Below are 56,159 nucleotides of genomic sequence, written 5' to 3'. Positions count from 1 at the left end.
TCAAAATAAATGATTCCATTTTTTATTTTAGCTAAATTACTTATCACAGGAGGGCAAGATGAAATCAAGCAAACGAACATTTTCAATCGCGGTTATCTGTACTGCCGGTTTTGTAGCTCTGCTGCTATTTTTCATATCAAATCGGCAAAACAATCGTATCGAGTCTAATACTGAAACACAGACAATTTCAGGGACAGTCGCTGTGTCAGCTGATTCCAATAGCATACTTGTTGAAGGAGATTTAGTGACCCTGCAAATTTCTGATTCCGAATATCCCTTTGAAGAGCTAAACCTCGTTGAAGGCGACACAGTAGAAGTCACTTTTTCCGGTGCTATTCAAGAGACCTATCCATCAACCATCAACGGGAAAATCAGCTCTATTAAAAAGCTTTAGCTCAGCTGGCGTTCCACATCAGTCAAAAGCAGGCCGTTGTTTCCATGCGTTTAACTAAGACTGTTAGAATGAGCTTAGTAAGTTTTAGTTCGATATTTTATCAAAAAACAGTCAAGCGCCGGCATATTAGCAAAGGCGCTTGACTGTTTTTTTCATAGTCTATAATATTTTGTGTTATTCAGAAATCAACCAACACCTTTTTTAGTAATTGAAGCAGCTCGAAAATGACTATTTTCTATACTCATCACATAGACAAAAAGTCTGATATTCAATATAATTAGAAAGGATAAAAAAATGTTTGAATTTTCATTTATATCTAATAGAGGAGAAAAACATGAAAAACTGCCGACTTATTTTGAGCATTATAGGAGGATTATTCATTATGACAAGCTTGGGTGGTTGTGAAGTTAAAAATAAAGAGGAAGTAGAACAAGGTTTTGAGAATGTCTTAGCAATGTATCCTACTAAGAATTTAATGGATTTTTACGATATGGAGGGCTATCGAGACGAAAAGTTTGAAGAGGAGGACAAAGGAACTTGGGTTCTGGTATCTGGTATGGCTATCCGTCAACATGACGATGAGCCATTAATGAGTGAAGGAATGTTTTTGTGGTTAGATAGAAATAAACGTACAGCTACAGGTTACTATTACCAGAGAACTGTACCAATCGATTTGAAGGAAGACATAGAAGAGAAGCAATATCCTGTAACCTACGATGAACAAGGCTTTCATTTAACTGAAGAAGTGACTGATTCAGCTTTAAAAGAGAAGATATTAAATTTTAAATTTTTTGTTCAATATGGAAAATTTGACAAGTTGAACGAATACAAAAACCTACGGAAAATGTATAATCCAGAGGTTCCAATGTATGAATTGGAGTACCAGCTAACCAATCAAGACACTAATGTAAAACAATTGAGAGAACGCTACGATATCCCTACTAATCAGGCACCAACCATAGTCCTAAGCGGTCGTGGTGCGTTAGAAGGCTCCTCAATTGGTTCAAAGAATTTAACCATTCAATTCACAAAGAATCCTCCCGTCTATTTTTCAGACTCAATTGACTACCAGCCCTCAAATACGGAGGATAACCAATGAGTGATTATAAGATAAAGGCAATGCCTTTCTGAAGATTATACAATACGGTTTCCCTCGGCAATAAACTAATCAAGGTTTCTGAAGTGAGTTTTCGATGAAGCAAAAACGGTCTATATTTATATCTAAATAGAGGAGAAAAACATGAAAAATTGTCGACTTATTTTGAGCATTATAGGAGGATTATTCATTATGACAAGCTTGGGTGGTTGTGAAGTTAAAAATAAAGAGGAAGTAGAACAAGGTTTTGAGAATGTCTTGGCAATGTATCCTACTAAGAATTTAATGGATTTTTACGATATGGAGGGCTATCGAGACGAGGAGTTTGAAGAGGAGGACAAAGGAACTTGGGTTCTAAACTCTAGTATGTCAATCAGCCAATCTGAGGATGATCCTTTGGTTAGCGAAGGAATAGTACTCCGTTTAAATCGAAATACACGAACTGCTGAGGGACACTATTATCAGACATGGATTCCAGATGACTTGTCAAAAAGCACAGAAAAAAAGCAATATCCTGTAACTTACGATGAACAAGGCTTTCATTTAACTGAAGAAGTGACTGATTCAGCTTTAAAAGAGAAGATATTAAATTTTAAATTTTTTGTTCAATATGGAAAATTTGACAAGTTGAACGAATACAAAAACCTACGGAAAATGTATAATCCAGAGGTTCCAATGTATGAATTGGAGTACCAGCTAACCAATCAAGACACTAATGTAAAGCAATTGAGAGAACGCTACGATATCCCTACTAATCAGGCACCAACCATAGTCCTAAGCGGTCGTGGTGCGTTAGAAGGCTCCTCAATTGGTTCGAAGGAATTAACATTTCAGTTTGAAAAAAATCCACCTATCTTTTTTAGAGATTCCATTGATTATCAACCTTCAATTGAGGAGGATAACCAATGAGTGATTACAAACTAAAAGATAAAGGAATCAATTCAGGAACCGAAGAGACTAGTGCAATTTCTACTATCTCTTATGAGATAGAAAATGCACTTTTTAATGGTCTGGATTCAAGACAAATTAGGAGACAAATTGAGGAGCTTCAGGAGCAGGGAAAATTCCCTCCAAATCTACAGCTAGTTGACGCTTTTTACGATAAAAATACCAGTCTTAGCGGTGTAGCATTTAAGGATAACAACACTGGGAAGGTAACCGTTGGTTTTGCTGGAACCAATTTGGACAATGGCTGGGGAGAGAAAATGCAGGATTTTATAGCGGATGGTTCGATTGCTGTAAACGGAGATACTGCCCGTTCGGCTTACTTTAAAGAAGGGAACGCCTTTCTGAATAATTTAAAACAGAATTATACTGTTGATACCGTGACTGGTCATTCGAAGGGTGGACGGGATGGTGCTGTTTTAGGGATGTCTCATCAAATTCCTAATATCGTATTATACAATGCGGCTCCTCTTAGCAATAAACTAGGCAAAGGGATAGGTATGCTCTTTGATCAATCAGGATTTCTAAATCGAATATTCAGTGAAGCTGAAATGGCCTATATTATTCATAAGTATAAAGGGCGTCTTGTCTATTTTATTTCTGAAGATGATCCATTAAATAAATACGCTAGTATGTTCGGCAGTCTTTATCCCGGTGAGAAATTTAAGCTTTACAACGGAAAAGGGCATGATATGACTGGTTTTCTGTCTAAAGAAGAACAAGCCTTTATCCGTGCTTATCTACCATTAGTCGATGAAAACGGCAAAAAAATATCCAGTGTAGAAATAGCCAAAACAATGACCAAAATGAGGATGAAAGAACTGAATAGCTTGAGGAATAAATTAACCAAGAGTGGTGGCGGGCTTTCCTCGACTGAAAGTATCTTTTTAGATGCTGCAGAAGCTCTAGCAGTAACAGAAGGAATGAAACAAACCATTCAAGCTGAACTTTTAGAGTTAAAAACTATGTACAACAACGCAATAGAGGACGCCCAGCAATTATGGGCGGATACCTTAGCTAATGCAAGTACTGTCGGTGCAACGCTGACAGAAGCAGAAGAATTAAGTGCTCTGCAAAGTGGTGGTGCCACAAAAGAAAGTATTGTGACAGAGCCTGTGGCAGAATATGAGCGAGCTCTTGCTAAAGCTGCAGAAATTGAGCAGCATTATGATCAGCTGATTGACTCCATTAAAGCCTCAATTACTGAACAGTTGGCAGCTGACCATGGATTGGCAAGTCAGATAGGAAGTGCGTAATGGAAAATGAGAACTACAATAAAAAAATACAACAACTGGAAGACGATTACGAAAGAGAAAAAAGATGTTTTGAGGAAGAATTAGAACAAACTACTCTGGAAAAACATCGTTTCAACTCCCTCCTCGAAGAAACAGTTGAACGACTCCGTTCAACATTTTCAAGGCAGGAAGACCACGATTCACTGGATTTAAGGCATGCCTATCATATGGTAGAACAGGCACAAGAAGAAGGAGTAAATTTAGTGAATAATCTTACTTATAAAATAGAATGTGTTTTAGAAGAAACTGAACAACAGTACAAAAAGCAAGTAACTATTTATGAAGAAGAGCGAATTATCTCAAAGAAAGAAGAAGATTTAAATGATTGACAGTTTAAAAGATGAACTAAAGGATATTCGAAAAAACTTGGAAAAATCGCTGATTCGTTCGTTTACTGCTAGTCATAGCAGACACGTTTCCGACACAAGGAAACAACGAATGAAGCAAGCTGAAGAGACAATAATTACTGCTCTAAAAAGTAACTCCTCAAATTATCTAAGCAGTTTAACAACAGCGGCCAAAGGAAAATGGGTGACGCAAGCAAAAAAATCCTTTAAAGAGACAACAAAACAATTTGAACAATTTTAATATATTTTCAAAAACAACTGCGAGAACCGAGTAGGTACTTTTTAACATCAGCTCGTCCCTCACTGTGTTTCGCAGCAATAAGCCGAATAATCCAAAAATTGTCAAGAAACACTACGGGAAACCGAGTAGCTGTTGATTGATACCTACCTGTAGCTTCTCCTATTTTTGAGATTATTCGGCTCATTTTCAAGGGGTTGCTTTTTGAAGACCGCTTATTCGGTTTTAGGGATGCCCGAAGTCTGGGATTTTATTTATGTCCCAGACTCAATCTTCTACATTCTAATCTTTTCTGACAATATTTTCATCACTCTTATCTTGTTAGTAACCATCAACCATCTATTGCTGTTTGGCTGCTATGGCTATAAAGTTACTTACGACTCTTTTTTTTTAATGTACAAAGAATATTCCATTTTAACTGATGATGGTCGTTAAACGCTTCTTTTGTCAACTGATCAATCGTCAAAATTTGTCTCTTCAAGCGCTGGGCATCTATCACACTATAGGCAGATAAATCGATTAGATCAACGTAGCTGGTCTTCCCATATAGATAGGACAATCGAGCGATTAATGCTTGATTGGGATAACCCAACAACACAATATCCGCAGAAATAAACCTTTCTTTCATTTCCTCATAAGAAGCAAGCAACAGTTTAAATTCCTGATTTTCAGTCATTACTTGTACAAGCTTGTCATACAAAATTTTAACGACATCAAAGGATTGCTGCGGCCGATCGGTAACCAGCAATACAGTGGTTGTTTTTTGCATTATTCTCCCTCCAAATCTTATACCTATCAACTATCCTAAGTCTAAACCTTAAACCCAACTTTAAGTCAAGAGCAACGGAAGCATTTTACACAAATAATTTCAAAAAATTTTTTCATCCCCTTCCCTTGACCCTCCCCTTACAGGAGGATATATATTGGTTTTGAAGGGAGGAGTTACAATGAATCATTGCATAGTAGTCAAGGATTTGAGCAAAACAATCAAAAACAAAACAATAATCAATCAGCTAACATTTTCAGTCGAAAAAGGACAGGTATTTGGTCTGCTGGGTCCTAACGGTGCTGGAAAGACAACGACTATTGAATGTCTTTTAGGTATCAAGCAGTTTGACGACGGTGAGGTAACACTCTTAGGAACCACGCCTGGTAAAAATCGAAAGGAGATATTCCAAAAAATCGGTGTCCAGCTTCAGTCTTCCAGCTATCAGCCGGCTATCAGAGTAGCTGAGCTTTGCGAAGAAATATCTGTCCTCTATAGACAGCCCAGAGATTATCGGGAGCTATTAGAACTGTTCCACCTTTCACAATATGAAAAACAACCGGTCAATAAGCTGTCCGGTGGTGAGAAACAAAAACTGTCCATTATTTTGGCACTGATTCCCAATCCCGAAATTATTTTTCTGGATGAATTAACAACCGGCTTGGATACTGAGGCCCGCAGAGAAGTTTGGACAATCTTAAAACAGCTGAAGGCTGCGGGCCTGACAATGTTCTTAACAACCCATTATATGGAAGAAGCCGAAGCTTTATGTGACTATCTCTACTTAATAAACAAAGGTAAAAAAGTAGTAGAAGGAACGGTAGAAGCAATTATTCAGGCAGCATCAGCGGAGCATTTAGAAGAAGCCTATTTAAAGCATATGGAGGGAATCAGCTATGCATAAATTTCTGACTTTAGTTAAAATCGAAGGAAAGCAGGCTCTACGTTCCTTCGATGGCCTCCTCTTTGGGGTGGGCATGCCTCTAGGTGTATTAGTCTTAATCGCAACAATCGCTGGAAATCAGCAGGTTGCTCAAGGCAGCTACACGTTTTTGGACAGCAGTTTCAGCTCCTTACTTGCAGTTGGGATTTGTGCGACTGCATTTATGGGTATTCCATTGACAATTTGTGATTATCGCGATAAAAAGATATTGAAGCATTACCGCGTCACACCAATCAGTCCCCTGCTCATTTTGGCAGCACAATTTTTTATCGGCATGCTCACAGCCTTGCTTTCAGCCGGAACAATCATTTTAGTTAGTACTGCTTTTTTGGGCTACCAGATGAACGGCAGTTGGCTGCAGCTGATTGGCGCATATTTTTTGGTGATGATTGCTATGTACAGTATTGGTATGTTGATTGCCAGCCTTTGCCCAACATTAAAAATTGCTAATGTAGTCTGCAGCTTTGTTTATTTTCCAATGCTGTTTCTATCAGGGGCAATGATTCCTTTTGAGCTATTTCCCAAAGCACTGCAACAGGTAGCCAGTGTTTTACCTTTGACTCAGGGGATTAAACTGCTGAAGTCAGTGACTATCAATGAACCTGTTGGGAATCCGCTGTTGATTGTTCTATTGATGCTGGGTATTACACTGCTGTGCGGCAGTCTAGCTGTCAAATTATTCCGCTGGGAGTAGCTTCTAATAAAGCAATAGACGTTATGCTGAGGCAGGAAATTTCTGCTTCAGCTATTCTGAAAGGGTGAGTCCAATGAGTACAGACTGTAAAGAAGAAGAAAAATTATACAGAATCGGGATTTTTTCAAAAATGAATCATGTGACAATCAAGGCTTTGCGTCATTATGATGATGTCGACCTTCTAAAGCCCCAATACATCGATCCGGAAAACGGCTACCGCTATTATAGTTCCAGCCAGCTGCCGGCTCTCCATCAGCTTCTGGCTTTACGTAAGATTGGCTATACTCTTGAAGAAATCAAACAGGTGCAAAATGGCGTGGACGAAGCCACGCTGCTGCAAAGAAAAAAGCAGCAAATTATGAAAGAAATTGCGGAACGAACAGCCATGTTGGCACAGCTGGAAGGCTATCTTCTCTCAAAAGATGCTGTTCAGCACTATCATGTGGTGATAAAGAGCCTGCCGAAAGTAATTGTGGCTTCCATGAGAACAATACTGCCTACATATAATGCAGTTTTCTCCTATGTACCAGCAATGGGTGCTGAAATGGAGCGCCTCAACTGTGAATGCGCTGAACCTGAGTATTGTTTCAACGTGTATCACGATCATGAATACCGTGAAGAAAACATCGATGTTGAAATTTGTCAGTCCGTTACTGAAATGGGAACCGATAGTGAGCTTATTACCTTTAAAGAGCTTCCAGAGGTTGAAACAGCTGTATGCGTTCTGCATAAGGGTTCTTATGCTGGACTACCTCAAGCCTATGCCGCATTGGTCCATTTTATTGAAGTTAATAACTATCAACTGATGGAATCTCCCCGTGAAAATTATATTGACGGCATCTGGAACAAAGATAGCGAAGAAGACTGGCTGACTGAAATTCAGTTCCCTGTTCAGAAAGCATAGAAGAAACAGCTGGAACAGAAGGGGAAGTGAAAAAACGAAATATTTTAGACTCTGCCTCAAAGTATATTGGCAGGAAAAAACTGAAGAAACCTTTGAGGCTTGGAACAAAAAGCAGAAAATTGCTGGCTTTTGTTCCAAGTTTTTTGGAGAAGAAAACAGCTTATTTCATAAGTCTAGATAACAATTCGTTGGTTCAGCAGCTATTTTCTTCATACCACGCTGCTGTGGTTAAACATTTTCCCGTCTTTCTTTAAAATAATCTATGGTTTTCTTTTTATCTCTCAGCAGCTCCTATATAATAAAAGGTAACAAATTGTGTTAGGAGTCTATTATGGAAAAAAAGATTTACGCATCATTTAATTCAGAAACGATTAGAGTTTACCAAGCCTATAATCATAAAATTGCCGCAGAGGCTACTTCGTTAGGTCATTTCGGTCCTTCTTTTAAGCTGGAGCGCATGACCTGGATTAAGCCTTCCTTCCTATGGATGATGTATCGTTCCGGCTGGGCATCAAAAGAAGGGCAAGAACGAGTGCTGGCAATCGACATAACAATTGACGGTTTCAGAGAGCTGTTGAAGCATGTTGTTCTTTCAACTTACGATGAACAGTTGTATCCAAGCTATGAGAGCTGGCAGAAAAAAGTGAAAAGCTCTGAAGTACGCTGCCAATGGGATCCCGACAAAGACCTTCATTTGGAAAAAATGGAACGAAAAGCAATCCAGCTCGGTCTAAGAGGGAAAATGGTAGAAAAATATGTCCGGCACTGGACAACGAACATCACCGATATCACCGAGGAAGTTCACCAGATGAAAAATCAAATTGATGCCGGCAGCTTTGATATGACCGCTCTTCCTAAAGAAAATGAGTTTCCTTTATCAGTAGAGGAAAAAAGAATCTTAGGTATTCAAGAAACAAGTCATTAACCAACCAAGAGGTGTAAACCTTCTGTTAAGAAGCAGCCGAAAAAGACAACTTGAGGTGATTCTATGCAAATCAATCGTTTACTGGAAATTATTTTGATTCTGCTCTACCGGAAAAAAACAACCGCAAAAGAAATGGCGGAACGTTTCAGCGTATCGGTTCGAACAATCTACAGAGATGTTGACACTTTAAGTGTCTCTGGCATTCCTGTTTATTCAGTCAAGGGGAAAAACGGCGGAATTTTTCTAGAGGATTCTTTCACTTTAGATCAGGCACTTTTAGGAAATGAAGAAAAGGATGACCTTTTTTTGGCATTAAACCTGCTTAAATCACTGGGAATTCTTGAGACGGATGAATTAATGCGCAAATTCGAATCCGCCTTTGATTTGACGGATTGGCTGGAGCTCACTCTACCTGCCACGCTGCCCCATAACAACAACACCTTTTCTCAATTGAAAAAAGCCATTTTGCTGGTAAGAAAAATCACGTTTATCTTTTATAGCCGCTATGGGCAGACCATGCTGATTACTGCGGAACCACTGAAAATTATTTTTAGAAGTCAAAGCTGGTTTCTTCTAGGCTATGTACCTGAAAAAAAGGAGCATCAGCTTTTTCGAATCGACTGTATAAAAAGCATCACCATACTAGATGAATACTTTCATCCTAAATTACCCGAAAGTATCGATAATCTTTTTGACAAGTTTAAAGTGACTCTTCAATTCAGCAAGCGTATCGCCTATAACCAATATGACCGTTTTTTTTATGATGAGGTAAGTGTCAATCCAGATAACAGCTATAATATTACGTTTGAATTTACAGAGCTGGACGAACTCTATAGCTTTTTACTGCCGTTCGGCCGCAATGTCAAAATTATCGAACCTCTCTGGGTTAAAGAAAAAATTTGTGCACATGCAAAATATTTTTTAGAAAACAATTTATAATATGACATGGTATGGCACTTCTCCATGTTAGAATAAAAAAAACGAGAGGAGTGTACCTATGATTATTGAAAAAATCACAAAACCTGAACAAAAAATTGTTTCTTTCACGCAAAAAGGACTGGTTGTTACAGAGCTGCCAACTATTATTGGTCCAACCTTTATGAAGCTAGGTAAGTATATTAGCGAACAAGGGGCCAATATACTTAGCAACCCTTTTGTTTCCTTTAAAAATATGGATGATGATGGAAAAATTGATGAGTCTCAGATGGAAATGGAAATCGGCTTTCCTGTAGATCAGCTGCTTCCGGAAAAAGACGGCATCGTTTCATATGTACTGCCTTCCTACAAAGCATTGTCTGTACATTATGTGGGTAAATATGACGATATGGTTCCCATCTATGATGCCTTGCTTAATCAGATCAAGGAAAACGGAGATAACTTCATGCACTATTGTTATGAATATTATCTTAGTGACGAAGAAATAGACGAATCAAAACAGGAAACCATCATAGAGCTTCCTTATTATTAAAAATAATTCTATAAAACCTGAATATTTTGTGTTGGCGGAACATCTGCCAACACCTTTTTGAGTGTTAACACCTACTGACTGGGAAAATAAAATCGCCTAAAAACAGAAGGAAGTAAGAGTATCGCCCATATTCTCCGTCGTTTTATAAGTAAATCGAAAATCAGCAGCTGTATGTTTGTTCCTCTAATTAGCGATTGTCATTAAAAATGAAAAAATACCTCTTGACTCGTACCTTAGGGAACAGTTGATAATTAAGACAGAAGTTAATTATGAATATAAATTATGAACTAAAAGGAGAGACTAAAAATGGCTAGACCAACTACAAAAAACGATCTTATCACTGCGGGAGAAACAAACTTTAATGAGCTGACGACCTTACTAGATTCACTATCAGCTGAACAGCAAACAGCAGATTTCTCTTTTGACGTAAGTAAGGAAAAGGGTGAGCATTGGAATAGAGACAGAAACGTTCACGATGTGCTAATTCACCTATATGAATGGCATCAGTTACTATTAGACTGGGTAGAATCAAATATGGCTGGAGAGCATAAACAGTTTCTTAAAGAAGGCTACAATTGGCGGTCATACGGTGCGATGAATGTGGAATTTATGGAACAAAACAAAGACAGTTCTTACGCTGAAGCCTTGGCCCTTCTCAAAGCTAGTCACGCAAAAGTCATGAAGCTGGCAGAGGGATTTTCAAACGATGAATTATTCTCTAAAGGCGTATTCGCATGGGTTGGCGGCTCTACTCTAGGCAGCTACTTTGTCTCTACAACCTCAAGTCACTATGAATGGGCTCTTAAGAAAATAAAGAAATTCAAAAAATCTATTTCCTGAGGTGTCTATTAAAGGGGGTAATCAAAAGTGTTTTGCTTCAAGAACCAGGGAGGTACTGTTTAACATCAGCTCATGCCTCACTGTGTTTCTCAGAAATAAGCCGGACTATATGAAAATGGCTCCATTTTCATATAGTCCGGCTTATTGCCAAAGCTACAGCTTTGGGACCGCTATTTATTCGGTTTTTAGGAGTAGAAAGCGTTGAAGACTTATTTATAGCTAAAACTGATAGCTAAAGCGCTCTACCCATTTTCGATTTGGAAGATATTAGCCGAGTACGTCCTTCTGTTCTTACAAGGGTAGACAGTTCCTTCAACGCATCTTTCCCAGCCCATTGTTGACCTTTATCCGTCTGCTTTGTAAGAATCTCTGCAGTTTCAATACTCCATTCCTTCGCTTGTTCATTCGTTTTCCCCAGCTCTCTCAATGCCCAGGATACAGCCTTTTTGACCAGCAGGCGTTCATCTGCTGAATACTTTCTAATCAGTGTTAGATAGTCTTGAATTTCTTCATTCGTCAGACTGACATGAACAGATGTACTGGCAATTAGCGTAAATGCTGCCCGCTTATAATACAACTCTTCTTTATCAATCCAGCTTCTAATCCAACTATCGTAATCTGCGCGTGCAATCAGCACTGTTTTACAAAATAAATCACACAAGTCCCACGACTGAATTCCTGACATAAATGTCTCAATTTCCTTTTCAGTATAGTCAGCCGGCTGCAGAGCCAAAACAGCTAGTATTTTGCATTCATGATATCCAGTAGCCCATAAGGCTAAAATAAACGTTTTATCCTTAGGCAGCTTTTTAGCAAATTTTCTCAAATCTGCTGTCCCCACACCCAATGTTTCCTTTTCTGGAATCCCCAGTTTAACAACATTGTTCTTATACTTTTCCGAGGCGTGTTCCTTCAAATAGGTCAGGACATCTTCGATTGCTGTCCCCTTTTTATCAGTCAACTGCTTCCCCTCTTTCAGCTAAATTATTTTCTTTCACTTTACTATAGAAAATCCGGAAAAGAAACCACTATTTACTGCTTTCCTTTTTCAGCATATGCTTTGAAAAAAGCAGTCCCATGATACATAAAACCACTAAAAGGATAATTAAAAACAAGGTATTCTTCAGCGGCAGAGACTGCCCATTTAATAATCTGCGGAGAGCTTCAATCACATGGGTAAACGGGTTCAGCAGGACCAGCCAGCGAATTCCGTCAGAAATATTCTCTAACGGAAGCAGGGCCGTACTCGCAAAAAACAGCGGCAGCACAATCATATTCATCACGGTTTCATAGATGATTTCATTTGGCAGCTTCAGACTGATGCTGTAGGCAACATTTGCCATGAAAAAACCAGTTAAAAAGAGAATCAGGATTGCTAAAAGTCCCCCTGATACTGATAGCTGAAACCGAACTGACAACCCCAGACTAATAATCATCAACAAGAAAATTTCAATAAATGATAAAACAACCGCTTCAAGATTCTGTGCACTGATGATACTCGTCCTAGATACAGGTGCTCTTAACAGCCGCTGAAAACTACCTTCGTTTTTAGTCATGTAATTCATCATTCCACTGCTGCTGCAGGCGCCAAGCATCACTAAAATCATGATTCCCGGCAAAATAAAAGAGGTGTATGCTACTCTGTCCGCTCCTGAGACTACCGTGCTATACAACAGCAGCCAGATTAAGGGCTGAATAATCGTAACAAAAACGGTAACCCGGTAATGATAGCGCCATTTCATGTTGCGCCAAAGCAAACTTTTTAGACTCATTTTTCCAGCTCCTTTTCTGAAAGAATCTCAATAAATATCTCCTCCAATGAAGGCCGTTTTAACTGAATACCACTAAATGCCAGCTTTTTCTTAAGTAATAATTCTGTAATCAGCTGAATATTTTCAGATTCTACCCGTAGCTGTTTTCTTTCTTGCTTTGCAGCTTTTAGGTTTTCTTGAAGCAACACTGCGTAGGCCTGTTGTTGTTCCTGTGCTGTGTCAAAAGTCAACTGGATCACACGCTGCTGCAGATACTCCGTTAGCTCCTGCCGACTGCCTGCAATCACTTTTCGACCCTTATCCATGATAAAAATACGATCACTCAAGACCTCGGCTTCCTCCAAGTAATGCGTTGTCAAAAAGACCGTGGTTTTTAAGACCGTGTTGATTTTACGGATACAGCCCCAAAGTGCCTTGCGGGAAAAGACATCCAGGCCTACAGTCGGTTCGTCTAAAAAAATTACTTTTGGCGATGAAACCAGACTCATCGCAATATCCAGCCGCCTTTTTACACCCCCTGAATAGCTTATAATCGGATGTTCCGTGTACCCCTCCAGCTCAAAGATTTCAATCAGCTCAGCTATCCTTTTTTCAGCAGCTGCCTTTTCTACTTGGTAAAGCTTGCTTTGAAGCTGCATATTTTCTTTCAGTGTCAAAAACGTATCAATAGAAATCTGCTGACCTACACAGGCAATCTGTCGTCGAATGGCAAAAACGTTTCTTTCGGTCAACTCTTCACCACCTATGCGGATTAAACCAGCAGTTGGCTGACAGACCGTAGTCAGACAATCAATCAGAGTAGATTTTCCCGCACCATTTTTACCAAGCAAAGTGAATATCTCTCCTTCATTGACTTGTAAATCCAGATGATTAAGCGCAGTCACACCTGTCTTATATCGTTTTGTGACTCCCTTTACTTCAATCATCTTCTTGCTCCTCCCAAACAACAGGCATCAGAATCTCTGTGATATATCCTGCCGGATTTCCTTTAAACAATGCACCCGGACCTTTAATGTAGACCTCTCGGCAAGCCCCTGTTACAGTCAAATCATTTTTCTGAATATAAACGGATAGCTGTTTATAGGCGGCAGCCAGCGTATCGTAACTTCCTTTATGAATTAGGCTAAGTGCCCGCATCTGAGGAAATGTTTTTATGCCCACATCCGCTGCTGCCGGTTGTTCTGCAGTTGGTACACAGAGCTCAACCTCGCCGATTTTTGTTTTAGGATCTGTTTTGTAGATACAAAAGAAAGGAGCTCCTGTATTTCTCCCTCTGATTGCTTTAAAAATTGACGGCATCAGCTTTCCAGCTGAACGCACATCTCCCTGATAGCTTCTGTAAGCAACTCTTACAGGTTCAATATTCTTTATACTAATTTGCTCACTCATTGCTAAGCTCCTTTCTTCTGATAGGCAGCCAAAGCTCGCAGCTTTGACTACTGTGCATCTCCTGTTGAGAAGGATAAACCTCCACATCTGTTTTCAGCTCATATTCATACGCTGACACCGGCAGCCATTCTTGATAAAACCTTCTGTACAGCTGCTGTACTGCCTCTGGCATGCTTCCCTGACCTTTTAGCAGCAGCCAGCGCTGAGCCGGTAAGACTAGTTCTTCTAATCCATCCGGGCAGTCAGCTTCAAGCTGCTTGAAAACACCTATATAGTAATGAGCAGGCTGTGCTTTTTCAGCTACTGCTATACCGAAGATTGGACTTTGATTTTGTTTGCGGTATTCTACAAGCTGCTGCTCTAGCTCGCTCCCCATAAAATTCTGCCAAATAAAGGGAACTTCGTGAAAATTCCTCTCAATATCAGAACTTAACGGATACTTCTTACCTACAAAGAAAAGTGTAGGTTTTTCCTCCAAACGATACTGAAACTGTTCTCCGCCAGAAACACTAAGCGATAGCCGCAATCTTGGATAGATAGTCAGTTCTTCCTTTCTATGTACTACTTCAGAAGGCGGGAAACCATGAATAGACTGAAAGGCCCGGTTAAATGCTGTCGGCGAATGATATCCATATTCTTTGGATACAGTCAAAATCTTTTTCCCTTCCAGCAAATCAAAAACTGCCCGGCTCATCTTTCTGCGTCGAATATATTCGGATAAAGGAATGCCGACAATATAAGAAAACATTTTTTGAAACGAAGCAAACGTACAGCCGGAAATTCTAGCAATTTTCTGCGAATTTATCTCTCCTTTCAACTGTTTCTCAATATAAGATAGGACTTGATCAAAATGTTCCATCATTCCTAAACACCTCCTTGATTTCAAGTCTAGCATGAATAAAATTTATAGACCTCTCAATAAATAAACATGTTTTGCGAGCTTCTATCAAAATGCCCGGCGGTTAGCTATTCTCCGTTAAACACCCGCTTATTTCAACACTGAAATAAACTTTCTGTTTCTTTTTATTTAGTATAGAATAAAGAAAAAGAAACATTAAAGGAGCTGTCATGTACATACAAACACAACGCTGCCTAGTCCGACCTTTTGAAGAAAAGGATATTGATAACTTTATGCTTTATCGAAATAATCTGGATTGGATGATTCATCAGGGGTTCAAAGGACTGAGCAAAATAGAATACCAAGCATTTCTGCTAACGAAACCCGACTTTGCAAAAGGTGCGCAATTTGCAGTAAGCAATCGAAAAACGAATGAGTTGATTGGCGATATTTACTTAAAACAAGAAGATAGTACTTTCTGGCTGGGTTACACTATCACACCAGCTCAAGCCCGGAAAGGCTATGCTAGTGAAGTAGTCAGTGCTGTACTCGCTTCCCTCAGCACACATGGCTGCCGACAAATCAAAGCCGGGGTTCTTCCGGAAAATCAAGCCTCCATCCGCTTACTGGAAAAGCTCGGTTTTACCTATTCTGAAACTGATGACTATGGGGAGAAAGTCTATATAAAGGCGATAGACATCGCTGAATACAAAGAATAATCTGTGTCTACAATATAGATGGGAACGGTTGCGGCTTTATCTCTTTTTAAACAGACAAGATACATGAAATTCCTAAAAAAACAGCCGAGTTGGCTGTTCTGAGAAAATAATCAATAGGTATTTTAAGGTGTGCATTAATTGTATGCTTATAAAAAAGCACTGCATCTTCTTCATTTTACCTATAATTAAATCAAAAATTACGAGGTGAGAATAAATGACTAACGATTGGTCGGAAATGAATAAAACTATGCAGGTACAACTGAAAAAAGAAGCTACATTTGATGATGGCATAAAGACGCTGCTGGAACTGCGGAAATCTGTGATGGAGGTACTCTATCAACTGAAGGAAGAACTGACTTTGGAGGATTTTAAGGCCATTCCTTTTATCAACGCCAAAGGATACCATAACAAAACCATTGCTTATTCCATATGGCACATTTTCAGAATTGAAGATATTGTTACCCACTCTCTTATAAAAGGTGAAGATCAGATTTTCTTTACAGGGAATTACCAGGAACGGATTGGCGCATCTATTATCACTACTGGAAATGAACTTGTAAAACAGCAGATTGCTGACTTCTCTGATACATTGGATATAGAAGAGCTCTATCACTATGCCGCTGCTGTAAAAGACAGTACAGATGCTATGCTGAAAAAGCTGTCGTATCCCGATTTAAAGCGAAAAATGACTGAGGAAAGCAAGCTGCTCCTTAAAGCATTACACGTAGTGAGTGACAATGAGAATGCTTGCTGGCTTATTGACTACTGGTGTAAAAAAGACATCAAAGGACTTATCCAAATGCCCTTTTCACGTCACTGGATCATGCATACTGCTGCCAGCCTGCGTATTAAAAACAAGCTATATAAATAACTTCCGAAAAAAACTGGTGTCTGCTCCTGTTTCCATTACGATTAACAGCCGGCAACAAGCGGCTGCGTTTATATGCTTTCCTCTATGCCTAATAAGCTCTATACTTTAAAAACAGCCAATCCGGCTGTTTTTTGTTATTAAGAGGGAATTTTCCAATAAAAAGCTGATTACTTTTTATCCATTCAATTTTTTCAAAAAAACATTCCTAAAACCCCTTGTTATTTCCTCTATTCAGTTATATTATTATCAAACTGAAAAAGTTTTATTAGAAAACATCCATTTTCAAAAAAATGTGTAGACATTTTCTGAAAAATGAGTAATATAGGCTAAAGTATTTGATTCTCGTTGCTGTCCAACTAATCAAAGGGGTTATTTTTATGAAAGAACTAACAACTGGAAAACCGTTAAAACTCATCTTTCTTTTTACAATACCATTACTGATTGGAAACATCTTCCAACAGTTTTATAATATGGCTGACATGATAATTGTCGGGCAGACTTTAGGCAAAAATGCTTTGGCTGCTGTTGGTGCAACCGGCAGTATTACTTTTCTAATTATCGGATTTGCTCAAGGATTGACTTCAGGACTCTCAATCATAACCGCCCAGCGTTTTGGTGCTCGGGATTATCAAGGAGTCAAACGCAGCTTTGCTACCAGCATTTTGATTAGCAGTATCATCACAGTGATTCTTACTATTCTTAGTCTTATTTTTGTTCGGCCGCTGCTTTTACTGATGCAGACTCCTGTAGAGATTCTTGATGATGCACAAACCTTCATCTCAATCATTCTTATCGGAATTTTTGCTGCGATGGCGTTTAACTTATTGTCCAATGTCATTCGTGCCTTGGGAGACAGCCGAACACCACTAGTCTTTCTGATTGTTGCCAGTATTGTCAACGTTGTATTGGATTTGGTTTTAATCATCAACTTTCATATGGGGGTAGCTGGAGCTGGGGTGGCTACTGTTACCGCACAGGTCGTTGCCAGCATTCTTTGTGTATTTTACATTCAAAAGAAAATTCCCAATCTTCAAATACGGAGGAAGGATTTCTCTTTTGAGCGGTCTGAAATTAGAGATCATTTAAACGCCGCCCTGCCGATGGCTTTTCAAACCTCCATCATTGCAATTGGCGCTATCATTCTGCAGGGAGCTCTCAATAGCTTAGGAACAGATGTCGTTGCTGCTCAGGCTGCCTCAGGTAAAATTGATCAGTTTGCGATTCAGCCGATGATGTCCTTCGGCATCACCATGGCAACCTTTACCGCCCAAAACTATGGTGCCAAAAAATACGGACGGATTTTGCAAGGAGTTAAAAGTGCCTTATTCTTAAGTATCGGCTTTAGTATTCTTGCCGGCAGTATTGTGATTCTTTTCGGCAAACCGCTGGTTACTCTATTTGTCAGCTCTAGTGAGACTCAGGTTTTAAATCTGGCACAAGTCTATTTCAATATTAACGGCAGTCTCTACTGGGTGCTCGCTATACTGCTGGTTGTCCGCTATACACTGCAAGGACTGGGGCAAACGGTGATTCCAACACTTGCAGGTATTATGGAGTTGTTTATGCGTTCCTTTGCTGCAATCTTCCTAACTGCTTTATTTGGATTCACAGGAGCAGCTGCAGCGTCTCCTCTTGCATGGATTGGCTCTACAGTCGTTTTAGTTGCTTCCTATATCAAAGCGGTCAAGCGCCTCAGAAAGCTGGATGAAGAAACTACTCTTGAACAACCACTAAATCAAAAAGTCATCGCTAAACCGTAAAAAAAGAGCTGTATCAAACGAATTGTTTGGTACAGCTCTTTAATGTTGAGATAACAATTCTTATTCATACGATGCTGGGGATGAGTGACCACAGACCTAGCTTCTTCCTAAATAAACCGCTCGCTTTTGCTTAATTCTTCTCTTATTAATTATTTAGTCAGTCCATGAGAGAGCCAAGCTACACGAAAATTATATTCCTTCAGCAGCCGTTCTGATTCCCAATCATTCAACAGAAAGCTGCTCAACAAATCCATTACCAGTTCCATTGAAAAGAATAAAAAGGAGATTTTTTCTTCTCCGCTGTTCATGTGTAGATTATTTTTATCTAGTAAAGAAAACCAAGCTCGAATCATCGGCGACTCTTCCATGTCGATGGTTTCCATCGAATAACTGGTTTTGGAGCCCAACACCAGCAGCTTAATTCCCCGCCAATAATCAGAATTGCGGTTCATTTCTGCGACACGCTTTAGATACCGCTCAATCCCGTAAAAAAGCCTTTGCTGATTTTCCATAATACAATTCATAATATCTCTATGAATAATCTCAGAAAAATAACTTTGCAGGTATAAATAGAGATCATCTAAATCTTCGAAATATTTATAAAAAGCACCGCGAGAGATTCCTAACCGCTTGATAAGCTCTGCAACCTTCACTTGATTTAAACTCCGATCTTCAAATTCCTGAAGAACAACTGAGATAATTTCTTCTTTTCTATGTTGATTCAGATTTTCAAATGTTGGATTCGGCATCGGCTTTCTCTCCCTTCTTTTTCATTAAGAATAGCATAAAAGCGATACTCTGTCACAATAGAATAAATAAAAGCAGAGCCGCTCTTTTCCTGTTTTTAAGAGCGGCTCTGCTATGGCTATTTCATCATTCTGATCTTAGTGCTTCAACAGGGTCTTTCTTAGCTGCCCATCTCGCTGGAAGTGCTCCCCCCAGTAATGTCAGCACAACACTGATTGTAATCAGCAGCAGTGCATGCACCGGGTTTAGCTGTGCAACATTAGTTAAGCCTGTCATGTCTTCTAATATAATGTTTGTCGGCAGCGTCAGCAGATAGGCAATCAAGATCCCCAGCAAGCCTGAGCACAAACCAATAATCAGCGTTTCCGCATTAAACACCCGGGTAATATCTTTCTTTCTGGCTCCTAAGGCACGCAGAACGCCAATTTCTTTCGTTCTTTCCAAAACAGAAATATAGGTAATAATCCCCACCATGATTAGAGAAACAACTAATGATATTGAGGCAAAAGCAATAAGTACGATAGTAATACCGTCCATAATCCCACCGGTCATATCTGTCATGGTTTGAGCCAGGTCAGTGTATACGATTTTATCTGCATTATCTTTGCCGTCATTGTATTTGTCCAAATATTTAACAATCTCATCCTTTGCTTCAAAGTTCGTCGGATAGATAAACACCATTTGGGGCATACTGTCTCCGCCTAGATAAGCTAACGTGGATTGTTTTGTTGTATCATCCAATTTTTCCATTGTCATTACATTGACATCTGAATCCTTTTGATCTTTCACAATTGCAGAATCCTTTTCTGCATCGATAATTTCTTCTACCAGCTGATCGCTGTACGCAATTCCGCTGCTTAGAATAGCAACTTGTGTATCTTCTTTTTGACGAAGAATTCCACTAATTTTCAATGTTCTTGTAGAATTTTTGTACATATCTTCGTAATCATTTTTTGGTACATAGTTGCCAAAGTCAGTTTTAGAATAGTAGTCATTGTTTCCAACCAGCTTCAGTTCAGTCCCAACGATATCATTAAAATCAATTCCTTCTTTATCTGTAATATCAAAGCCTAGATTTTTTAGAATCGTTTCATCTACACGGTTTTTATTATCAATGACCAAAATAATGTCATCGGTATTTTCAGGATAGCTCCCAGCCATCACATCATAATTCTTTTTCAAATATCCATTTATTGATCCGCCCGTCGTTACTGGATAAGAAGACAGGCCCGCATTACTCATGCTTGATAATCCGCCCATGCCGCCTCCGCTGGTCTCATCTGCATTAAAATTAACTAGTTGAGCAGAGCCGTCGACCTCCCTAACAAGGTTCATTCCGACAACACGTGTGTAGCCAATACTGCTGGCTAGTCCACTATCAATACCACCTAGATAATCAATATAGTCATCTGTGATATTATTTGTATGACGAATACTTGATTCAGCAGGGTTATACAGCACTACCTCATCCGTTTTAGCATATTCCTTTTTGCTAGTCGGGGAATTGCTCTGCATTTCCTTCATCGCGTCTTCATCCATATTCATTGCCTGTTTGGAAATCGTAATTGGATATTCCGATAGTGCATCATTCTGGAAGGAGTCAATCTGTTTCTGGAACCCGTTGGAAAGACTCAGAATCAGCGCAATTCCAATAATCCCTATACTAGCAGCGAACGCTGTCAGACCAGTCCGCCACTTTTTCGTAGCGATATTTTTTCCGGAAAGCTTCAAAGCTGTCCAAAAGCTCATGCTCGTTTTCTTCAACTGATAATTATTATCCTGCTCATATTCTTCATAGGGATTTGAATCATCGACTACATGACCATCTCTAAAATTAATAATCCGATCTGCATATTCCTCAGCCAGCTCTGGGTTATGCGTAACCATAATAACCAGCTTATCGTCCGCAATCTCTTTAATCAGATCCATTATTTGCGTACTTGTTTCAGTATCCAACGCACCTGTCGGCTCATCTGCCAGAATAATATCCGGATCGTTTGCCAGTGCCCGGGCAATCGCTACCCGCTGCATTTGCCCCCCTGACAACTGATTTGGTTTCTTGTGGGTATGCTCTTTCAGCCCAACCTTCTCCAAAACTTCCATTGCCCGCTGTTTCTTTTCTGAAGATGAAACACCACTAAGCGTCATCCCCATCTCAACGTTATCCAAAATACTTAAATGGGTAATTAGATTATAGCTTTGAAAAATAAAACCAACACTATTATTTCGGTAAGCATCCCATTCACCCTGTTTAAAGTTCTTTGTTGATTTGCCATTGATAACCAAATCGCCACTATCATATTGATCCAGTCCGCCGATAATATTCAACAGGGTTGTTTTACCCGAGCCACTCTGACCTAGAATCGCTACAAATTCATTTTCCCGAAAATTGATACTAACACCATTTAAAGCGACCTGGGTAAACTCTCCAGTAGTATAACTCTTCTTTATATTTTTTACCTGAAGCATAACTCTCTCTCCTTCATTCACTCTGTTGTTCCATATTGTCTAAAACAGTTAGAACAACAGATTTCTTTCTATCTCTGTCAGACTACCATCGGATTATGTACTGAGTATGAACAAATGAGCTTTATAAAAACATATAACGCTTTCATTATTTTCTTATAAAAAAGTTAATATTTTTGACCACTGTTTTCGACAAATCCAGCTGCTAGAGTAAGACATCATTTATTTTTTCCATTTCAACAAGATTTTAGTTTATGATATAGTGAAACAGAAGAACGGAGGAATGACATGATTACAGTTCTGATTGCAGAAGATGATAAAAATATACGCACGCTGATGGCAGCTACACTTGTTCAGGATGGTTATCAGATAATGGAAGCAGCCAATGGGAAAGATGCCTTGGCTATTCTGGAAGAACACGCTGTAGATTTACTTGTAGCTGATGTCATGATGCCTGTTTTAGATGGTTATCAGCTGGTTGCAGCTATTCGGAAAGAAAACGAACGGCTGCCGATTATTCTGGTAACCGCTAAGGGAACACCAGAAGATAAAAAGAATGGATTTTTAGCTGGTATCGATGATTACCTAGTGAAGCCAATTGATTTTGACGAGCTGCTGCTGCGGATAAAAGCCCTGCTTCGCAGAGCTCAAATTAACTTGGAAGGGCGCCTATCTGTAGGCAATACCCTCCTTGATAAAAACAGTCTCTCAGTTTATCATGACGACAACTGTACTGAACTACCAAAAAAAGAGTTCTTACTTCTTTATAAGCTGCTGTCTTTTCCAAATCAAATATTCACTCGAGAACAGCTGTTGAACGATATTTGGGGCGCAGACTCTTTGACAGACGAGCGAACAGTCGATGTTCATATCAAGCGGCTTAGAGAGAAATTCGCCGACTCCGCTGATTTTTCCCTCATTACTATTCGGGGATTAGGCTATAAAGGAGCTGCACATGAATCGAAATAGACGCTCCATGTACGTTCATTTTTCTCTAGTTATTGCATTGATTCTTCTCGTATCAGCAATTATCTCAGGCATCTTTCTAGTTATTCTCATGCACTTTGGAATTGTGGAGTCATTATTCGGTTATCCGTTAATCCGACTGATAATCACCTTGTTATCTTGTACAGTAATCGGCACATTAATTGCTACCTTCTTCAGTAAACGGATATTACGCCCATTGAATAAAGTGGTTGAAGGAACCCGGCAAATAGCTGATGGAAACTTTGATATACAGATTGATCCTACTGGAATGAATAATGACTTAGAAGATTTAATTCAGAATTTTAATCTTATGGCCAGAGAGCTGCAGAATGTTGAACTCGTCCATAAAAGCTTTATCAATGATTTTTCTCATGAAATGAAAACACCCTTGGTCTCGATTAACGGCTTTGCCAAACAGCTGCAAAATCCGGCTCTTACAGAAGCTGAGCGCACCAAATATCTACAGATTATTACGGAAGAAACAGCTCGTTTGAGTACCTTGTCAGCGAATATTCTGCTTTTGTCCAAGGTGGAAAATCAGGAAAGTATTACCTTGAAAAAAATACGCTATTCATTAGACGAACAGCTAAGACACGCCTTGATTCTCCTTCAAAAGGAGTGGGAAGCAAAAAATCTGACTATGAGCTTAAATTTAAATCCCGTTTTGATTTATGGTGATTCCGACCTGCTGATTCAGGTTTGGCTTAATATACTCAGCAACGCTATTCGCTTCACCGATAATGAAGGAACTATTCAAATCAACTGCTACCGTTTAGGGAACGAAGTCAAAGTAAATATTAAAGACAGCGGAGCAGGTATGTCGGATAAAGTTCGGCGAAGAATTTTTAATAAATTTTATCAAGGCGACAGCTCCCACCAGTCACATGGCAACGGACTTGGACTGGCGATTGCTAAAAGAATCATTACACTCCACGATGGAAAGATTATCGTGAAATCAAAGCTTGGTGAAGGCTCAACCTTTATCATCATTTTGCCTCAAAAGAAAACCGAATAAATCACTTTTTTGTGCCGATAGCAGACAAACAAGGATGGGATAGAAGTGCTAAACGTTGAGAACCAAGTAGGTACTCGGAGCTGAACACTTTTCTCACAACCTCTTGATGCTATCGGAACGAAGTGTAGTAAGCTGCTTCTGTCCTCCGTTGATTCGGATGGTAGAGCAGACGTAGTTTGGATATTTAGTTATATTCCAAACTTATTTTGATTCTCCTCCTATGACATCGATGTCATTTACAATCCAGCAGCCCTTACATATAATTAAAAAAACGCCAAAAGTCGTTTACGCGTTATAAAAACCCTAATAAAATCAGAATTTCTCAGGACCTTTTTAGAAATGCTGATATATCTTCACAAAAAGGAGGCAGGTAAAAGAAAACAAATTGATTCAAGTAAATAGTTGGGGAAAGAGTAAAAAATAAAAAAGTTGTTTAGACCCGTTTTAAGAACAATGCGCTTCACATATGATGATTGACAGTAGCTGCCTTTACTGTTATTTGTCTCACTTACTACAATCTATTTGTACTAATCATGACAAATCAGCACTAAACAGCTAAAAGTGATGTATATTCTAAATAGCCCGGAGCATAAGATTTTAGGAGGTCTTATGTTTCGGGCTTCTTGCTGATTCGATAGCTATTATTTTTCTATTTTACTAAAACTCTCCTTTGCGAAAACGTTCCAAGTCATCCTGCCATTCCTTTAGCAGCTTATCGCTTAGAACCTTATCACCAAAAAGCTTTGCACACTGAATACTATCCCTATATTTATCTTCAGCCTTTTTCCAGTTTTTTTGAGAAAAAAGCCAGTATTTTCCTTCAACCATATTAATGATAGGTTTATTAAGAAAATTTTGAGTCATATTCATAATATGCTTAGTGGTAGTAATAGCTTCCAGCATTTTTTCATAGTCTTTCTTATCAAAAAAAATATTTACTACTGTTATCATTATTTTATTTACTAAAAACAGTTCCATATCAACAAAATCCTCTATTGCCTGTATTAATTTATTGAATAAGAGCAATTCCAATTTTTCATTGTACTTTCCGTAATATGAACAGTATAAGTATAAATTAATAATGAGCAAATCATTGATTGTATACTCTTTTTTATGTAATATCTGAGAAAAATAATCTCCGAGAATTCCTTCGCCAAAATTTGCATTTTCCGCAAGATGCACATCCATAGATGCATACTGAACATCTATCGCTAGTTGTTCCTCTTCTGGCAGCCCAGTATAATAATCCCTATAAATTTCATTAAAATAACTTTCTTTTTCTGTTGCTCTCTTAGTATCTTGATAAGTGTAGAATTTATAGAGTTTTTCTTTCAATTGTAAATATCGCTTAGGCAACTCCACATGCCTCTCGTCAACTAACTGACCTATAGGAACACACAGCTGTTTTGATATGAACCCCAGCTTCGGCAAGGTTGGTAAAGACTCGCCAGCCTCGATCCGTGCCAGCTGGCGAACGGTCAGCTCAGCTTCCGTATCACAAAATTCTGCCCGGGATAAGCCTTTGGATTCCCGTAATCCCCTGATTTTCTTACCCAACTCTTCCTTAATATTTTCCATAGCGCCACCTTTACTTATCCTTCTTGGTTTGGAACATTTCGAGATCGCTCTCCCATTCCAGCATAATCTTTTCACTTAATACTTGGTCTCTATGTAATTGTGCTAATTGAGCTCCTTCTTGATATTTCTGTTTCGCTATCTTTATATTTCCTTGGGAATGAAGATAGTATTTTCCTTCAATCATATCCATTACAGGTTTCTTTTGAAAATCTTGATTTATCTCCATAATCCTTTCAGAAACTGAAACAATCTCAATCATTTTTTCATACCTATTATTAATTTCCATTACAGTAACTGCTGTCAATAATAATTTACTTAACAAAAACAATTCAGTTTCCATAAAAATTGCTACTTGATCTACTACTTTACTAACAATTAATATAAATATTTTTTCGTCATAATTATTATAAAAGATACAATGAAAATACAGATTAATAATCAACAAATCGTTTGTTGTATATTTTTTTTTCTGCATAATTTGATAAAAATAGTCATTAAGTAGCCCTTCACCAAAATCTGCATTTTCGGTTAAATGGACATCCATCGCAGCTTGTTGTACATCAATAGCCAACTGTTCTTCTTCAGGTAATCGACTATAATAATTTTCATATATTTCACTAAAATATTTTTCTTGTTTTAAAAGTCGTTCTTTTTCATTATAGGTAGAGAGTCTATATAATCTATGTTTTAGTTGTAAATATCTCTTTGGTAATTCAACATGTTCTTTATCAATCAACTGACTAACAGGAACTGATAACTGTTTGGCTATAAAATCTAACTTAGGCAGTGTTGGCAATGATTCTCCCGCCTCTATTCTAACCAGCTGGCGAACAGTCAGCTCAGCTTCCGTATCACAAAATTCTGCCCGGGATAATCCTTTTTCCTCCCGCAGCACCCTAATTTTCTTTCCTAATTGATCTTTAATGTCTTCCACATTTTCACCCCCTCTTCTCGACTATAAAACAATTGAAAACAAGAAGCAATAGCTTGCTGACCTATTGACCATTTTCTCTATGTATTTCAGTATTTTAGCCTTGATATAAAAGAGAAGCAGCAGCTGTTTGACGGCTACTGCTTTTGTCCAGCTAAATCAAGCTAGGATCCTATTGCTTATTCAACATAGTATCGCAACACGGTATGCATCTTTTCGAGGGCAGTTTTTCTTGCGTCCTTTAAATAAATTTCTTTATGTGCTAGGGTTCTGCGAGTCAAACCGTTTTGCTCGCAATACACATCCATTTTAGCAAAGCTCTCCGGCTCATCATCATAGGGACCCACATGAAGAATCTGAACACAATGTCCCTCTTCCAACTCTTCAAATTTTACGCTGTTGTTACTGGAACTAGGTTTCTTTTTACTCACCTGCTCGATATTCATCAACGCTACTTCTTCAGTGACAAAATCCGGCTGGCGAATCATCAGCTTATAAATCAAATCTTCCTTATCAAATGTGCCATCCGGCCGAACATCTTCCTTGTTTAGCGTCCAGATACCTTCTAATGGATATACTACATACTCCTCATAGCCTTCTGGTATGAAGCCACTCTTCGGCATCATTTTCATTCCCCACGACATAGCAAATAATGCTCCAGTATCTATACCAAACTGCTCGTTATTTGGATTTCCCTTCCCAGTAATTGTGTAAAATTTTTGTTTAGGAATCGTTAGTTCCATCGGTTTTTTCTTGGGAAAATACAATTCTTTTTCTTCTTTGCGCCATTCATGCTTCATATGTTTGCCCTCCCTGATACTTTGTTTTTGTATAGTCCTATTATAAACTATGACCTTAAGGAACGAGTCAAGAGATTTTGTTTATTATAGAATTAACAAAGAGGAGATAAGACAATCCTATGCCCTATCTCCTAGAATCTGGCTAAAGAAGAAGCCTACGACTTCCCCTAATCCGAGAAGACCGCTCAGCGATACATGTTAGATACTTTAGAAAATTTTTAATACAATATAAAGAAGAATGATTGTTAGAATTCCTGACCCCAAAGCCAACAGCCATTTTTGCCGTTTCAGGTGGCGGCGTTCTTTTTCAACCTGCTCAGTCGTCATTTCTTTATTCTCCATAAAACTTAATATTTCAGAATAGGTTTGAACATCATGCTTCTTCTTCAGGCGTTCAATCGCAACTGCGGCTCCCAGCATGATACTCATGCCAATAGCGGGACCCACGGCTCCTAACCAGCCATAATATTTTACCAATGGCATTAAGGCAATCATCAGGATAAAGCCTCCACACATCACCCACGCCAAATGGTTCATCTTTCTTACCTCTACTGTTTTTTTCATCATTGGAACATCTCCTCTCACTAATTCGTCAAGAGAGACTTCAAAATAATCACTAAGCAGAAGCAGACTCTGCAAATCAGGATAGCTTCGTCCTGTCTCCCAATTCGAAACGGTTTGTCTGGAAACATGAACGACCTCAGCTAACCCTTCTTGAGAGAGCTGTTTTATTTTTCGATGTTTTTTTAATTGCTCACTGATTTTCATAAAATCTCCTTTCGACACCTTAAAGATAGCCAATAATATATCTTCTTTCTACCAAATCTCTTTGACAAAGAAGAAAAAACAGTGATAAAAGTTTTTGACAAGCTTATTATATCAGTATTTCCTGTAAATTTGGGATTTTTTCTTGCTTTTTATTTCTAAACAAATGAACAAATATTTTTCTACATTTTATTAACGTCAACAAATAGCTTACTAATAAAATCACGTTATTTTATCTCTATTCTTTTCTATTATTTAATCCAGGCTTCCGGGCTTTTCTGCGATGACTGCTACTGTTTCACTATTCACATTAAAAGGAGCTCCTGCAACATTCTCATAGAACTCTCTAACTACAAAACCCGCTGCTTCTAACTCTCCGAGCAATGTTTCCCTAGTTGAAAAGTATTTCCAGATATTGTATATCTTTTGCTGTTCATTCGTATTAACAATCGCTTGATCTAAAACAAGATTTCCGCTATATTTCTTTGTTCGACTTAGAACAATATGCTCCCCATCTGACCAGAAGCTGCTTTCTCCCCAATAACTCCACTGTGATTCTTCTTGGACTTCTGCTAACTGATTGATTGTAAAGTTATCCATCAGTAACTGACCGCCTTCATTCAAAGAATCAAAGATTACAGCTAATATTTTCCTGCGTTCTTCTTCATTAAGTGCTCCATAATCGCAATAAATGAAGAGGGCTAAATCATACGCTGTAGACGGTTGCCACTCTAAATAGTTAGCTTGAATATACTTAATCCCCAACCGCTGTTCTTCAGCCCTACGCTGCCCTTTTGTAATCGACCGCCGAGAAAAATCAATGCCTGTTACTTGATACTCTCTCTTAGCTAAGCGTTCTGCATATAAGCCCGGACCACAACCAAAATCAATCACTTTTGAAAATTGTTTAACAGGAAACTCTTTTTCGATCCAATCTGCAGAAGCATCAATAAATGCCGCTTTTCTACTAGCACCATCAAAATCAGGATCTAAATGTGCCGTTAACAGCTGTTGGGAAATATAGGAATCAGTCCAGATATTTCCATTGCCTTTTTCATAGGCCTGCGGCAGCCTATAGTCCTTTACTTGTCTTTTTGTCATTTCCTTTCCCTCCTAAATAAAATAAAACACAAAAAAAGCTGTAGAGTCTATTTACTCTACAGCTTAGAAAAAGGCTCAGCTAGAGTAAATAAAACCATTGAAGCAAGCCTAAATAAGCATCCCCTTTGAGAATGTTTTTTGCTTGTTCAATTGATTTTATCTACTCGTTTCCAATAACTTTTATCCTGCCGATTATACAGAATCAAAAGAAATCGGATGCTTCACCATCCTTATTTTTGTGTTTCAATTAGTTTAACAGAATTTTTCTAAAAATGAAACCCTATTTATGTGACAGCTCGTTTGAAGCAATAGGGTAAATGATCATCAACAAGACCTGCTGCCTGCATAAATGCATAAACTGTTGTGGTACCTAAAAATTTAAAGCCTCTTTTTTTCAAATCCTTGCTGATTCTATCTGATAGTTCTGTCGAAGCCGGCACTTCGTTTGCTTCTTGCCAGTGATTAACTAGCGGCTGGTAGTCAACAAATGACCAAATATATTGATCAAAGCTGCCAAACTCTTGCTGAACAGCTATAAATTTTTGAGCGTTGGTTATTGCTGCTGCAATCTTTAGTTTATGCCTGATAACACCTGGATTTTGAAGCAGCGCCGCTTCTTTCTGTTCCGTATAAGATGCAATCTTCTTATAATCAAATTGATCAAATGCCTCTGTCAACGTTGCTCTTTTTTTCAAAATTGTTGACCAGCTCAGACCAGCCTGCATGCTTTCTAATAATAAAAACTCAAAGAGCTTTTGATCATCATGAATAGGTACACCCCATTCTTCATCATGATATGTTTGATCCAATTCACTAGTGTTTGCCCATTCACATCGTACAGTTTTCATAGATTACCTCCGTTATCCTTTTATTTAGGATACCACAAGAACATATGTTTGCATACGAGAACTATACTTTTTTATGAAGAAAACGATACAACGTCAAAAAAACAGAATAGAAACACTGAGATTGCTGCAGCTTCTAAATGCCGGATTTTACTCAAACACTCAGAAGCAGTTTCTCTCTAGAAAATTCTTCTGGTTTTTTCAGTTATACAATAAAGAGCCAACTGTTCCATACTTTGGAATTCCAAAGTATGGTTCATTTGTGTTACTGTGCCCATATGTTCATCTTGAATTAAAAAACCAGTCATTTCTACAGTTAAAATACTCCCCTCTTTCCTAAACATAGTCTATAAAAGTGTAGCATAAAATGTCTCGCGGATAATTGTTTAACTAGAATCAAGTTAAGGGGATCGGGTCGCTTCGCCTCTGTGCGCCAAAACGAACAAAAACCACTATCTCATGGCTTCTAGCCATTCGACCTACGACGGCAGCCCCAACAATGGGTTGGGGGATTCAAGAGCATGAGGTCTTTCTTTTAGCCGTCCATTCCTTAAAGCCTCTTAGAGTACTTAACAGGCTCTCTACGTTGATTTACCATGGACAACACCTTGCTTATCATTCCGCTTTTCTACTAGCGACTATTGCCGATAACACACTCTGCTGAAAGTAATAAACTGCTTCACTTATACAACTTAATCCTCATGTTTTTGTCTCTGGCAAGCATAACAAGTGCATATACACTTACAAAAAAATTGGAAATTTAGGGCACACCCCAACCCCCATTTTTCGCCATATGTTATCATATTGCTCTGCTCGCAAAACGAAAAGATCAGGACAATGTTGTCATTTTTTCACTATTTCTTGCTAAACTTTCTTTTGCTTTCGTTCCCCATGATCCTTTGAGCGAACTAGACAAATCACTTGTTATACCGTCCATGCTTCCTTTAGTAACGGCTAAAGTATCTGTCTTACTTTTCTTTAGCTTATCTTTTTTCGTTTTTACCTTTGCAAGAGCTGTACTTGCAATCGAGGTCTGAATAATCATCTTTTCCATCTGTTTAACCATTTGTTTTTTTAAATCTGCAATATCCAACATTTCTTGTGTCATTCTTCTTCTCGTCCTATCTCATACAACTGTTCTTCTAAATTATCTCTTTCTCGTTGATACCTCAATCTGTGGTTTTCTAATACATCATCTACTCGTTGCTGCTCTCTTTGGATCTCATGCATAAGTTCCTCTCGTCCATTTTCAATCAATCGCATAGAGGACAAGAGTTCACTTTCTTCTACACCAAACTTACGTAAATAATACGCTGTAGAATCTGAAAATTCATCCAATGAACGATTGACCTGATTTCGTTCATACATCAATTGTTCACCCTGATCTTCATAATATCGACGGTTAGCTAAATAATCTGTTTCAATGTCTTCTAGTGCAAGGGGTATCGATTGTTTTTCTTGTTCTTTCGTCATCCAATCCCCACCTGTCTAGCTAAGTCTTTATCAGTAGCTAACTGCTGAGCAACACTGGATTGAATTTGATTGGCTAATGAAATAAAATCTGCCCCAATTGCTTCTATCTCTCCAAAATCACTCTTTAAATCAGAAATAGGTTCTGTAACTAGCGTACTCTGCGTACAACCTCCGGCAGACAATGCAGAGAGTATTTCTCCTTCTTCCAAATGCGCACCTACATTTCGGGCAGTTGTAAGAGTTTCTTCCCATAACGGTTCAATTGCGCTGATTTCTTGTTTATACTCTATTTCTAAGTTACTGATTGCCTGTTCCACCAACTGGTAAATACCGTCAACAATCGCTAACACTCGTTGACTATCTATAAAAATTTCTTCCGAAGAAGACAACCCACCACCGCTTGTTTTCAATTTTTGTTCAAGTAATGCTAACAGATTCATCTGTCCTTGAATAAATATTTTTGTCTGTGCCGTTCGCACCGCAATCATTTTTCCTTGAGGCACACGTAAATTTCCGTGCTGATCATAATCATAGCCACCCCACATATGGCGGTCAATTAACCCAACATCTTCTTTTGAATCGACAGGAATAATCATTCCTATTCCTTTCAAGCCGTAGCCAATTGGCACATAATCTTTCATATCCACATAATTAAATACACGATCTCGTAATTTATCGGCTTGCTTTTTTTGATCGTCTGTCAATAAACCATAAATATTCGGGCCTTGATACAAATAAGCACTACGAATACGATCTGAGTATTCACTTGCAGAGAGCGCATATTGACCGTTCATTGAACCTAATGAATGCCCATAAATATCAAAATAGGCATTCTCATATAATGCCATTTGTTCATTCAATGTTTTTGCAGAAGAAACCAATTGAGGAGTCGGTCCTGTAAACTCATTTGAGAGAATCTGTTTTGCAATAGCAGCATCATTCGTTACCCAGTCTTTCCAAACATCTCCAATATCACTGTTCATTGGATTCATTGTCTGCAACGACGGAGCAGTAGATCCTCGATACAACACAGTAACAGTTGTCACACTAGCTAATTCTTCTTTGGTAGGATTTTTAGGTAGCTCTTTATCTGTCACAATATAGGTTTGTTCTCCTGTCTCTGTGTTATTTACTACTTTTGACACATATCCAATTGAACCTACATTTTCTATCTCCACACTCTCTCCAACTTTATAATCAGAATATTGCTCCCATGCAATATTTTCTCTATCTTTATCGGTAAAATCATTCATCATATTCACCACTCCAACCTATATAATCTCTCAAAGGCTTTGATATACCCATGGAAACAAGCTCAACATCTCCATATTCTTCTGTCTCAGCCTGTACATATTTTCTAAAACCAGCAGAAAAGGATAAATCCTCATCGTTGTTTATATATCCTTTAACCATTATCCCTCCCATAGGATTATGTTTTACAGTAGAATAATCGAATTCAACAGTATTGATTTTACTCAATTTGTCCCTTCGATCCAATGAAGCTTCTACTAACGACTTATTCTCCTTAACCACCTTTATCATCTCATCTTGAAATTGCTTTTCATCCATATACCATTTCACTCCTAGTCCTATAATAATTAACGAAACCAATCCAATAAGCTTGAAAAAAACACTTTTCCTAATTTTTCTTGTTTCAGAAATATGCGGTTCTTCTTCCATACCTTTATTATGTTTAGTCATAAATACTTCTCCTATTTTGTATATAATAATTTAGTTTACCATACAAAAAGATACACTTAAATAAGCCTATGCCCTTTTCTGATTTTTTTACATAGTCACGTTCTAACTTTCTCAGATAGGCTCGATTTTCCAGCTCATACAATGCCCCTCCTAAGCGTGAATAATACCAATCACTTTTTGAGATATGGGCTAACTCTTCTCGACATAGAGCTATTTTAGCTAATAAGCCGTCAGGACAGCACGCCTTTTTATTGTATTGCTCTTTCACCAATACAGAAGAATAATTGGCTTCCGTATCCTCATTTTTTACACTTTTCCGCAAAGTTAAATTCGTGTTTTTATCCCCTAAACCTCTTTAAATCGCTGATACGACATTTCTCGACGTGTTGGTTCAATACAATTTACACAGTTAAACAAACGAGTACCACTCGGATAAAAGCGCAAACGTCCGCCTTTAACTACCGCTTTGCTGGGGTTCGATTTTGTCGTGTGAATCCCTCTTGTATTCGCCAACGATTCATCCAATAAATCAACAGTTTCATTGTCGAAATATTCCTCCTCCAAAATAGCCTGTTCATAGTTATCGACACGCTAAGGGATACCTAAATCTTCTAAAGGCAAATCAGCCATTTACTCTCTTACAAAGAGAGTAAATGGCTGATTTATCCGTATTCAAATGGGAAGCTGGAAGCTATGAATACTCATATAAAGACATTGAAACCTGTCTCTTATGGTTTTAAATCCTTTCAAAATATGAAAACACGGATTTTTCTTATGAACGATTTGATGAAAATGAACGAACAAAGAAGCTGGTTATCGAAAGTCTTTCTCTTTCAACAACCAACCTCTTTTTTCCACTCATCAGTCCGATTTGACAATGAGCCCGGATAACATGCGTAATGTACCTAAATGCGCAGAAGCACGCTCAAAACAACGCAGAAAGTTAAAATACTGATTCGACGCTTCTTTCACATCAGATACACGCTCACGAAATGTCACCGTTAAAAACAGCTCATTTTTGCACCTGTGAAATTGGCATTAATCTGATAACCCAGATTTTTAAACGTCTGACGTAACGAATTTTCATTATCTGCTCGAGTTTCAGATTGCAATTGAAACTCTTTGATCTCCCCTGTCGCCAGTAATACATAGCGGTGTTTATCTAATTTTTTGATACGAGCTTGCCGGTTTGCATGCTCATATACATCAATAGCTATTTATAGATTGCCCAGTAATTCAACGCTTCATTTCCTAGCTCTTCAGCTGTGTACTGGGTTCTTGAATGCCCCTTCGTCTCGGAGTCATTGGGGTCATTCAACCAGAATTTTCCGTCACTAACCCCTGTTAGAACCATAATATGACCAGTTTCAGTGAATTTTCCCGGCTGCACGGAAATGAGTACTGGGTGTCCCTGACTCAAATGATTTTCCACCATACTCATATCACTCAATTCTTCATACATATAGCCTTTTGCTACAGCAAAATCATAAAATATGGTCCAATTTGTTCCCTGTCCTTCAATGAAATAGTTGCTTTGAGACCAATCCAAAATAGCCTGCGGCTGAACATCTCCCCCATCTAGGTAAGAAGAAATCATCGCCAGAGATACTATGGCACAACCATTTTTTTCTAACGTGTTATTTTCACCAGTGCCGTACGGAGTTGCTTTCCAACGTTCATCTGTCTGTAAAATCAGCGGCACTTTAATTCTTCCTGCAAATTTATCCTGTTGAATCTCTTGATTGATTTGTTCCACATAACTTAGCGGTTGTACTTCCTGTGTTTCCTGGGTACTTTCCTCGGTCTTTTTCTTTTCAACCGGCACTTCTTTTTTGAATAGACTTGAAAATCCCGCTTCCATTGGAGCTGCTTTCCCTAGCAAAGCACCTAGTAACGCTGCAGCTGCCAATAATCCTATTATCAGTTTCTTAGGTTCTATTTTCTGCATAAATACGCTCACTCTCTTCTATGTCTCCTCGTTTAAGAGGCTCTCTCTTAATCTTACAGAAATGAGAAAAAAAAGCAACAGAAAATCTAATGAGAAAAGGGAACATATTTTCTTGAAATTCAAGAGAAATTTGGTTAGAATAGATATAGTATTATGCAAGGTGTCTTTACATGAAGGAGGTAGAAGAATGGATAACAAACATAAATCAACAATGAAAAGTATTTCCAGACTCATTACCCAATCTTCTCAAAATTTCTTCTCAGCTCTTTTAGAGGATGGTAAAGATAAAAAAGAAAAATCAAAAGAGCTGGAAAAAATTCTGAAAGAATTACAGTTGGCGGCTGCACAAAAAAGTCTTGTTGTCCTTCAACTGAAAGAAAGTCCGGCTTCCCAAAAGTTTGAAACAGTTTCCGGGTGGATTGTTTCAAAAAATATTACGGATACAGTTATGCTGCGTTCTCAAGAAGATTCACAGCAAATTCGAATGATTGCTGTAGAGCATATCAAACGAATTAGTCGATTAACTACTTCTGATAAACGTCAGATTAAATAGCAAGTATATAAAGATATAAATGTAAAGCTGTTTTCTCATAGTTCCCCTATGAGAAAACAGCTTTTTTATTTCCAATTAAACAAAACCTTAAATTGGTATATATGAAAAAACACAATATAAACAAAGGTATTTACTATTTTATAATTAAATGGTATACTCGTTATGTAATAAGAAAGGAGGAAAATAAATAACGAAGAACCTGATTCATTAACTAAACTGAGCTTGCTGAAAACTACTTCTTTTTATAACGCCAACGGTGGACCTAAAGTCCCTGTTATTTAGGAAGCCGTCACAGCAAACAAGTTAATGAGCACACTACAAAAGTTGCTTAATTTTACATCTATTAAGTCATCACATGTTCCGAGTCTAGCTACACATGGATGGATTTGATTGGCACTAAGCGACGATGTTTTACCCACGAAAATGATAGCGCTATCATTTATATTGAAGCTATTCAAAATAAAACCAACCCCCTTTAAGACGCTTTTATTTGTTATAATAAAAAATATTTTAATTTTAATGTAAGAAAAGATTGTAATTTTCAAAAAAATTAATTATAATTACGTTTAACCATGATTAAGTTCAATGGAAAAAATTTTGGAGGGATTTAAATGAAAAAAGTGAAATTAGTAAACACATTTGCATTGATTATGTTAGGAATGGGTATTGCGTGCTCAGCAGGTCAGCCTGCATTTGCAGAGAGTCAGACTGCTGCACAAACACAAGTGGAAACAGTCCAGCAAGAAAAAGATTCACTAGAAGACTTAAAAGAGAAAGTTGCTGGAACCTCTTATGAAGATGAAGTTAATCAGTTACTTCCAGTAATAGAAAACATTGAGCATGATGTGAATCTACCAGCTAAAAGTGCGCGTTTCAACTCAGTAACCATCTATGATCTTGATAGTATCGGCGCTCGGTTAGAGCTAATTGTAGAAATCGGAAATGCTATCGCATTTTCTGTTGAAAAGTTAGAGAACAAGGTTGAACAGGCTCATCGGGAGATTGGTGTAGAAATTACACGGGCTATTATAAAAGTTGCTGACCCATTTGCCACTACAAGTGAAATTAAACAGCAAATCATTGCATTACAGCAGTTAATGGCTAAAATTGCCGCATATCCTGACTTGGATTTAGACTCAACAGCTACCGCACCTGTGAAGCAAAAATTAAGTGATGCCATTTGGCATACACGTTTTGAGCGTGATAAAAAAGTGCTTGGAAAGGTTCCTTTTGCTGTATACAACAATCTAAATAAAGTAATAACAAAAGCTGTTTTTGTTCAGCTTAACCCTAAATCAACAGTTAGAGACGTTTATGCTTCAATCCAAAGCTTGGAAGACGCTCTTGCTTTTGCAGTAAGCCAAGCAAAATAAATTCCCCTTATTTCCAGATAAAGATTGAAAATAGTTACAACTGAATTAAAAAAGCTCCCGTAAAGACTCTTTCTAAAAGGGGCTTTACGGGAGCTTTTAGTTATTTAACTGAGATTTTTTTATAAATATCCTATAGAAAACTTCAAACAAGCATGTCCTCTTATCAATTCCTACTTGTTTTGGGACTGACTGGTTATATAATGTCCGTTTTTGGGCAGAAACAACCTAGGAGCGAGGTTTGCAACGAGAACTAAGACAACACTCACAAGAACAGTATTGGCAATGGCGCTGCCCCCATTAAATACCAAAGAATACCAGTACGGGCTCATGCCTGCCGGTGCATAGGCGCCCCACACCAAAACTCCTGCCCAATAATGCCAGAACCAGCGGGAAACTACTGCAGTTATACTCCCTAAAATAATAAAACGAATACTTTTAGCCTTCTCTCCTTTTGAAACAGCTGCTTGAATCTTGTCCGCAAATAAGCCGCCCATACCGCCAAATGCAAAGGCAAAGGGATACTCAAAGATGATTTGAGGCACAGAAATAAAATTTTTCATCGCTGAACCAAGTACGATACTTAAAAGCCCCCAGATAAACCCTGCCGTAAGTCCTGGCAGAACCCCTCTCCGATAGGAATACAAGACTAACGGAATCATCCCCAATGATAAATCAAAGGCGGCATTTGCCGTTTCCAGCGGAATAAAGGAAAGTGCCATCGCCATTGCTGCAACTACTGTTCCCTCAATCCAAACCCGTAAATCCATTTTTTTCGACATAAAAAAATCCTCCCTTAAAATTAGAACGAACCATTCAACAAAGGAGGAGTATATCTATCTACTCCATCACAACTTCCTACGCACGCATTAACGCAACAGGTTCAAGGGTTTAGAGTGACCTCATTCTCAGCTGTAAAGCTCCCCTATGTGATGGTGTTCTATTCAATTGATTGTCTGTTTAAAGACAAACCCAGTCTAGCATAAAGAAAAACACTTGTAAATTACATTGCTTCTTGTCCCTGCTGTTTCATCTATGATAGACTAAAACAAAAACATCTCTATAAAAGGAGTTCTTTACATGGAATTAAAACTTCACGACACGCTGGACTACTCGGTTATAAAATTTCCAGCTACCTATGAAATCCCTGAAGCATTCAATTCTCTGACGGCTTTCAAAAGTATAACCTATACAAATGATGAATGCTCTTTTATCGTACCGACCGATTCTTTAAATACTAATCAGGCTACTGCCGTTGATTCCGGTTGGTTCATCATTCAAATCGTCGGTGAACTGGATTTTTCTCTAGTAGGCATTTTAACCCAGCTGGCTAATCCTTTGGCGGAGCAGGGAATTTCTATTTTTGCCCTTTCAACGTATAATACAGATTATCTGTTAATAAAAAACACCGAAAAAGAAAGAGCTCTCCAAACACTGATTCAAGCTGGTCACACCTTTAACTAGCCATTTACTGCTATTGATAGGAATCGTCACTCAAAGGACAGCTGCCTGTGGGCTTCATCCTTTTTTTGTAAAAAAACAGACAACCAACACTATTTACGAAACGATAAGGAGGTCTTCCATTGTCTCATTTGGCTGAAACACTTATGAATCAACTAACACCCTTCTTTGATTTATTTATTCTTTGTCTGAACGTTCTCGCAATCATCGTTCTGATTTGGGGCGTAGTTATCGCTGCTGTCGATTTTTTCAAGAGCAGCCTGGATCGTAGTCAAAAGCTGCTGATTGCTAAAAACAATAACCTGATTAAAAACTTTCTCGGCAGTTATATCCTGTTGAGCTTGGAAATCCTGATTGCCGCCGATATCATTGAGTCTGTCATTAAACCGACCTTCCAAGATATTTCCAAGCTGGCTGCTCTGGTCGTCATTCGAACGGTCATCTCTTATTTTCTCCATAAAGAAATTGAAGATGCCGAAAAGAATGAAACGGAGACAGCCACTACACTTGAAAAAAAACAGCAAAACTAATTTTCTCAAAAAAAGAGACTGGCTACCAAGCACCAGTCTCTTTTGCATTTTTATATTCTACCTTTTCTAGGCATGCTTAGGCAGTTGAATATCTAAGGCTTCCCCGTTATTTTCAAAATGCCATGTTCGTTTCCCTGTATTATAGACTAAAGAAGCGATTATCGGGTCTTCTTTATAGGCATAATTCTTCGTTTTCCACAAAGAGTCCTCAATCATATAAATCGGAATGCGGTATTCCTTCCCCTGTTGTTCAATATTCTGAAAACAGAATACTACGCCTTCCTGTAAAATTGGCTTCATTTCCTTTAGCAGATCACTGCTAAGCTTATCTACAGAAACACCTCTGCGGAAAAAGCTTTTTTTGTCATTAACCTTTTCTAAGATGACACTACTGATTTTATCCGCTAAAATCTGATAAAATTCATCAATATAGCGATAATAAACTCTAGTCATTTGATCAGCAAACTCAAAAAAGACAAAGTTATTCTGCAATTTGTAAAAGAACGGTGAATGCAGACTGGTTTTGGTGTGCCCAAAATACAGCAGCTCTGAGATTTCAAGAGGCGTTAATTCCTTCAGCATCGCTATGTCAGAAAAATCCATCCACTTGATCTCTTCTCCTTTTCTTCTGCGGCCTGCATCAGAAAAATGCTGATTCACATTGTCCAATCCGCGAATAATTTTCAGACCGCTATGTCTTTCATACTCACCATCTTCTGCATAAGGGTTCAGCAAAAGAAGATTTTTCGGCTTATGTACGACAGATCTGACAAAATCATAATGCGTTATTCCTTTGGATAAAACTGCGTTGCTTGTTATATCCACATGTACATAAATTAAATCCAACAATTACCAATCACCCCTTCACGGATTTCTACTTATTCCATTTTACATTATTTATCATAAAAAAGCTTATTTCTTTTTGTTTAAAATTCAATTACAAAAGCAGATAATTCAGTCACATTTCATTTCATTTTATTTTAAAGTACCTTTTTTAGTTTAAATTTAATTAAATTTATGGGGTTTACATATAAAATATGATACACTATAAAAAAATAGGAGTGTGACGAATGAGTAAAAAGAAACGGGCGTCAGCTGCGCCAAAAAAACAAAAGAAGAAAAAGAAAAAAAGCAACTGGCTAATCAATATTTTATTGGTTTTACTTTTACTTGTCGGTTTAGCTTTGATTTTCAATACACAAATTAGAAACTTTCTTATCCAGCAAAACGGCAAATCTTATAACCTGGATGGAGTTACTCAGGAAGATGTTGCAAAGAACCTGAAGGCCGATACTACTTTTGATTTTGACTCTGTTGAGTCAATCAGCACAGAAGCTGTTATCAAAGCACAGTTTGAAAACAAAGATTTACCAGTGGTCGGCGGTATTGCTGTTCCAAGCGTGGAAATCAATCTTCCAATTTTCAAGGGGCTTTCCAATGTCGCTCTGCTCACAGGTGCCGGAACGATGAAGGAAGATCAGGAGATGGGCAAAAGAAACTACGCACTAGCCAGTCATAGAACACTGGACGGGGTTTCGCTATTTTCTCCTTTAGAATATGTAGAAATTGGCGCAACCATCTATCTAACTGATTTAACTAATGTGTTTACCTATAAGATTTTTTATAAAGAAAAGATTGATCCTTCCCGAGTTGAGCTAATCGACGATATTGAAGGGAAAAATATTTTAACACTGATTACCTGCGGCGACATTCAGGCAATCACACGGATTGCTGTTCAAGCGGAGTTGGAAGCTACTACACCAATAGCAGACGCTACGGATGATATGTTGACTGCTTTCCAAATGGAACAGCGCCTATACAAATAAACAAGAAGGGAGACAGACTGATTGACTAAACAAATCAGCTATCTCCCTTTTTTTATTTAAATGGACGATACTCTTCGTATCCAATAATCAATGGCTGTTTCTCTGATAGCCATGCTTAAGCCGCTGGTAGCTGTAGCGAAAGGCTGACAGCAAAAGAACAAGCGGGTAGACCGCTGCACAGGCAAATAACCATTCCAGCGAGAAAATACCCATCATGGGCAGATGATAAGTCACAGCATACACTAAAGGCAATCCAACTGCCAATAACAGATAAAAGAGCGACAGTTCAAAAACGATTGATTTAAATGACCGCATGTTTTCATCCTCCATTAGTAAATTCTCCAGCTCTGATAATGCATTCATAAGCTTACTCCTTTATTGTAAAAGGTTGCTCATAAAATTACATCCTCCTTAGGACTGAGATTATCACGTAAAAAAGTATGAGTTTTTTTATTTTCCCGCTTCTTTTTTCAAGTGTTCCAGCCAGGCTGTGGTTCCTTCATTCACCATTCGATATGTCGTCTCAAAATCTCCAGTATAGTAAGGATCAGGAACTTCTGTCTCTTCTTGGTGCTCAACGACAGACATAAATAGATGGATATTTTCTTCCCTGCCTGCTGGTGCTGTTCTCTTCAAATCAGTCAAGTTGCTATAATCCATCCCGATAATATAATCATAAACCACAAAGTCCTGTTGGTTAATCTGTGTCGACCGCAGCCCATCAACAGAGATGTCATGCGCCTCCAATATCTGCCGCGTTCCTCGATGCGGCGGATTTCCTGCTTCCCATCCACTGGTTGCGGCAGAGGACACTTGAATCTTTTCCTCCAAACCAGCTTCCTTAACTTTCTCCCTCATTACCGCTTCAGCCATTGGTGAACGGCAAATATTGCCTAAACAGACAAATAATACACGTATCATCTTCATTCCTCCCAAGCTCTCTTTCCTTCAGCATAACAAACTTCAAGTCCCTTTGTAAAATACTTCAAAAAGCCTTTCGACTACCTACACTGTGGAAAAATTTCGGTCTCACTGTAACCCTTAGAGTTTCCTCTGAAAATAAAAGAGAATTCACAGAAATCTAAAGAACAATTTCTGTGAACTCACTCTTACTATCAGAACCTATCATTTTACCTCTACGGCTTTTCAGCACTCGGAAAAGCTGTACAAAAAGCTTTTATAGTGTTTAGATACCTATTCCTTGTTTTCTGCAAACCATTGACTAAACTGTGGTAAATATTCCTGATTCGCCCACAGCATATCCTGTAGTACCGCACCAGCTTTATCACTATCATTGACTAACGGGTTAATGGTTAAAGCTTTGAGTGCCGCCAGATAATCGCCAGTAACTCCTGCTTCAATGACTAATTCTTCATAAGCTTTCATTAACGAAATTTGTCCTCTAACGCTAGTTTCCAGCTCTCCTACAGTCACCGGCAACGCCCCGCGATGTGTCACTACACAATTACATTCAATAGCAGCATTCTCAGGAAGGCTGGAGATTGTCCCATTATTACGAACATTGACATAATGGATTTTTCCGTCGCCATTGTAGATGGAATCAATTAAATTGACAGCTGCTTCACTATAATGTGCGCCGCCGCGTTCCTCCAGTTGTTTTGGTTTTACAGCTAGTTCCTGATCCTTATATAGCTCAAACAACTCTTTCTCTGTCTGAGTCACTACTTCCCCCCTAGTACCTTCTTCTTTCGCTGCACGCTTACAGTCCTCCAGCATTTTTTCCCGAGTATAATAATATTTCAGATAGCCAGCTGGAATCATGCCGATGGAGTCAAGAACGTCAGCCGGAAAAGAGAAATTCGGAATATTCTTCGCAGAAATTTCTGTTCCATCTTTGATTTTTTCAATAACATCCAATGTTACATCTTCGCCATTTACATAGATGTTTTTCCCAAACACGAAATGATTTAATCCAGAAAATTCTACAGAAACATTCTCCGGTGTCGTCTCATACAGCTTGGCTATCTTATTTACAATCCCAATTGGAATATTGCATAGGCCGACTACCTTAATAGAAGAATGTCTAAGTACCGTTTCAGTGATGATGCCTGAAGGATTAGTAAAATTAATCAGCCAAGCATTCGGACACAATTCTTCCATATCACGACAAATATCCAAAATTACCGGAATGGTGCGGAGTGCCTTCATCGCTCCGCCAGCACCGTTTGTTTCTTGCCCAATTAAATCATACTTCAAAGGAATTTTTTCATCTCGAATTCTTGCCGGCAGCAGCCCTACACGAAACTGTGTGGTAACAAAATCAGCATCTTTTAATGCCTCTTTACGATCCAGCGTCAAGTGAATGGTGATATCTGCCTGTGCTTTCTCAACCATCCGTTTTGCTAATCCACCGACAATTTCTAATTTTTCTTTTCCTGCTTCAATATCAACTAAATAGATTTCTTTGATTGGTAGTAAACCATCCAGCTTCTTTTGAATAAAGCCTTCAATAATTTCCGGCGTGTAGCTGGAACCGCCGCCGATAGTAACGATTTTTAATGCATCTTTTGACATGTGCTGTCTCTCCTTTAGTTAAAGTTGTCTGTTTAGATTGTTTCAGTCTGTATTCCTTTAGCTTTCAGCATTTCCTGTTCATCTTCTTTTTCTACTTGAACAGCCTGTTTATCTAAAACCTTGAAAAATGGATAGTAAATCAGCAAATCAACAAGCAGGAGTCCGATAACAAACAGCCCCGCCCGAATATCCATCGTTCCTAACGCAGCCCCTATCGGCGCTGGTGTTGTCCATGGTGTCTCCACCACACCTTTACCAATCCAGCCGAAATACATGAAAGCATAGCCAAAGATAGCGTTAATTACTGGAACAAAAATAAATGGCAGCATCATAATTGGATTAAGAACGAGCGGCGTACCGAAAATCAGCGGCTCATTAATGTTAAACAGTGAGGGAATAATAGATATTTTCCCAAGCTGCCGCATTTGCCCTGAACGAGCTCGAAGCATCAGTATCGCCAATGCCAGTGTAGAGCCTCCACCGCCAATCGCGATGATATACGACCAGAAAGGCTGAGTAAAGAAGTGAGGAATAGCCTCTCCTTGAGAAAAAGCTGTCGCATTCGCTACAATATAAGCACTCATGAAGGGTAAGCGAACAAACTGGGTGATACTGGCTCCGTGTAAACCAAAGAACCAGAATAACTGCGCCAGGAAGGTAATCAGGCAGATGCCTACTAGCGAATCCAAACCGGTCATTGCCGGTGCTAAAAGCTTCATGATCATCGCAGGAATCAATTCTCCATTTGTAATATTTTGAATCAGCAAGCTAACACCGTAAAAAAGCCCCGTACATAAGAACAATGGCAGAATGGCATCAAAAGAAGCAGCAATAGCAGGTGGAACGCCGTCCGGCATTTTAAATCGAATATTTTTCTCCGCTAACAAACGCATAATTTCCACACAGCTGATACTTACAATAATTGCAGTGAATATTCCTTTTGCATCCAAATACTGCATTGGCAAACTAAGCAGCCCTAGCTGACTAAACTCTTCTACTGCCATATTCTCCGTAAGTTTATCGAGAGGAACTCCGGAAAATGCCGGCGAGCTAACCAGTAAAAACGTAACTGTTGATACAATCGATGCGTCTAGTGCGGGCATGCCATATTCCTCAGCCAGATTATGAGCAATTGAAAAAGCGATGAATAATCCCATCAGTCCCATACTCATCATAAAAGGCAGTTTTAGTGTATAAGCATTGGCCTGAGCCCAGTCATACCATACGGACAGAAAATTCGTCAGTACATTCCTCTGAGACATCTGTTCCGGGTTAAACGGAGGTGTAGCAATGATCAGGCTGACACCGCCTAAGATAGATAATGGGATGGAAGAAACCATTCCATTTCTAAGCGCTGACAAGTGGCGTTGTGCTGCCAGCTTGTTGGCAATCGGCAGTAAGCTTTTTTCAGCGACCTGGTTAAATTTGTCCATGATACTCATTTCATCATCTCCTTTTTTCTTGTTAGGCATAGTATAGCGGTTACATTCTAGCTATTACTTAAATTTCCATGATTTGGAAATGATTTCCAATTAATGGAAAAACAGAGGGCTGTGAGAAATTAACGAGTACATTAAAGATACTATTATTAGAAAGGAGCCGAAAAATGAAGCTACTAATAAATGCTGATGATTTTGGCCTAAGTAGAGGACAGAATTACGGAATCATCGACTGTTTTAAAAAAGGAGTTGTTGCTTCGACTACTCTTTTAAGTACCACACTGGCATTTGAACATGCCTGTCAGCTGGCAAAGCAGCATCGCACCCTAGACATCGGCGTGCACCTATCCTTGGATTTAGGACAGCCAGTTTTAGATTCTCATATGATTCCCAGTCTAGTCAGTCAACCACAAACATTCAAACGCTACAATTTGGAAGCAAATGAACTTGATGTGTCCGAGGAGGAGGTTTATAAAGAATGGCGTGCCCAAATTGAAAAAGTGTATGCTCACGGCTTAACACCCAGTCACATCGACTCTCATCACCATATTCATATGATGACAAATATTTTTCCTGTTTATACTCAGTTAGCCAAGGAATTCCAGCTGGCTGTTCGTTTTCATCCAAGAAAATGGTCTGACGAGCAGATTCAAGCCTATCAGCCGTTGCTTGACGGGCTGCCCCATGCGGATTATTTTTTAAATTCTTTCTATTTAACTTCGATTACACCTGAGTTTTTTGCAAACTTACAGCTTGAGGAAAATCAAATCTATGAAATGATGTGTCACCCCGCATATGTCGATCAATGGATTTTTGAAAACAGCAGCTACAATATCCAGCGTTCTTTAGAAGCAGAGACGCTGCAGTCAGAGCGGACAAAAGCATACATTAAGGAGAAGCAAATTGAACTAATCAATTTTGAACAATTATGTAATTTAAAAGGATAAAATGCACAATCCCAGAAAAAATTCACTTTACTGGTAGTTAAACAAGCAAAAAAGATAGAACACTATGTGCCTTACCGCGCATAATGTTCTATCCTTTTTATCTATTCATTTTTTCTGGCAAAAACCTCCAGCGCCAAAATTCCCGTTATCACTTCAAAGGCATAAGGATACGCTGTGAACCCTTCTTTTTCTTCATAATAAATAAACTGATCAATGTATTTATTGCTTCGAATATTTTCGCTAGCTGTTATCATCACAAGCTTCGGTTTGCTATTTCGGCTCAGCTGCAGATCATGTACTAAAAAGCGTTTAAGATGGCTGCCGCCACGAGAAAACAAGAGAATTAACGTGTCTTCTCCAGCATTTTCAATATATTCCAGCTGTTCCTGAAAACGAGTTCGAGTATCCATAACAATACCGCTTGTTAATAAATCCGTCTGTAGATTTAATACCACACTTTGAGAATGAAGGGAGCCGAATGCCGCTACTTTAGGATAGGTTAGAATATCCTTTGCCAGCTGCTGCAGCTCTTCGTTTCTAACACTCTTCTTCAAAAGCAGGAGGTTCTCTATAATGCTGTCTATATAAGTATCCTTTAAGGCTGTCGTTAAGCGACCTTCATAAGCAAACTTTTTTTCTCCAATATCTGTCCATTGAAAAAACTGCTGCTTCAGTTCATTGAAATCTCGAAACCCTATTTTCCGGCAAAAACGGGAAATACTGGAATTTGATACAAAGCAGGCCTGAGCTAGTTGAGAAATATTGTATGTTTGAATATTTCTTAAATTACTCAAAATAAACCGGGAAATCCGATAGTCATTTGTTCCAACTGGTTCACTGTTCAATGTTGCCAGCAATATAATAATCATATTAAACATCTGTCTGCACCTTCTTCAATATGTATTAACAGAAAGGTCGATGCTTTACTTCCAATAAAACCGTCAATCCTCACTATCCCCTTGTACTCTCTTGTCTTCACCTTACCGTGCTTCTATCGGCACTGTCAAGAGTTAATTCACTTCAACTGTTCAATGGTTCTAATTACTAAATCTAAGTTAGATAAAAGCTGTAAAAAGTGGTATTGGATACTTTTTTAGCTTTCGAGAGAGTATGCCTTATATCTATAGTAGTCTTTATAATTCGGCTACATAAAATCGTCAGAATCTTGCTGATACAACCGATAAGAGAAGAATTCAATATCCTTTGCTAAACGAAAGAGCTGAGTTGCAATTGTTAATGGTGTTTCCTGATAACCTTCCATAATCCAAGTAAATAGGACACCGCTGCAGCCATAGGATAGAAAACGGGCATAAAACCGCTTATCCTCATCCAGCAGTTCATGCTCAGCATCCATCTGTTCAAATAGATTAAGAAACAGCTTTTTTGTAACCTCCGCAAAATCAGTCCGAATAATGTCCGGATAAGCGTTCGCTGTATTGTAGTAAAAATCTCTTTTTTCCTGAATAGCTTTCAGCATCTTTAACGCCTGTTCTTCCCAATTATCGATATTAACATCCCTTGTATCTAGATAGAGAAATGCATTCTCCTGATAAATCCAGCGCAGCAGAGCATATTTATCAGAAAAGTGGTAATAAAATGTCTGCCTATTCAAACCAGCTGCATGGGTAATATCTTGAACGCTTATTTTATTGAATGCCTCTGAGCCGCATAAGTCTATCAGCGCTTGAGCAATTACTTTTTTGGTTTTCTGCGATTCACTCATAGCTTTCCTCCCTACTTTCTCTCATTGTACTTTCGTCATTTGTGCATCTATTGTATCAAATATTTTTGAAATGACAAACTGCCTTTCAGCTAACCAGCAGTCCGCCGTTAAGCCTCTTTACTAAAAATGCACAGAAAAAAAGACACCTTAGCTGTCAGTGTCTTTCTTTCCCTATTATTTAACCAGACCCAATTAAGAACAATTTGCATATTGCCCTAACCCTTTTCTTATCGATAAATAACTAACCCAATTATTTATCGATAAGAAAAGGGGCATCCAACTACAGTGATACCATCCCTCTCCTATGTATAAAAGAAAGAAATACATTGGATACCTACTTGATTTCCGATATTTCTACCTTACCAATCATATGATTATTCAAAGCCAGAATTTTTTTCTCCCACTGCTTTAATAGAATAATCTTAAATAATTCGTCATCTAACATGACTTTTAATAATTTCTCATGCTCTTCTTCATTAGAGATAACAAGATTTTGAACAGTTACTTGCTCAGTTTCTATAGAATAATCTACTTTGCTCAAACTCATCCTCCTTTATCCAGCTGTCCAGTGTCCTCTTGGACTGATTAAAATATACAAATTATATAAATTATCAAGCATCTTAAGTCCCCCTACTTATTTAAAATTTTGTTATGCTACTAACAAAACCAAGTATAGACAACCACATGAATTTACAACAGGACATCAATGTCCTGTTGTAAAAGAAAAGACCTAAGCATACTTTGCTTAAGCCTTTCTCTATTATTGTTCATTTTGAATGTATTCTTTTAAATCCATTTCCCATTCTTGCATTATTTTCTCGCTTAAAACTGCATCACCAAATAATCTAGCACACTGAGCACCATCCATATATTTTTGTTTGGCTTGCTTGCTGTTCTTTTGGCAAAACAACCAATATTTTCCTTCCATCATTTCAATTACTGGTTTTTTTTGAAAGTCTTGATTAGTTTGCATTATTATATTTGAAACTCTAACAGCATCTATTAATTTGTCATAATTTTTGTATTGCAAAAAAACGCTTATCGCAGCTATCAACACTTTATTTAATAATACTAATTCTATATCTACTGAGTAATCTACTTGTTCTATAACTTTGTTAAATAATAACATAAACAATTCTTCATCATAATTTTTAAAGTGGATACAATGAAAATACAATTCTATGATAAGCAAATCGTTTGTGGAGTATTCTTTCTTTTGAAGAATTTGCAAAAAGTAATCATTTAATATTCCTTCACCAAAATCTGCCTTTCCAGCAAAATGTACATCCATTGCTGCTTGCTGAACATCAATCGCTAATTGTTCTTCCTCTGGTAGTTTGTCATAATATTTTTCATAGATTTCTGTAAAATGTTGTTCTTTCTTAAGAATACGTTCTTTCTCACTATATGTATATGCCTTATATAATTTATGCTTCAATTGCTGATATCTCTTAGGTAACTCAAAATGTTCTTCGTCAATCAAATGATGGATTGGGACAGCCAGGCGCTGAGAAATAAAGGTTAACTTAGGTAATGTCGGTAATGACTGGCCGGCTTCGATTCTTGTTAACTGCCGCACAGTCAGTTCTACTTCATCATCGCAAAAAGCTTCCCTGGTCAAACCATTTTTTTCTCTGAGCAGTCGAATTTTCTTTCCTAACTCAATTTTTATATCCATGACTTTCTCCCCCCAGTCACTTATATTGTATAGTTAGTCACAAGCAACAAGCAACTGAATACCTGCATTTCGCTATATTTGTTAGCGTTTTCCTATCCAAAACTTACGGAATCATCATCGGACTATTCATCTATACTTACAGCATTTTAAGAAATTCAAGCAACTTATTATATCACAAACATAATTACATTATATTGTTTGCTTTTTAAATCATTTTTTTATTCTTGGGAAAAATAGGGATAATCAAAATGTTCATACGCTAATGGCGTAGCAATTCTACCGCGCGGGGTACGTTTAATAAATCCTTTTTGGATTAGATAGGGTTCATACATATCTTCAACGGTTTCTGTCTCCTCCCCGATATTCACAGAAAGGGTGCTTAGCCCTACAGGACCGCCGCCGTACAGCTCAATTAATGTCCGCAGCAGCTTCTGATCTACATAGTCCAGCCCCTGATGGTCCACTTGAAGTAGAGTCAACGCCTGATCTGCAATATTTTTGTTAATCACACCATCTGATTGAACCTGAGCAAAGTCCCTGACTCTTTTAAGCAGACGGTTGGCAATCCGCGGTGTTCCCCGTGAACGCCGTGCAATTTCAAACGCGCCTTCTGTGACAATTTCAGTTTGAAAAATATCTGAAGAACGAAGAACAATTTCCTGTAAATCATCATCTGCATAATATTCCATATGCGAGACAATTCCAAATCGGTCTCTCAGCGGTGCAGAGAGCTGTCCAGCTCGAGTTGTTGCACCAATTAGCGTAAATGGCGGCAGCGGAAAATGAACTGGATGAGCCGTTGTTCCCTGACCAACCATGATATCTACAAAAAAATCTTCCATCGCTGAATACAGCATTTCCTCTACTACTCGCGGCAGACGATGAATTTCATCAATAAATAAAACATCGCCAGGCTCTAGTTCATTCAAAATAGCCACCAAATCACCGGGACGCTCAATGGCCGGACCACTAGTGGTTCGGATATTTACAGCCATCTCATTGGCAATAACCATCGCCATTGTCGTTTTCCCTAATCCTGGCGGACCATATAATAGTGTATGGTCCAAAGATTCCTGCCGTTTTCTGGCAGCTTCTATATAAATACTTAATTCCTGCTTTACTTTATGCTGCCCAATATACTGCTTTAAAAATTTAGGACGCAGAGAGATTTCCAACGATTCTTCTCCATCATTGCTGTCTCCTGAAAGAATCCGCTCTTCACTCACTATTCTGCTCCTCCTTTATCGTTTCATCATTAGTTTCAGTGCACTTCTTAGATAAACATCTGTTTGAGAAGCTTCAAGAGCTTCCAGCTGAGGTGTGACCTTTTTGATTTCCTTTTCACTATAGCCAAGTGCACTAAGCGCCTCTAGAGCTTCTGTCAGCTCCTTGGTGCCGGTTTTCACTGTAGACCTAGCCATTGCTTCCGCAGCAGCTTCAGAGCGTTCCAGCTCTCCCAGCTTGCCCTTCAAATCAAGAACCATCTGCTGCGCAGTTTTCTTGCCCACGCCGGGGAATTTCGTCAGATATGCCGCATCTTCTGCTTCAATAGCATGGATTAACCCGCCGTGATCTTCCGATGCCATGATAGCCAGCGCACTTTTAGGTCCAATCCCTGAAACACTAATCAGTTTTAAAAACAGCTGCTTTTCTTCTAAATCCGCAAAACCGTACAGGCTATGAGCATCTTCCCGAATAACCTGATGTAGATAAACCTTTGTCTCTGTTTTCCCTGAATACCTGTAGGGATTACCCACAGACACCTGATAACCGATTCCATTTGTCTCTAAAACGATGTAATACGGACTGATATATGTAATGTTGCCGATGATATATTCGTACATGCTTTCACCTTTTCTAAGTAGTTTGTGCCGTCTTTAGTTTATCACAAAGCAGCAAAAATCTATAGTCATCCTATTTAAAAAGGGGAAAATACGTTTGCTTTTCGAGCCGTTCCGAGCACTGCTTCCAGCTTTGCTGAACGGTTCTTCTATAACAATATAAACTCTAAAAAAAACAGAGACCGGAATAACTACTCCCGGCCTCTGCTTCAGTCAGCTTTTATTTATTCTTCAATGTATGTCCACTTGAAGTCGTATTGTGCACCTGCCGCATGAGCAACAACGCCTTTTACTTTGGCCTTTCTCATATGCGCTTCTGATTTTTGATAGATTGGAATCACACCCATATCATCCATCAGTAGTTTTTCAGCTTTCAGCATATCTTCCCAACGTGCTTCAGGATCTGCTGCATGTGTAACATTCGAAGACTCAATCAGCTTGTCATACTCTTTATTTGAGTAACGACCTCTGTTGTAAGCATTGCCTGTAACAAACAAGTCTAGGAAGCTGCTTGGATCCGCATAGTCTGCGCCCCAGCCGCCCATGATTGCTTCGAAATTCCCGCTGTTCCCTCTATCCAAACGAACAGAGAAAGGTACAGGCGTTACGGTTACTTTTATACCGTCCAGCGTATCATTCAGCACACCTTGGATATATTCTGTCAGCTTTTTCGTTGAATCGGTATCGTCATGGACAATATCCATTTCAAAGGTTTCAATCCCTAATTCTTTTTTCGCTTTTTCCCAATATTCTTTTGCTTTTTCTTCATTATGGGTCAATACATTTTCGTTTTCTTCTGCAAAATCTTTATTATCAGTTGGTGAGAATGACAGCTCCCCTGGAACTAACCCTTGTGATACGACTGAACCATCGCCTAGAATCTGATTAACTAGCGCTTCACGGTCAATAGCATAAGAAATTGCTTTACGCAGGTTTTCATTGTGGTACGGAGAATCTGCTTCACGCTGATTTAATTCCATATAAACTGTACGTCCATCTTTTTGACTGATAAATTCTGGGTCACTTGCCATTTGCTGTGCAAGCTCGCCATTTAGGATTACATCGTCCGCTTGACCATCCTGGAACAAGTTCAATGAAGTCGGTGCTTCTTTTACCACATCCACGTTGATTTTTTCAAGCTTAACTGTATCTTTATCCCAGTATTCTTCATTTTTCGTATAAGACCATTTAGTGTCTGTTCCCGGACCGTCAAAGTCAGTTAATGTAAATGGACCATTATAAACCGACATGTCACTTGATGTAGCATAGTCTTTACCATTTTTTTCAACAACTTTTTGATTTTGCGGGAAGAAGGACGGAAACGCCAGCAGGTAATCAAAGTAAGGCGTTGGTTTTTCTAAAGTAATTTCCAGTTCATAATCACTAACTGCTTTAACACCCAGCTCTTCAACATCTTTCTCGCCGGCATTGACTGCCGCACCATTTTTAACTAATTCAAACAGATACGCATACTCTGCTGCTGTCTTAGGATCTACTGTTCTTTGCCAGCCATAAACATAGTCAGCAGCTACAACAGGGTCGCCATTTGACCACTTTGCATCCTCATTCAGTTTGATTGTATACGTCAAATTATCATCACTGATTTCAGCCATTTCAGCCGCACCGGCTGGCTGTGGTTTACTATTTTCATCTAAACGATACAAGCCTTCATAAACATTATTCAATGCTGAAAAGCTGATTGTATCTGTTGCCAGTGATAAGTCAGCACTAGGCATTTCTTGTTGAACAACCTGATTAAATACCTGTTCTCCAGAAGCTGATCCAGAGCTTGAGCTGCCTCCGCTTGTATCTGTAGAATCAGAACTCCCCCCAGTGGTTCCGCATGCAGCCAATGTTACTGCTGATAAAAGAATGATACTCGTAAATTTCTTCATATTATGCTTTTTCATCCAATTCTCTCCAATACATCATATTATTCTTTTCATTTTTTAATTTTTAGAATATTCATATAATACTAAAAATTCTGAACGAGCGCAATCCTTTTCTACCGATTCTATTAAAAATACGCAATATCGACGATTTATTTTAGTCTAATAGGTAGATTTTTATAAAAAAGAAGTGAGGATAGGGAATCTAAAAATCCAATCTATTAACAACACCCCATATAACAATTCAAAATATTTAACCTCAAAAAAAGAAGCCTATTTTCATTATCGAAAACAGACTTCTCTATTAAAACTGGCTATCCTGAACAAAGCATTGCTGCTCAGGTATCATTGGGGGGATTTGCCAGAAATGCTCTTGCCAAACGTTACTAACAACGGAAAGTTAGATTTCTTCCTTTAGCAGCACCAAGCTTTCTTTTAAGACCGCTTCGCCATCTAAAGTTTCATAGTCTTCCTTTGAAATCAGCTTGTAAGGTACTGCTTTATAGTTTAGAAAATCCTTCAGACGATTCACTTCATACTTTGATTGGGGACCAATCAACAAAGCATCAACTGACTGCGTTTGGATAATCTGTTCAGCAATAATCGCTGGAGCCGAATAGACATGGACATTAATATTTTTTTCATCTGCTGCCTGCTGAACATTTCTAACTAGAAGCCCAGTAGTAATTCCAGCTGTACAGATCAACAAAAGTGTTTTTTGCTCGTCGTTGCTCATTACTTCCAGCTCCTTTTAAGATATTTTTTTCTTTTTATTGTAGATATCCAGAACAACCGCCAGTAGCAAAATCAAGCCTTTAATCGCCTGCTGCCAGTCAACACCAATACCAAGGATAGACATCCCGTTGTTCAGCACTCCCATAACTAAACCACCGACGATGGCACCCATAATGGTTCCAATCCCTCCAGAGGTTGAAGCTCCGCCAAAGTATACTGCAGCCATCGCGTCCAGCTCCATTGATGTACCAGCCTGTGGCGTTGCTGCATTCAGACGAGCAGCCAATACCAAACCGGCTAAGGCAGCCATTGCACTCATATTGACGAATACCCAGAAAGTAATTTTCTTTGTTTTAATTCCGGATAATTCGGCAGCTTTTTTATTACCGCCAGTAGCATAAATTTGCCGGCCGGCTACTGTTTTATTCGTTAAGAAGCCATAAACTGCAACGATGATTCCTAAAATAATCAAGATAATTGGATAGCCTTGATAAGCTGCAAAGATAAAGGTTACACCGACTACGAGAATACCTGTAAATAACGCCTTGATAATAAATGCATTCATTGATTCTACTTCAAAAAGATTTTTTTTGCGTCGTTCACGTGTCCGCCACTGGCCGATAATCAGTGCTGCAGCAATAATCAGACCAATAATCATGGAAAGGATATGCAGATGATCTCCTCCTGCTACATCCGGCAGGTATCCAGTGGAAATTTTTTGAAAGGCTGACGGAAACGGAGCTAGAGACTGTCCGCCTAAAACAACCTGTGTCAATCCTCGGAACATCAGCAAACCAGCCAGAGTTACAATGAAAGCAGGAATACCAACATATGCGACCCAAAAGCCCTGCCAAGCACCAATCAGCGCTCCAATGCCAATACAAAGCGGAACTGCCAGCCAGGGGCTCATGCCATTATTAACCATTAGCATTCCGGCAATTGCTCCCACGAAGGCCATCACTGAGCCTACCGATAAATCAACATGTCCTAACAGTACAACTAGCAGCATTCCGGCAGAAAGAATTAAAATATGACTATTCTGCAATACCAGATTGGTAATATTCAGCGGCCGCCAGAAGATACCGCCGGTCATGATTTGAAAGGCAATCAGCAGCGCTACTAAAATGATTACCATACTGTAGCGGCTGAAAATATCCATTGCTTTATCTTTTAAATTGAGCTGCTTTTTTTCTTTTTCTAATTTATCTGTGTTTTCCATGTTAACTCACACCCTCTTCTTCCATGGTCATTAAGTTCATCAACACTTCCTGATTGGCTTCTTCTCTCATTACCTCACCGGTAATCCGACCTTCATTCATGGTATAGATACGGTCACACATTCCTAAAATTTCAGGAAGCTCTGAAGAGATAATGCAGATACTTTTACCAGAAGCTGCCATCTCTTCAATAATTGTATAAATCTCGTATTTAGCACCCACGTCGATTCCTCTGGTCGGCTCGTCTAAAAAGAGAATATCCGGCTCAGTCATCAGCCATTTTGCCAGTACAACCTTTTGCTGGTTCCCACCGCTTAAGCTGCCGACATTTTGAAATACCGAGCTGGTTTTAGTCCGCATTTTTTTACGATACTCCTCCGCAGCCAATACTTCTTTTTCTTTATCAATGACGCCGCTGCGGCTGATTTTCCCAAGACTAGCAATGGTTGTATTTTCGCAGATATCCATCAACAGATTCAGTCCCAATGCCTTACGGTCTTCTGATACATAAGCCAGTCCATTCTGAATGGCAGCTGGAACATCCTTCACAGATATCTCCTTGCCATCCTTATATGCTGTTCCACTAATATTGCTGCCGTAGGAATGACCAAAAACACTCATGGCAAACTCGGTCCGACCTGCTCCCATCAAGCCGGCAATACCAACAATTTCTCCCCGACGGATAGAAACATTGATGTTATTATTCATAATTCGGCTGCCGTCAATAGGATGATGAACCATCCAGTTTTTCACCTCAAAGTACACGTCGCCAATATTCGGATGACGATCTGGGTAGCGGTTCGTTAAATCACGTCCAACCATCCCTCGAATAATCCGTTCTTCAGTGATCGCTTCATTTTCCAGTGTTTCAATCGTCTGACCATCACGCAGAATCGTAATTCGATCGGCGACATTTACGATTTCATTCAGCTTGTGGGAAATGATGATAGAGGTAATTCCCTGACCCTTAAATTCTTTGATAAGTTCTAACAAATTAGCACTCTCTTCTTCATTTAGGGCTGCAGTCGGCTCATCAAGAATCAACAGCCGAACAGATTTTGAAAATGCTTTAGCGATTTCCACCAGCTGCTGATGTCCTACGCCAATCTGGGAAACTAATATATTAGGATTAATTTTCAATCCTACTGTTTTCAATAAATTATCTGTTTTTTTCTCTGTTATATCCCAATCAATAATGCCGTGCTTTGCTTGTTCATTGCCTAAAAATATATTCTCCTTAATAGATAAATAGGGACTTAGAGCTAATTCCTGATGAATAATAACAATTCCTTTATTTTCACTATCCCGCAAATCTTTAAATTTGCACGTTTCTCCATCATAGATAATCTCGCCGTCATAACTGCCATAAGGATATAATCCGCTTAAAACATTCATTAGCGTTGATTTACCCGCTCCGTTTTCACCGCATAATGCATGGATTTCACCCCGCTCGATTTTCAGGTTTACATTATCTAAGGCTCTTACCCCGGAAAATTCTTTAACAATATTCTTCATTTCCAGAATATAATCTGACATACCGTTCATCCTCTCTTTCAGGTTTTTGATTTTTACCGGTCTGCCGGCTGTCTTCTACAGCACAGCTTTTGAAAAGACAAGCAGGAATCGAAGCTGATTCGATTCCTGCCTCCTGTCTATTCTTTCAGATCTGCCTCTGTATAGTAATCTGTATCAATCAGCTCAACTTTATAATTGTCTTTATCAACAGATACCGGATTTGCCAGATAGGTAGGAACGACCTTCACACCATTGTCATAAGTTTCTGTATCGTTTACAGGCACTTCTTTGTCGTTATTGATTGCTTCAATCATTTCAATCGTATTTTTAGCTAAAATA

Annotated in this window: 61 protein-coding genes, 1 pseudogene and 1 riboswitch (1 of these 63 only partly in view); of the genes and pseudogenes, 25 read left to right on the top strand and 37 right to left on the bottom strand. The window is 38.7% G+C overall.

Annotated features, from left to right (window positions below; all coding sequences use genetic code 11):
* Positions 1-58 precede the first annotated feature (58 nt).
* The 6 genes from AC1Z3K_RS08275 (at position 59) to AC1Z3K_RS08250 (ending at position 4,318) form a co-directional block, all read left to right on the top strand.
* Complete coding sequence (locus AC1Z3K_RS08275; RefSeq protein ID WP_461732447.1) at positions 59-394, top strand: hypothetical protein; 336 nt, start codon at positions 59-61, stop codon at positions 392-394.
* Positions 395-728: 334 nt separating this feature from the next.
* Positions 729-1,493, top strand: a complete 765-nt coding sequence (locus AC1Z3K_RS08270) for a tandem-type lipoprotein (RefSeq protein ID WP_461732446.1) — start codon at positions 729-731, stop codon at positions 1,491-1,493.
* Positions 1,494-1,634: 141 nt separating this feature from the next.
* The gene (locus tag AC1Z3K_RS08265) at positions 1,635-2,399 is read left to right on the top strand and encodes a tandem-type lipoprotein (RefSeq protein WP_461732445.1); all 765 of its coding nucleotides are present in this window, start codon (positions 1,635-1,637) and stop codon (positions 2,397-2,399) included.
* Positions 2,396-3,691, top strand: coding sequence for a hypothetical protein (locus tag AC1Z3K_RS08260; protein ID WP_461732444.1), 1,296 nt, complete (start codon positions 2,396-2,398; stop codon positions 3,689-3,691). Before AC1Z3K_RS08265 ends, AC1Z3K_RS08260 begins: the two co-directional genes overlap by 4 nt.
* A complete protein-coding gene (locus AC1Z3K_RS08255; RefSeq protein WP_426082723.1) occupies positions 3,691-4,059 on the top strand; it encodes a hypothetical protein in 369 nt (122 codons plus the stop codon). Before AC1Z3K_RS08260 ends, AC1Z3K_RS08255 begins: the two co-directional genes overlap by 1 nt.
* Positions 4,052-4,318, top strand: coding sequence for a hypothetical protein (locus tag AC1Z3K_RS08250; RefSeq protein WP_426082725.1), 267 nt, complete (start codon positions 4,052-4,054; stop codon positions 4,316-4,318). Before AC1Z3K_RS08255 ends, AC1Z3K_RS08250 begins: the two co-directional genes overlap by 8 nt.
* A gap of 367 nt (positions 4,319-4,685) precedes the next feature.
* On the opposite strand, the gene AC1Z3K_RS08245 is transcribed toward AC1Z3K_RS08250, so the two are convergent.
* Positions 4,686-5,084 carry a hypothetical protein gene (locus AC1Z3K_RS08245; protein WP_461732443.1) on the bottom strand — a complete coding sequence of 133 codons (399 nt, stop codon included), beginning with the start codon at positions 5,082-5,084 and terminating at the stop codon, positions 4,686-4,688.
* A 178-nt stretch (positions 5,085-5,262) separates the two neighbouring features.
* On the opposite strand from AC1Z3K_RS08245, the gene AC1Z3K_RS08240 reads away from it, so the two are divergent.
* The 7 genes from AC1Z3K_RS08240 (at position 5,263) to AC1Z3K_RS08210 (ending at position 10,855) form a co-directional block, all read left to right on the top strand.
* Positions 5,263-5,985, top strand: coding sequence for an ABC transporter ATP-binding protein (locus AC1Z3K_RS08240; protein ID WP_461732442.1), 723 nt, complete (start codon positions 5,263-5,265; stop codon positions 5,983-5,985).
* Positions 5,978-6,718: an ABC transporter permease gene (locus tag AC1Z3K_RS08235; protein ID WP_461732441.1), complete on the top strand. Its 741-nt coding sequence runs from the start codon at positions 5,978-5,980 to the stop codon at positions 6,716-6,718. Before AC1Z3K_RS08240 ends, AC1Z3K_RS08235 begins: the two co-directional genes overlap by 8 nt.
* A gap of 73 nt (positions 6,719-6,791) precedes the next feature.
* On the top strand, positions 6,792-7,622 hold the full coding sequence (locus AC1Z3K_RS08230) for a MerR family transcriptional regulator (protein WP_461732440.1): 831 nt from the start codon (positions 6,792-6,794) through the stop codon (positions 7,620-7,622).
* Between the two features lie 331 nt (positions 7,623-7,953).
* Positions 7,954-8,547 carry a DUF4291 domain-containing protein gene (locus AC1Z3K_RS08225; RefSeq protein WP_426082733.1) on the top strand — a complete coding sequence of 198 codons (594 nt, stop codon included), beginning with the start codon at positions 7,954-7,956 and terminating at the stop codon, positions 8,545-8,547.
* Between the two features lie 63 nt (positions 8,548-8,610).
* Entirely contained in the window at positions 8,611-9,486 is an 876-nt protein-coding gene (locus tag AC1Z3K_RS08220) for a helix-turn-helix transcriptional regulator (protein ID WP_461732439.1), read from the top strand.
* Between the two features lie 58 nt (positions 9,487-9,544).
* A complete protein-coding gene (locus AC1Z3K_RS08215; protein WP_426082737.1) occupies positions 9,545-10,015 on the top strand; it encodes a GyrI-like domain-containing protein in 471 nt (156 codons plus the stop codon).
* 306 nt (positions 10,016-10,321) lie between these two features.
* Entirely contained in the window at positions 10,322-10,855 is a 534-nt protein-coding gene (locus tag AC1Z3K_RS08210) for a ClbS/DfsB family four-helix bundle protein (RefSeq protein ID WP_426082739.1), read from the top strand.
* Between the two features lie 232 nt (positions 10,856-11,087).
* On the opposite strand, the gene AC1Z3K_RS08205 is transcribed toward AC1Z3K_RS08210, so the two are convergent.
* The 5 genes from AC1Z3K_RS08205 to AC1Z3K_RS08185 form a co-directional block, all read right to left on the bottom strand.
* A complete protein-coding gene (locus AC1Z3K_RS08205) occupies positions 11,088-11,816 on the bottom strand; it encodes a DNA alkylation repair protein (protein WP_461732438.1) in 729 nt (242 codons plus the stop codon).
* A 67-nt stretch (positions 11,817-11,883) separates the two neighbouring features.
* Positions 11,884-12,627, bottom strand: a complete 744-nt coding sequence (locus AC1Z3K_RS08200; RefSeq protein WP_426082742.1) for an ABC transporter permease — start codon at positions 12,625-12,627, stop codon at positions 11,884-11,886.
* Entirely contained in the window at positions 12,624-13,553 is a 930-nt protein-coding gene (locus AC1Z3K_RS08195) for an ABC transporter ATP-binding protein (protein ID WP_426082743.1), read from the bottom strand. The genes AC1Z3K_RS08200 and AC1Z3K_RS08195 overlap by 4 nt, the downstream gene beginning before the upstream one ends.
* Positions 13,546-14,016, bottom strand: coding sequence for a GyrI-like domain-containing protein (locus AC1Z3K_RS08190; protein ID WP_426082745.1), 471 nt, complete (start codon positions 14,014-14,016; stop codon positions 13,546-13,548). The genes AC1Z3K_RS08195 and AC1Z3K_RS08190 overlap by 8 nt, the downstream gene beginning before the upstream one ends.
* Positions 14,009-14,878 carry an AraC family transcriptional regulator gene (locus AC1Z3K_RS08185; RefSeq protein ID WP_426082747.1) on the bottom strand — a complete coding sequence of 290 codons (870 nt, stop codon included), beginning with the start codon at positions 14,876-14,878 and terminating at the stop codon, positions 14,009-14,011. Before AC1Z3K_RS08185 ends, AC1Z3K_RS08190 begins: the two co-directional genes overlap by 8 nt.
* A gap of 206 nt (positions 14,879-15,084) precedes the next feature.
* Here AC1Z3K_RS08185 and AC1Z3K_RS08180 point away from each other — a divergent pair, with 206 nt between their 5' ends.
* The 3 genes from AC1Z3K_RS08180 (at position 15,085) to AC1Z3K_RS08170 (ending at position 18,204) form a co-directional block, all read left to right on the top strand.
* Positions 15,085-15,573 carry a GNAT family N-acetyltransferase gene (locus AC1Z3K_RS08180; protein WP_461732437.1) on the top strand — a complete coding sequence of 163 codons (489 nt, stop codon included), beginning with the start codon at positions 15,085-15,087 and terminating at the stop codon, positions 15,571-15,573.
* Between the two features lie 214 nt (positions 15,574-15,787).
* Positions 15,788-16,444 (top strand): phage head-tail adapter protein, encoded by a 657-nt coding sequence (locus tag AC1Z3K_RS08175; RefSeq protein ID WP_461732436.1) that lies wholly within the window; start codon positions 15,788-15,790, stop codon positions 16,442-16,444.
* A 377-nt stretch (positions 16,445-16,821) separates the two neighbouring features.
* On the top strand, positions 16,822-18,204 hold the full coding sequence (locus AC1Z3K_RS08170) for an MATE family efflux transporter (RefSeq protein ID WP_426082752.1): 1,383 nt from the start codon (positions 16,822-16,824) through the stop codon (positions 18,202-18,204).
* A gap of 149 nt (positions 18,205-18,353) precedes the next feature.
* On the opposite strand, the gene AC1Z3K_RS08165 is transcribed toward AC1Z3K_RS08170, so the two are convergent.
* Complete coding sequence (locus AC1Z3K_RS08165; RefSeq protein WP_461732435.1) at positions 18,354-18,953, bottom strand: TetR/AcrR family transcriptional regulator; 600 nt, start codon at positions 18,951-18,953, stop codon at positions 18,354-18,356.
* Positions 18,954-19,077: 124 nt separating this feature from the next.
* A complete protein-coding gene (locus AC1Z3K_RS08160) occupies positions 19,078-21,420 on the bottom strand; it encodes an ABC transporter ATP-binding protein/permease (RefSeq protein WP_461732434.1) in 2,343 nt (780 codons plus the stop codon).
* A 285-nt stretch (positions 21,421-21,705) separates the two neighbouring features.
* On the opposite strand from AC1Z3K_RS08160, the gene AC1Z3K_RS08155 reads away from it, so the two are divergent.
* Positions 21,706-22,386, top strand: a complete 681-nt coding sequence (locus AC1Z3K_RS08155) for a response regulator transcription factor (protein WP_426082758.1) — start codon at positions 21,706-21,708, stop codon at positions 22,384-22,386.
* Complete coding sequence (locus AC1Z3K_RS08150; RefSeq protein ID WP_461732433.1) at positions 22,373-23,419, top strand: HAMP domain-containing sensor histidine kinase; 1,047 nt, start codon at positions 22,373-22,375, stop codon at positions 23,417-23,419. The genes AC1Z3K_RS08155 and AC1Z3K_RS08150 overlap by 14 nt, the downstream gene beginning before the upstream one ends.
* Positions 23,420-24,076: 657 nt before the next feature.
* Here AC1Z3K_RS08150 and AC1Z3K_RS08145 read toward each other — a convergent pair.
* From AC1Z3K_RS08145 to AC1Z3K_RS08095, 11 genes are all read right to left on the bottom strand, one after another.
* Positions 24,077-24,997: a helix-turn-helix domain-containing protein gene (locus AC1Z3K_RS08145; RefSeq protein WP_461732432.1), complete on the bottom strand. Its 921-nt coding sequence runs from the start codon at positions 24,995-24,997 to the stop codon at positions 24,077-24,079.
* A gap of 10 nt (positions 24,998-25,007) precedes the next feature.
* Positions 25,008-25,931, bottom strand: a complete 924-nt coding sequence (locus AC1Z3K_RS08140) for a helix-turn-helix domain-containing protein (RefSeq protein WP_461732431.1) — start codon at positions 25,929-25,931, stop codon at positions 25,008-25,010.
* Positions 25,932-26,107: 176 nt separating this feature from the next.
* Positions 26,108-26,728 carry a GyrI-like domain-containing protein gene (locus tag AC1Z3K_RS08135; RefSeq protein WP_426084526.1) on the bottom strand — a complete coding sequence of 207 codons (621 nt, stop codon included), beginning with the start codon at positions 26,726-26,728 and terminating at the stop codon, positions 26,108-26,110.
* Between the two features lie 207 nt (positions 26,729-26,935).
* Positions 26,936-27,496 carry a helix-turn-helix transcriptional regulator gene (locus tag AC1Z3K_RS08130; RefSeq protein ID WP_426084527.1) on the bottom strand — a complete coding sequence of 187 codons (561 nt, stop codon included), beginning with the start codon at positions 27,494-27,496 and terminating at the stop codon, positions 26,936-26,938.
* 252 nt (positions 27,497-27,748) lie between these two features.
* Positions 27,749-28,594, bottom strand: a complete 846-nt coding sequence (locus tag AC1Z3K_RS08125; protein ID WP_461732430.1) for a class I SAM-dependent methyltransferase — start codon at positions 28,592-28,594, stop codon at positions 27,749-27,751.
* Between the two features lie 284 nt (positions 28,595-28,878).
* The gene (locus AC1Z3K_RS08120) at positions 28,879-29,442 is read right to left on the bottom strand and encodes a DNA-3-methyladenine glycosylase I (protein ID WP_461732429.1); all 564 of its coding nucleotides are present in this window, start codon (positions 29,440-29,442) and stop codon (positions 28,879-28,881) included.
* Between the two features lie 826 nt (positions 29,443-30,268).
* Positions 30,269-30,547: a hypothetical protein gene (locus AC1Z3K_RS08115; protein WP_426084531.1), complete on the bottom strand. Its 279-nt coding sequence runs from the start codon at positions 30,545-30,547 to the stop codon at positions 30,269-30,271.
* Positions 30,544-30,912 (bottom strand): hypothetical protein, encoded by a 369-nt coding sequence (locus AC1Z3K_RS08110; protein ID WP_426084532.1) that lies wholly within the window; start codon positions 30,910-30,912, stop codon positions 30,544-30,546. Before AC1Z3K_RS08110 ends, AC1Z3K_RS08115 begins: the two co-directional genes overlap by 4 nt.
* Positions 30,909-32,168 (bottom strand): hypothetical protein, encoded by a 1,260-nt coding sequence (locus tag AC1Z3K_RS08105; RefSeq protein ID WP_461732428.1) that lies wholly within the window; start codon positions 32,166-32,168, stop codon positions 30,909-30,911. The genes AC1Z3K_RS08110 and AC1Z3K_RS08105 overlap by 4 nt, the downstream gene beginning before the upstream one ends.
* Positions 32,158-32,613 carry a DUF1310 family protein gene (locus AC1Z3K_RS08100; protein ID WP_461732427.1) on the bottom strand — a complete coding sequence of 152 codons (456 nt, stop codon included), beginning with the start codon at positions 32,611-32,613 and terminating at the stop codon, positions 32,158-32,160. The genes AC1Z3K_RS08105 and AC1Z3K_RS08100 overlap by 11 nt, the downstream gene beginning before the upstream one ends.
* A gap of 345 nt (positions 32,614-32,958) precedes the next feature.
* Positions 32,959-33,177 (bottom strand): hypothetical protein, encoded by a 219-nt coding sequence (locus tag AC1Z3K_RS08095; RefSeq protein WP_461732426.1) that lies wholly within the window; start codon positions 33,175-33,177, stop codon positions 32,959-32,961.
* A gap of 54 nt (positions 33,178-33,231) precedes the next feature.
* Here AC1Z3K_RS08095 and AC1Z3K_RS08090 point away from each other — a divergent pair.
* Positions 33,232-33,408: pseudogene (locus tag AC1Z3K_RS08090) on the top strand (transposase); the annotation flags it as partial.
* A gap of 418 nt (positions 33,409-33,826) precedes the next feature.
* On the opposite strand, the gene AC1Z3K_RS08085 reads toward AC1Z3K_RS08090, so the two are convergent.
* Positions 33,827-34,561 (bottom strand): C39 family peptidase, encoded by a 735-nt coding sequence (locus AC1Z3K_RS08085; RefSeq protein WP_426084536.1) that lies wholly within the window; start codon positions 34,559-34,561, stop codon positions 33,827-33,829.
* 187 nt (positions 34,562-34,748) lie between these two features.
* Between AC1Z3K_RS08085 and AC1Z3K_RS08080 the strand changes: the two genes are divergently transcribed.
* Entirely contained in the window at positions 34,749-35,114 is a 366-nt protein-coding gene (locus AC1Z3K_RS08080) for a hypothetical protein (protein WP_426084537.1), read from the top strand.
* A 611-nt stretch (positions 35,115-35,725) separates the two neighbouring features.
* Positions 35,726-36,487, top strand: coding sequence for a CAMP factor family pore-forming toxin (locus AC1Z3K_RS08075; protein ID WP_461732425.1), 762 nt, complete (start codon positions 35,726-35,728; stop codon positions 36,485-36,487).
* A 170-nt stretch (positions 36,488-36,657) separates the two neighbouring features.
* On the opposite strand, the gene thiT is transcribed toward AC1Z3K_RS08075, so the two are convergent.
* Positions 36,658-37,266 (bottom strand): energy-coupled thiamine transporter ThiT, encoded by a 609-nt coding sequence (gene thiT, locus AC1Z3K_RS08070; RefSeq protein ID WP_461732424.1) that lies wholly within the window; start codon positions 37,264-37,266, stop codon positions 36,658-36,660.
* Positions 37,267-37,321: 55 nt separating this feature from the next.
* Positions 37,322-37,421: riboswitch (TPP riboswitch) on the bottom strand.
* A 143-nt stretch (positions 37,422-37,564) separates the two neighbouring features.
* Here thiT and AC1Z3K_RS08065 point away from each other — a divergent pair.
* Complete coding sequence (locus tag AC1Z3K_RS08065) at positions 37,565-37,948, top strand: ACT domain-containing protein (protein WP_461732423.1); 384 nt, start codon at positions 37,565-37,567, stop codon at positions 37,946-37,948.
* A 143-nt stretch (positions 37,949-38,091) separates the two neighbouring features.
* On the top strand, positions 38,092-38,475 hold the full coding sequence (locus AC1Z3K_RS08060; protein WP_426084587.1) for a DUF1622 domain-containing protein: 384 nt from the start codon (positions 38,092-38,094) through the stop codon (positions 38,473-38,475).
* A 66-nt stretch (positions 38,476-38,541) separates the two neighbouring features.
* Here AC1Z3K_RS08060 and AC1Z3K_RS08055 read toward each other — a convergent pair whose 3' ends face one another.
* On the bottom strand, positions 38,542-39,324 hold the full coding sequence (locus AC1Z3K_RS08055) for a hypothetical protein (RefSeq protein WP_426084541.1): 783 nt from the start codon (positions 39,322-39,324) through the stop codon (positions 38,542-38,544).
* Between the two features lie 221 nt (positions 39,325-39,545).
* Here AC1Z3K_RS08055 and AC1Z3K_RS08050 point away from each other — a divergent pair, with 221 nt between their 5' ends.
* The gene (locus AC1Z3K_RS08050; RefSeq protein ID WP_426084542.1) at positions 39,546-40,301 is read left to right on the top strand and encodes a class A sortase; all 756 of its coding nucleotides are present in this window, start codon (positions 39,546-39,548) and stop codon (positions 40,299-40,301) included.
* Positions 40,302-40,388: 87 nt separating this feature from the next.
* Here the strand turns inward: AC1Z3K_RS08050 and AC1Z3K_RS08045 are convergent, their stop codons facing one another.
* From AC1Z3K_RS08045 to AC1Z3K_RS08030, 4 genes are all read right to left on the bottom strand, one after another.
* Complete coding sequence (locus AC1Z3K_RS08045; protein ID WP_461732422.1) at positions 40,389-40,664, bottom strand: hypothetical protein; 276 nt, start codon at positions 40,662-40,664, stop codon at positions 40,389-40,391.
* An 87-nt stretch (positions 40,665-40,751) separates the two neighbouring features.
* Positions 40,752-41,222, bottom strand: coding sequence for a low molecular weight protein-tyrosine-phosphatase (locus AC1Z3K_RS08040; protein WP_461732421.1), 471 nt, complete (start codon positions 41,220-41,222; stop codon positions 40,752-40,754).
* Between the two features lie 273 nt (positions 41,223-41,495).
* The gene (locus AC1Z3K_RS08035) at positions 41,496-42,836 is read right to left on the bottom strand and encodes a 6-phospho-beta-glucosidase (RefSeq protein ID WP_426084545.1); all 1,341 of its coding nucleotides are present in this window, start codon (positions 42,834-42,836) and stop codon (positions 41,496-41,498) included.
* Between the two features lie 32 nt (positions 42,837-42,868).
* Entirely contained in the window at positions 42,869-44,278 is a 1,410-nt protein-coding gene (locus AC1Z3K_RS08030) for a PTS sugar transporter subunit IIC (RefSeq protein WP_426084546.1), read from the bottom strand.
* Between the two features lie 164 nt (positions 44,279-44,442).
* On the opposite strand from AC1Z3K_RS08030, the gene chbG reads away from it, so the two are divergent.
* Positions 44,443-45,222, top strand: a complete 780-nt coding sequence (gene chbG, locus AC1Z3K_RS08025; protein WP_461732420.1) for a chitin disaccharide deacetylase — start codon at positions 44,443-44,445, stop codon at positions 45,220-45,222.
* A 101-nt stretch (positions 45,223-45,323) separates the two neighbouring features.
* Here chbG and AC1Z3K_RS08020 read toward each other — a convergent pair whose 3' ends face one another.
* The 11 genes from AC1Z3K_RS08020 to chvE all read right to left on the bottom strand — a co-directional run.
* Complete coding sequence (locus tag AC1Z3K_RS08020; protein WP_461732419.1) at positions 45,324-46,100, bottom strand: MurR/RpiR family transcriptional regulator; 777 nt, start codon at positions 46,098-46,100, stop codon at positions 45,324-45,326.
* Between the two features lie 266 nt (positions 46,101-46,366).
* The gene (locus tag AC1Z3K_RS08015; RefSeq protein WP_426084549.1) at positions 46,367-46,945 is read right to left on the bottom strand and encodes a TetR/AcrR family transcriptional regulator; all 579 of its coding nucleotides are present in this window, start codon (positions 46,943-46,945) and stop codon (positions 46,367-46,369) included.
* A gap of 334 nt (positions 46,946-47,279) precedes the next feature.
* Complete coding sequence (locus tag AC1Z3K_RS08010) at positions 47,280-47,486, bottom strand: hypothetical protein (RefSeq protein WP_461732418.1); 207 nt, start codon at positions 47,484-47,486, stop codon at positions 47,280-47,282.
* A 219-nt stretch (positions 47,487-47,705) separates the two neighbouring features.
* Positions 47,706-48,623 carry a helix-turn-helix domain-containing protein gene (locus tag AC1Z3K_RS08005; protein WP_461732417.1) on the bottom strand — a complete coding sequence of 306 codons (918 nt, stop codon included), beginning with the start codon at positions 48,621-48,623 and terminating at the stop codon, positions 47,706-47,708.
* 218 nt (positions 48,624-48,841) lie between these two features.
* Positions 48,842-49,852 carry a Holliday junction branch migration DNA helicase RuvB gene (ruvB, locus tag AC1Z3K_RS08000; RefSeq protein WP_461732509.1) on the bottom strand — a complete coding sequence of 337 codons (1,011 nt, stop codon included), beginning with the start codon at positions 49,850-49,852 and terminating at the stop codon, positions 48,842-48,844.
* Positions 49,853-49,864: 12 nt separating this feature from the next.
* On the bottom strand, positions 49,865-50,467 hold the full coding sequence (gene ruvA / locus AC1Z3K_RS07995; RefSeq protein WP_461732416.1) for a Holliday junction branch migration protein RuvA: 603 nt from the start codon (positions 50,465-50,467) through the stop codon (positions 49,865-49,867).
* A 221-nt stretch (positions 50,468-50,688) separates the two neighbouring features.
* Positions 50,689-52,374 (bottom strand): peptide ABC transporter substrate-binding protein, encoded by a 1,686-nt coding sequence (locus tag AC1Z3K_RS07990; RefSeq protein WP_426084553.1) that lies wholly within the window; start codon positions 52,372-52,374, stop codon positions 50,689-50,691.
* Between the two features lie 379 nt (positions 52,375-52,753).
* The gene (locus tag AC1Z3K_RS07985) at positions 52,754-53,089 is read right to left on the bottom strand and encodes a PTS sugar transporter subunit IIB (RefSeq protein WP_426084558.1); all 336 of its coding nucleotides are present in this window, start codon (positions 53,087-53,089) and stop codon (positions 52,754-52,756) included.
* Between the two features lie 15 nt (positions 53,090-53,104).
* Positions 53,105-54,307: a multiple monosaccharide ABC transporter permease gene (mmsB, locus tag AC1Z3K_RS07980; protein WP_426084559.1), complete on the bottom strand. Its 1,203-nt coding sequence runs from the start codon at positions 54,305-54,307 to the stop codon at positions 53,105-53,107.
* 1 nt (position 54,308) lies between these two features.
* On the bottom strand, positions 54,309-55,841 hold the full coding sequence (gene mmsA / locus AC1Z3K_RS07975) for a multiple monosaccharide ABC transporter ATP-binding protein (RefSeq protein WP_426084560.1): 1,533 nt from the start codon (positions 55,839-55,841) through the stop codon (positions 54,309-54,311).
* A 116-nt stretch (positions 55,842-55,957) separates the two neighbouring features.
* Positions 55,958-56,159 carry the end of a multiple monosaccharide ABC transporter substrate-binding protein gene (gene chvE / locus AC1Z3K_RS07970; RefSeq protein ID WP_461732415.1) on the bottom strand. Its footprint extends 893 nt past the window's final position, so only the last 202 of its 1,095 coding nucleotides appear in the window; the start codon falls outside the window, past its right edge; the stop codon is at positions 55,958-55,960.

It is taken from the genome of Enterococcus sp. LJL128 (assembly GCF_056924295.1).
Note: the sequence above shows the minus strand (reverse complement) of the source record. Positions and strands in the feature narration are given on the sequence as shown.

Excerpts from the sequence above, each read along its gene's own strand:
- AC1Z3K_RS08275 (WP_461732447.1), top strand. The coding sequence starts at position 59 with ATGAAATCAAGCAAACGAACATTTTCAATCGCGGTTATCTGTACTGCC.
- AC1Z3K_RS08270 (WP_461732446.1), top strand. The coding sequence starts at position 729 with ATGAAAAACTGCCGACTTATTTTGAGCATTATAGGAGGATTATTCATT.
- AC1Z3K_RS08265 (WP_461732445.1), top strand. The coding sequence starts at position 1,635 with ATGAAAAATTGTCGACTTATTTTGAGCATTATAGGAGGATTATTCATT.
- AC1Z3K_RS08260 (WP_461732444.1), top strand. The coding sequence starts at position 2,396 with ATGAGTGATTACAAACTAAAAGATAAAGGAATCAATTCAGGAACCGAA.
- AC1Z3K_RS08255 (WP_426082723.1), top strand. The coding sequence starts at position 3,691 with ATGGAAAATGAGAACTACAATAAAAAAATACAACAACTGGAAGACGAT.
- AC1Z3K_RS08250 (WP_426082725.1), top strand. The coding sequence starts at position 4,052 with ATGATTGACAGTTTAAAAGATGAACTAAAGGATATTCGAAAAAACTTG.
- AC1Z3K_RS08245 (WP_461732443.1), bottom strand. The coding sequence starts at position 5,084 with ATGCAAAAAACAACCACTGTATTGCTGGTTACCGATCGGCCGCAGCAA.
- AC1Z3K_RS08240 (WP_461732442.1), top strand. The coding sequence starts at position 5,263 with ATGAATCATTGCATAGTAGTCAAGGATTTGAGCAAAACAATCAAAAAC.
- AC1Z3K_RS08235 (WP_461732441.1), top strand. The coding sequence starts at position 5,978 with ATGCATAAATTTCTGACTTTAGTTAAAATCGAAGGAAAGCAGGCTCTA.
- AC1Z3K_RS08230 (WP_461732440.1), top strand. The coding sequence starts at position 6,792 with ATGAGTACAGACTGTAAAGAAGAAGAAAAATTATACAGAATCGGGATT.
- AC1Z3K_RS08225 (WP_426082733.1), top strand. The coding sequence starts at position 7,954 with ATGGAAAAAAAGATTTACGCATCATTTAATTCAGAAACGATTAGAGTT.
- AC1Z3K_RS08220 (WP_461732439.1), top strand. The coding sequence starts at position 8,611 with ATGCAAATCAATCGTTTACTGGAAATTATTTTGATTCTGCTCTACCGG.
- AC1Z3K_RS08215 (WP_426082737.1), top strand. The coding sequence starts at position 9,545 with ATGATTATTGAAAAAATCACAAAACCTGAACAAAAAATTGTTTCTTTC.
- AC1Z3K_RS08210 (WP_426082739.1), top strand. The coding sequence starts at position 10,322 with ATGGCTAGACCAACTACAAAAAACGATCTTATCACTGCGGGAGAAACA.
- AC1Z3K_RS08200 (WP_426082742.1), bottom strand. The coding sequence starts at position 12,627 with ATGAGTCTAAAAAGTTTGCTTTGGCGCAACATGAAATGGCGCTATCAT.
- AC1Z3K_RS08195 (WP_426082743.1), bottom strand. The coding sequence starts at position 13,553 with ATGATTGAAGTAAAGGGAGTCACAAAACGATATAAGACAGGTGTGACT.
- AC1Z3K_RS08190 (WP_426082745.1), bottom strand. The coding sequence starts at position 14,016 with ATGAGTGAGCAAATTAGTATAAAGAATATTGAACCTGTAAGAGTTGCT.
- AC1Z3K_RS08185 (WP_426082747.1), bottom strand. The coding sequence starts at position 14,878 with ATGATGGAACATTTTGATCAAGTCCTATCTTATATTGAGAAACAGTTG.
- AC1Z3K_RS08180 (WP_461732437.1), top strand. The coding sequence starts at position 15,085 with ATGTACATACAAACACAACGCTGCCTAGTCCGACCTTTTGAAGAAAAG.
- AC1Z3K_RS08175 (WP_461732436.1), top strand. The coding sequence starts at position 15,788 with ATGACTAACGATTGGTCGGAAATGAATAAAACTATGCAGGTACAACTG.
- AC1Z3K_RS08170 (WP_426082752.1), top strand. The coding sequence starts at position 16,822 with ATGAAAGAACTAACAACTGGAAAACCGTTAAAACTCATCTTTCTTTTT.
- AC1Z3K_RS08165 (WP_461732435.1), bottom strand. The coding sequence starts at position 18,953 with ATGCCGAATCCAACATTTGAAAATCTGAATCAACATAGAAAAGAAGAA.
- AC1Z3K_RS08160 (WP_461732434.1), bottom strand. The coding sequence starts at position 21,420 with ATGCTTCAGGTAAAAAATATAAAGAAGAGTTATACTACTGGAGAGTTT.
- AC1Z3K_RS08155 (WP_426082758.1), top strand. The coding sequence starts at position 21,706 with ATGATTACAGTTCTGATTGCAGAAGATGATAAAAATATACGCACGCTG.
- AC1Z3K_RS08150 (WP_461732433.1), top strand. The coding sequence starts at position 22,373 with ATGAATCGAAATAGACGCTCCATGTACGTTCATTTTTCTCTAGTTATT.
- AC1Z3K_RS08145 (WP_461732432.1), bottom strand. The coding sequence starts at position 24,997 with ATGGAAAATATTAAGGAAGAGTTGGGTAAGAAAATCAGGGGATTACGG.
- AC1Z3K_RS08135 (WP_426084526.1), bottom strand. The coding sequence starts at position 26,728 with ATGAAGCATGAATGGCGCAAAGAAGAAAAAGAATTGTATTTTCCCAAG.
- AC1Z3K_RS08130 (WP_426084527.1), bottom strand. The coding sequence starts at position 27,496 with ATGAAAATCAGTGAGCAATTAAAAAAACATCGAAAAATAAAACAGCTC.
- AC1Z3K_RS08125 (WP_461732430.1), bottom strand. The coding sequence starts at position 28,594 with ATGACAAAAAGACAAGTAAAGGACTATAGGCTGCCGCAGGCCTATGAA.
- AC1Z3K_RS08120 (WP_461732429.1), bottom strand. The coding sequence starts at position 29,442 with ATGAAAACTGTACGATGTGAATGGGCAAACACTAGTGAATTGGATCAA.
- AC1Z3K_RS08115 (WP_426084531.1), bottom strand. The coding sequence starts at position 30,547 with ATGACACAAGAAATGTTGGATATTGCAGATTTAAAAAAACAAATGGTT.
- AC1Z3K_RS08110 (WP_426084532.1), bottom strand. The coding sequence starts at position 30,912 with ATGACGAAAGAACAAGAAAAACAATCGATACCCCTTGCACTAGAAGAC.
- AC1Z3K_RS08105 (WP_461732428.1), bottom strand. The coding sequence starts at position 32,168 with ATGATGAATGATTTTACCGATAAAGATAGAGAAAATATTGCATGGGAG.
- AC1Z3K_RS08100 (WP_461732427.1), bottom strand. The coding sequence starts at position 32,613 with ATGACTAAACATAATAAAGGTATGGAAGAAGAACCGCATATTTCTGAA.
- AC1Z3K_RS08085 (WP_426084536.1), bottom strand. The coding sequence starts at position 34,561 with ATGCAGAAAATAGAACCTAAGAAACTGATAATAGGATTATTGGCAGCT.
- AC1Z3K_RS08080 (WP_426084537.1), top strand. The coding sequence starts at position 34,749 with ATGGATAACAAACATAAATCAACAATGAAAAGTATTTCCAGACTCATT.
- AC1Z3K_RS08075 (WP_461732425.1), top strand. The coding sequence starts at position 35,726 with ATGAAAAAAGTGAAATTAGTAAACACATTTGCATTGATTATGTTAGGA.
- thiT (WP_461732424.1), bottom strand. The coding sequence starts at position 37,266 with ATGTCGAAAAAAATGGATTTACGGGTTTGGATTGAGGGAACAGTAGTT.
- AC1Z3K_RS08065 (WP_461732423.1), top strand. The coding sequence starts at position 37,565 with ATGGAATTAAAACTTCACGACACGCTGGACTACTCGGTTATAAAATTT.
- AC1Z3K_RS08060 (WP_426084587.1), top strand. The coding sequence starts at position 38,092 with ATGAATCAACTAACACCCTTCTTTGATTTATTTATTCTTTGTCTGAAC.
- AC1Z3K_RS08050 (WP_426084542.1), top strand. The coding sequence starts at position 39,546 with ATGAGTAAAAAGAAACGGGCGTCAGCTGCGCCAAAAAAACAAAAGAAG.
- AC1Z3K_RS08045 (WP_461732422.1), bottom strand. The coding sequence starts at position 40,664 with ATGAATGCATTATCAGAGCTGGAGAATTTACTAATGGAGGATGAAAAC.
- AC1Z3K_RS08040 (WP_461732421.1), bottom strand. The coding sequence starts at position 41,222 with ATGATACGTGTATTATTTGTCTGTTTAGGCAATATTTGCCGTTCACCA.
- AC1Z3K_RS08035 (WP_426084545.1), bottom strand. The coding sequence starts at position 42,836 with ATGTCAAAAGATGCATTAAAAATCGTTACTATCGGCGGCGGTTCCAGC.
- AC1Z3K_RS08030 (WP_426084546.1), bottom strand. The coding sequence starts at position 44,278 with ATGAGTATCATGGACAAATTTAACCAGGTCGCTGAAAAAAGCTTACTG.
- chbG (WP_461732420.1), top strand. The coding sequence starts at position 44,443 with ATGAAGCTACTAATAAATGCTGATGATTTTGGCCTAAGTAGAGGACAG.
- AC1Z3K_RS08020 (WP_461732419.1), bottom strand. The coding sequence starts at position 46,100 with ATGTTTAATATGATTATTATATTGCTGGCAACATTGAACAGTGAACCA.
- AC1Z3K_RS08015 (WP_426084549.1), bottom strand. The coding sequence starts at position 46,945 with ATGAGTGAATCGCAGAAAACCAAAAAAGTAATTGCTCAAGCGCTGATA.
- AC1Z3K_RS08005 (WP_461732417.1), bottom strand. The coding sequence starts at position 48,623 with ATGGATATAAAAATTGAGTTAGGAAAGAAAATTCGACTGCTCAGAGAA.
- ruvA (WP_461732416.1), bottom strand. The coding sequence starts at position 50,467 with ATGTACGAATATATCATCGGCAACATTACATATATCAGTCCGTATTAC.
- AC1Z3K_RS07990 (WP_426084553.1), bottom strand. The coding sequence starts at position 52,374 with ATGAAAAAGCATAATATGAAGAAATTTACGAGTATCATTCTTTTATCA.
- AC1Z3K_RS07985 (WP_426084558.1), bottom strand. The coding sequence starts at position 53,089 with ATGAGCAACGACGAGCAAAAAACACTTTTGTTGATCTGTACAGCTGGA.
- mmsB (WP_426084559.1), bottom strand. The coding sequence starts at position 54,307 with ATGGAAAACACAGATAAATTAGAAAAAGAAAAAAAGCAGCTCAATTTA.
- mmsA (WP_426084560.1), bottom strand. The coding sequence starts at position 55,841 with ATGTCAGATTATATTCTGGAAATGAAGAATATTGTTAAAGAATTTTCC.